This window comes from Pseudomonas sp. ERMR1:02, from assembly GCF_002277815.1.
Lineage (GTDB): Bacteria > Pseudomonadota > Gammaproteobacteria > Pseudomonadales > Pseudomonadaceae > Aquipseudomonas.
Genome location: NZ_NKJI01000005.1, coordinates 115,344 through 173,014 on the forward strand (window position 1 = coordinate 115,344; position 57,671 = coordinate 173,014).

Annotated in this window: 44 protein-coding genes and 10 pseudogenes (1 of these 54 only partly in view); 19 read left to right on the plus strand and 35 right to left on the minus strand. The window is 56.8% G+C overall.

Translation table 11 applies throughout. The features are described 5' to 3' along the window. The 3 genes from gshA to CES87_RS11355 all read right to left on the minus strand — a co-directional run. Window positions 1-629, minus strand: partial view of a glutamate--cysteine ligase gene (gene gshA, locus CES87_RS11345; RefSeq protein ID WP_128606182.1) — the start only. It extends 955 nt beyond the left edge of the window; 629 of the gene's 1,584 nt are visible here — the first part of the coding sequence; it begins with the start codon at window positions 627-629; its stop codon lies beyond the left edge, outside the window. A gap of 200 nt (window positions 630-829) precedes the next feature. Then, window positions 830-1,213, minus strand: a complete 384-nt coding sequence (locus tag CES87_RS11350; protein ID WP_128606183.1) for a PaaI family thioesterase — start codon at window positions 1,211-1,213, stop codon at window positions 830-832. Further along, complete coding sequence (locus CES87_RS11355; RefSeq protein ID WP_128606184.1) at window positions 1,213-3,537, minus strand: Tex family protein; 2,325 nt, start codon at window positions 3,535-3,537, stop codon at window positions 1,213-1,215. The genes CES87_RS11350 and CES87_RS11355 overlap by 1 nt, the downstream gene beginning before the upstream one ends. A gap of 360 nt (window positions 3,538-3,897) precedes the next feature. Here CES87_RS11355 and ompR point away from each other — a divergent pair, with 360 nt between their 5' ends. Continuing rightward, a complete protein-coding gene (gene ompR, locus CES87_RS11360; protein ID WP_020795794.1) occupies window positions 3,898-4,638 on the plus strand; it encodes a two-component system response regulator OmpR in 741 nt (246 codons plus the stop codon). A gap of 115 nt (window positions 4,639-4,753) precedes the next feature. Beyond that, complete coding sequence (locus tag CES87_RS11365) at window positions 4,754-6,067, plus strand: ATP-binding protein (RefSeq protein WP_128606185.1); 1,314 nt, start codon at window positions 4,754-4,756, stop codon at window positions 6,065-6,067. 147 nt (window positions 6,068-6,214) lie between these two features. On the opposite strand, the gene rimK is transcribed toward CES87_RS11365, so the two are convergent. Further along, window positions 6,215-7,120, minus strand: coding sequence for a 30S ribosomal protein S6--L-glutamate ligase (rimK, locus tag CES87_RS11370; RefSeq protein WP_007972871.1), 906 nt, complete (start codon window positions 7,118-7,120; stop codon window positions 6,215-6,217). Continuing rightward, window positions 7,117-7,578 (minus strand): ATP-dependent zinc protease, encoded by a 462-nt coding sequence (locus tag CES87_RS11375; RefSeq protein WP_178081419.1) that lies wholly within the window; start codon window positions 7,576-7,578, stop codon window positions 7,117-7,119. Before CES87_RS11375 ends, rimK begins: the two co-directional genes overlap by 4 nt. 234 nt (window positions 7,579-7,812) lie before the next feature. Between CES87_RS11375 and CES87_RS11385 the strand changes: the two genes are divergently transcribed. The 3 genes from CES87_RS11385 to CES87_RS11400 all read left to right on the plus strand — a co-directional run bounded on the left by CES87_RS11385 (window position 7,813) and on the right by CES87_RS11400 (window position 11,133). Next, complete coding sequence (locus CES87_RS11385) at window positions 7,813-8,217, plus strand: RNA-binding S4 domain-containing protein (RefSeq protein WP_128606187.1); 405 nt, start codon at window positions 7,813-7,815, stop codon at window positions 8,215-8,217. Between the two features lie 292 nt (window positions 8,218-8,509). Next, window positions 8,510-9,412, plus strand: a complete 903-nt coding sequence (gene hslO / locus CES87_RS11390) for an Hsp33 family molecular chaperone HslO (RefSeq protein ID WP_128606188.1) — start codon at window positions 8,510-8,512, stop codon at window positions 9,410-9,412. Between the two features lie 179 nt (window positions 9,413-9,591). After that, on the plus strand, window positions 9,592-11,133 hold the full coding sequence (locus CES87_RS11400) for a phosphoenolpyruvate carboxykinase (protein WP_128606190.1): 1,542 nt from the start codon (window positions 9,592-9,594) through the stop codon (window positions 11,131-11,133). Window positions 11,134-11,193: 60 nt separating this feature from the next. On the opposite strand, the gene CES87_RS11405 is transcribed toward CES87_RS11400, so the two are convergent. The 5 genes and pseudogenes from CES87_RS11405 to CES87_RS11425 all read right to left on the minus strand — a co-directional run bounded on the left by CES87_RS11405 (window position 11,194) and on the right by CES87_RS11425 (window position 14,858). Beyond that, window positions 11,194-12,048, minus strand: a complete 855-nt coding sequence (locus CES87_RS11405) for an EamA family transporter (RefSeq protein ID WP_128606396.1) — start codon at window positions 12,046-12,048, stop codon at window positions 11,194-11,196. A gap of 38 nt (window positions 12,049-12,086) precedes the next feature. Then, window positions 12,087-12,440 (minus strand): annotated as a pseudogene (locus CES87_RS11410) (DUF1493 family protein). 32 nt (window positions 12,441-12,472) lie between these two features. Next, the gene (locus CES87_RS11415) at window positions 12,473-12,679 is read right to left on the minus strand and encodes a hypothetical protein (RefSeq protein ID WP_128606191.1); all 207 of its coding nucleotides are present in this window, start codon (window positions 12,677-12,679) and stop codon (window positions 12,473-12,475) included. 262 nt (window positions 12,680-12,941) lie between these two features. Continuing rightward, window positions 12,942-13,232, minus strand: a complete 291-nt coding sequence (locus tag CES87_RS11420; RefSeq protein WP_128606192.1) for a hypothetical protein — start codon at window positions 13,230-13,232, stop codon at window positions 12,942-12,944. A gap of 366 nt (window positions 13,233-13,598) precedes the next feature. Then, entirely contained in the window at window positions 13,599-14,858 is a 1,260-nt protein-coding gene (locus tag CES87_RS11425; RefSeq protein ID WP_128606128.1) for an IS256 family transposase, read from the minus strand. A gap of 221 nt (window positions 14,859-15,079) precedes the next feature. Here CES87_RS11425 and CES87_RS11430 point away from each other — a divergent pair, with 221 nt between their 5' ends. Beyond that, window positions 15,080-17,014, plus strand: a complete 1,935-nt coding sequence (locus tag CES87_RS11430; RefSeq protein ID WP_128606193.1) for an ATP-dependent DNA helicase RecQ — start codon at window positions 15,080-15,082, stop codon at window positions 17,012-17,014. Between the two features lie 39 nt (window positions 17,015-17,053). On the opposite strand, the gene CES87_RS11435 is transcribed toward CES87_RS11430, so the two are convergent. From CES87_RS11435 to rffA, 8 genes are all read right to left on the minus strand, one after another. Beyond that, complete coding sequence (locus CES87_RS11435) at window positions 17,054-17,506, minus strand: GtrA family protein (RefSeq protein ID WP_256590864.1); 453 nt, start codon at window positions 17,504-17,506, stop codon at window positions 17,054-17,056. After that, complete coding sequence (locus tag CES87_RS11440; protein ID WP_128606194.1) at window positions 17,463-18,386, minus strand: hypothetical protein; 924 nt, start codon at window positions 18,384-18,386, stop codon at window positions 17,463-17,465. The genes CES87_RS11435 and CES87_RS11440 overlap by 44 nt, the downstream gene beginning before the upstream one ends. Further along, a complete protein-coding gene (locus CES87_RS11445; RefSeq protein WP_128606195.1) occupies window positions 18,383-19,048 on the minus strand; it encodes an acetyltransferase in 666 nt (221 codons plus the stop codon). Before CES87_RS11445 ends, CES87_RS11440 begins: the two co-directional genes overlap by 4 nt. Then, entirely contained in the window at window positions 19,045-19,680 is a 636-nt protein-coding gene (locus tag CES87_RS11450; protein WP_128606196.1) for a trans-aconitate 2-methyltransferase, read from the minus strand. The genes CES87_RS11445 and CES87_RS11450 overlap by 4 nt, the downstream gene beginning before the upstream one ends. After that, entirely contained in the window at window positions 19,667-20,590 is a 924-nt protein-coding gene (locus tag CES87_RS11455) for a glycosyltransferase family 2 protein (RefSeq protein ID WP_128606197.1), read from the minus strand. The genes CES87_RS11450 and CES87_RS11455 overlap by 14 nt, the downstream gene beginning before the upstream one ends. Then, on the minus strand, window positions 20,587-21,288 hold the full coding sequence (locus tag CES87_RS11460) for a WbqC family protein (protein WP_256590865.1): 702 nt from the start codon (window positions 21,286-21,288) through the stop codon (window positions 20,587-20,589). The genes CES87_RS11455 and CES87_RS11460 overlap by 4 nt, the downstream gene beginning before the upstream one ends. A 29-nt stretch (window positions 21,289-21,317) precedes the next feature. Next, window positions 21,318-22,955, minus strand: a complete 1,638-nt coding sequence (locus CES87_RS11465) for a hypothetical protein (RefSeq protein WP_128606198.1) — start codon at window positions 22,953-22,955, stop codon at window positions 21,318-21,320. Between the two features lie 107 nt (window positions 22,956-23,062). Beyond that, window positions 23,063-24,229: a dTDP-4-amino-4,6-dideoxygalactose transaminase gene (gene rffA, locus CES87_RS11470; protein WP_128606199.1), complete on the minus strand. Its 1,167-nt coding sequence runs from the start codon at window positions 24,227-24,229 to the stop codon at window positions 23,063-23,065. 356 nt (window positions 24,230-24,585) lie between these two features. On the opposite strand from rffA, the gene CES87_RS11475 reads away from it, so the two are divergent. Then, window positions 24,586-25,017, plus strand: coding sequence for a thioesterase family protein (locus CES87_RS11475; RefSeq protein WP_128606200.1), 432 nt, complete (start codon window positions 24,586-24,588; stop codon window positions 25,015-25,017). A gap of 66 nt (window positions 25,018-25,083) precedes the next feature. Here the strand turns inward: CES87_RS11475 and CES87_RS11480 are convergent, their stop codons facing one another. The 4 genes and pseudogenes from CES87_RS11480 to CES87_RS11495 all read right to left on the minus strand — a co-directional run bounded on the left by CES87_RS11480 (window position 25,084) and on the right by CES87_RS11495 (window position 30,089). Then, on the minus strand, window positions 25,084-25,575 hold the full coding sequence (locus tag CES87_RS11480) for a glycine zipper domain-containing protein (protein ID WP_128606201.1): 492 nt from the start codon (window positions 25,573-25,575) through the stop codon (window positions 25,084-25,086). Between the two features lie 352 nt (window positions 25,576-25,927). Continuing rightward, window positions 25,928-28,275 (minus strand): annotated as a pseudogene (locus CES87_RS11485) (FdhF/YdeP family oxidoreductase). Then, window positions 28,272-29,112, minus strand: a pseudogene (fdhD, locus tag CES87_RS11490) (formate dehydrogenase accessory sulfurtransferase FdhD). Before fdhD ends, CES87_RS11485 begins: the two co-directional pseudogenes overlap by 4 nt. A gap of 92 nt (window positions 29,113-29,204) precedes the next feature. Beyond that, a pseudogene (locus tag CES87_RS11495) lies at window positions 29,205-30,089 on the minus strand (LysR substrate-binding domain-containing protein). A 134-nt stretch (window positions 30,090-30,223) separates the two neighbouring features. Here CES87_RS11495 and lysM point away from each other — a divergent pair. Beyond that, a pseudogene (gene lysM, locus CES87_RS11500) lies at window positions 30,224-30,663 on the plus strand (peptidoglycan-binding protein LysM). Between the two features lie 110 nt (window positions 30,664-30,773). On the opposite strand, the pseudogene yrfG reads toward lysM, so the two are convergent. Beyond that, window positions 30,774-31,434, minus strand: a pseudogene (gene yrfG, locus CES87_RS11505) (GMP/IMP nucleotidase). Window positions 31,435-31,523: 89 nt separating this feature from the next. On the opposite strand from yrfG, the pseudogene nudE reads away from it, so the two are divergent. After that, window positions 31,524-32,089, plus strand: a pseudogene (nudE, locus tag CES87_RS11510) (ADP compounds hydrolase NudE). Further along, entirely contained in the window at window positions 32,086-32,913 is an 828-nt protein-coding gene (gene cysQ / locus CES87_RS11515) for a 3'(2'),5'-bisphosphate nucleotidase CysQ (RefSeq protein WP_128606202.1), read from the plus strand. Before nudE ends, cysQ begins: the two are co-directional and overlap by 4 nt. Before the next feature lie 132 nt (window positions 32,914-33,045). Here cysQ and CES87_RS11525 read toward each other — a convergent pair whose 3' ends face one another. From CES87_RS11525 to rfbB, 7 genes and pseudogenes are all read right to left on the minus strand, one after another. Next, window positions 33,046-33,501, minus strand: a complete 456-nt coding sequence (locus CES87_RS11525; RefSeq protein WP_128606203.1) for a YiiD C-terminal domain-containing protein — start codon at window positions 33,499-33,501, stop codon at window positions 33,046-33,048. 40 nt (window positions 33,502-33,541) lie between these two features. After that, a complete protein-coding gene (locus CES87_RS11530) occupies window positions 33,542-34,936 on the minus strand; it encodes a sigma-54 dependent transcriptional regulator (protein WP_128606204.1) in 1,395 nt (464 codons plus the stop codon). Further along, window positions 34,933-36,740 (minus strand): annotated as a pseudogene (locus CES87_RS11535) (ATP-binding protein). The gene CES87_RS11530 and the pseudogene CES87_RS11535 overlap by 4 nt, the downstream one beginning before the upstream one ends. Before the next feature lie 17 nt (window positions 36,741-36,757). Further along, window positions 36,758-36,988: pseudogene (locus CES87_RS11540) on the minus strand (sugar nucleotide-binding protein); the annotation flags it as partial. Continuing rightward, complete coding sequence (gene rfbC, locus CES87_RS11545) at window positions 36,985-37,530, minus strand: dTDP-4-dehydrorhamnose 3,5-epimerase (protein WP_128606206.1); 546 nt, start codon at window positions 37,528-37,530, stop codon at window positions 36,985-36,987. The pseudogene CES87_RS11540 and the gene rfbC, both read right to left, overlap by 4 nt. After that, complete coding sequence (rfbA, locus tag CES87_RS11550) at window positions 37,527-38,402, minus strand: glucose-1-phosphate thymidylyltransferase RfbA (RefSeq protein ID WP_128606207.1); 876 nt, start codon at window positions 38,400-38,402, stop codon at window positions 37,527-37,529. Before rfbA ends, rfbC begins: the two co-directional genes overlap by 4 nt. Beyond that, window positions 38,399-39,480: pseudogene (rfbB, locus tag CES87_RS11555) on the minus strand (dTDP-glucose 4,6-dehydratase). Before rfbB ends, rfbA begins: the two are co-directional and overlap by 4 nt. A gap of 165 nt (window positions 39,481-39,645) precedes the next feature. On the opposite strand from rfbB, the gene CES87_RS11560 reads away from it, so the two are divergent. The 9 genes from CES87_RS11560 to CES87_RS11600 all read left to right on the plus strand — a co-directional run bounded on the left by CES87_RS11560 (window position 39,646) and on the right by CES87_RS11600 (window position 50,091). Further along, window positions 39,646-42,558: an aminotransferase gene (locus CES87_RS11560; RefSeq protein ID WP_128606208.1), complete on the plus strand. Its 2,913-nt coding sequence runs from the start codon at window positions 39,646-39,648 to the stop codon at window positions 42,556-42,558. A 283-nt stretch (window positions 42,559-42,841) separates the two neighbouring features. Beyond that, a complete protein-coding gene (gene aguB, locus CES87_RS11565) occupies window positions 42,842-43,720 on the plus strand; it encodes an N-carbamoylputrescine amidase (RefSeq protein WP_128606209.1) in 879 nt (292 codons plus the stop codon). A 5-nt stretch (window positions 43,721-43,725) separates the two neighbouring features. Continuing rightward, on the plus strand, window positions 43,726-44,832 hold the full coding sequence (aguA, locus tag CES87_RS11570; protein WP_128606210.1) for an agmatine deiminase: 1,107 nt from the start codon (window positions 43,726-43,728) through the stop codon (window positions 44,830-44,832). Window positions 44,833-45,079: 247 nt separating this feature from the next. Continuing rightward, window positions 45,080-45,292 carry a hypothetical protein gene (locus CES87_RS11575; RefSeq protein ID WP_128606211.1) on the plus strand — a complete coding sequence of 71 codons (213 nt, stop codon included), beginning with the start codon at window positions 45,080-45,082 and terminating at the stop codon, window positions 45,290-45,292. Window positions 45,293-45,615: 323 nt separating this feature from the next. Next, window positions 45,616-46,287: a DsbA family protein gene (locus CES87_RS11580; RefSeq protein ID WP_128606212.1), complete on the plus strand. Its 672-nt coding sequence runs from the start codon at window positions 45,616-45,618 to the stop codon at window positions 46,285-46,287. A gap of 257 nt (window positions 46,288-46,544) precedes the next feature. Then, window positions 46,545-47,831, plus strand: coding sequence for an OprD family porin (locus CES87_RS11585; RefSeq protein ID WP_128606213.1), 1,287 nt, complete (start codon window positions 46,545-46,547; stop codon window positions 47,829-47,831). 635 nt (window positions 47,832-48,466) lie between these two features. After that, window positions 48,467-48,685 carry a 4-oxalocrotonate tautomerase family protein gene (locus tag CES87_RS11590; protein WP_056852134.1) on the plus strand — a complete coding sequence of 73 codons (219 nt, stop codon included), beginning with the start codon at window positions 48,467-48,469 and terminating at the stop codon, window positions 48,683-48,685. After that, window positions 48,682-49,338 carry a DsbA family oxidoreductase gene (locus CES87_RS11595; protein WP_128606214.1) on the plus strand — a complete coding sequence of 219 codons (657 nt, stop codon included), beginning with the start codon at window positions 48,682-48,684 and terminating at the stop codon, window positions 49,336-49,338. Before CES87_RS11590 ends, CES87_RS11595 begins: the two co-directional genes overlap by 4 nt. 42 nt (window positions 49,339-49,380) lie before the next feature. After that, the gene (locus CES87_RS11600) at window positions 49,381-50,091 is read left to right on the plus strand and encodes an SDR family NAD(P)-dependent oxidoreductase (protein WP_128606215.1); all 711 of its coding nucleotides are present in this window, start codon (window positions 49,381-49,383) and stop codon (window positions 50,089-50,091) included. Window positions 50,092-50,385: 294 nt separating this feature from the next. Here CES87_RS11600 and CES87_RS11605 read toward each other — a convergent pair whose 3' ends face one another. The 5 genes from CES87_RS11605 to CES87_RS11625 all read right to left on the minus strand — a co-directional run bounded on the left by CES87_RS11605 (window position 50,386) and on the right by CES87_RS11625 (window position 57,569). Continuing rightward, complete coding sequence (locus CES87_RS11605; RefSeq protein WP_128606216.1) at window positions 50,386-51,294, minus strand: DMT family transporter; 909 nt, start codon at window positions 51,292-51,294, stop codon at window positions 50,386-50,388. A 42-nt stretch (window positions 51,295-51,336) separates the two neighbouring features. Further along, entirely contained in the window at window positions 51,337-54,879 is a 3,543-nt protein-coding gene (locus tag CES87_RS11610; RefSeq protein WP_128606217.1) for an amino acid adenylation domain-containing protein, read from the minus strand. 36 nt (window positions 54,880-54,915) lie between these two features. Continuing rightward, complete coding sequence (locus CES87_RS11615) at window positions 54,916-56,226, minus strand: aspartate aminotransferase family protein (protein ID WP_128606218.1); 1,311 nt, start codon at window positions 56,224-56,226, stop codon at window positions 54,916-54,918. A 93-nt stretch (window positions 56,227-56,319) separates the two neighbouring features. Then, window positions 56,320-56,616 carry a hypothetical protein gene (locus CES87_RS11620; RefSeq protein ID WP_128606219.1) on the minus strand — a complete coding sequence of 99 codons (297 nt, stop codon included), beginning with the start codon at window positions 56,614-56,616 and terminating at the stop codon, window positions 56,320-56,322. A gap of 5 nt (window positions 56,617-56,621) precedes the next feature. Beyond that, window positions 56,622-57,569 (minus strand): iron-containing redox enzyme family protein, encoded by a 948-nt coding sequence (locus tag CES87_RS11625; RefSeq protein WP_128606220.1) that lies wholly within the window; start codon window positions 57,567-57,569, stop codon window positions 56,622-56,624. Window positions 57,570-57,671: the final 102 nt, after the last annotated feature.

The window sequence follows — 57,671 nt, forward strand, 5'->3', positions numbered from 1 at the left end:
CCGGCGTCCAGCGCCGGTGATGCACCGAACAGGTACATCAGCAGCCAGCTGTAGCGGCGGAAGTTACGGATCAGCGCGATGTAGGCCGACGATTGGTAATCGCGGTCGGTGCCGACAAAGCCTTCAGCCGCTTTGAGCAGCGGCCAGAGTTTCTCCGGCAGGGAAAAGTTGTAGTGAATCCCGGCGATGCACTGCATGGTCTTGCCGTAGCGCAGGGCCAGGCCTTTGCGGTACACGTACTTGAGCTGACCGATATTGGACGTGCCGTAATAGGCGATCGGGATATCTTCCTCGGCCGGCAACGGGCACGGCATCGACGGACTCCACAGGTACTCGTTGCCAAGCTTGCTGTAGGCAAAACGGTGAATGCTGTCCAGGCTCGCCAGTGTATCGGCAGGATCGGGCAGGGCCGGGGTGATGAACTCCAGCAGCGACTCGGAATAGTCGGTGGTGATTTGTTCGTTGGTCAGCGCGGAACCCAATTCTTCCGGGTGCGGCGTTTGCGCCAGGCGACCTTCGCTGGTCACGCGCAGGCATTCACGTTCGATGCCGTGAAGGCACTGTTCGAGCAGAGAGAGGTTAGCGCGCTCGCCGAGCAGGGCCAGGCGGCGGTTGAGAAGTTCGCTCAAGTTGGATTCCTTCACGCGTCAGTCGCCCCAATATGGGGGTGGGCAAGACGGTCTACAAGGGTGAAGTTAAAACTGGCGTTTTCGCCTGGTTTTTGTCGCCGATTGATCAAAAACTGCACAGATCCCCTGTAGGAGCGAGCATGCTCGCTCCTACAGGGAAGGGCATAGCGCCGAAATTAACTCAATTTGATGGCTTCTAGCTACAGGACAGCGAACGTGCCTTGTGCTTTTGCGACCAGTTTGTCGCCTTGCACCACATCGGCCTCGACCACCAGGGTGCGGCGGCCCGGGTGGATCACCCGGGCCGTGCACATCACCTCGCCGTCGGCGACGGCGCGGATGTAGTTGATCTTGCACTCGATGGTCGCGCTCTGCTGGTCAAAGCCGTGGGTGCTGGAGCAGGCCAACCCCATGGCAATGTCCACCAGACTGAACAAGGCCCCGCCGTGCAGCTTGCCGCCGCGATTGCGCAGTTGCGGCTCCAGCGCCAGGGCGACTTGCGCCACCCCGGTTTCCAGGCTGTGCAAGCGACAGCCCAGCAGCTTGAAGAAGGCGCTTTCGGTTAGCCCGGCCGGGATGTCCATCAGCGTTTCTTCAACTGCTTGGCGTTGGCAAACAGCGAAGCCATGGCGTTGTTGGTCGGAGCCGCTGCCGTGGTTTCCTTGCGTGGTGCTGTGTTCTGGGATTGGCGTGGCGCCGATCCAGGACGCGCGCCACGGGCACCGTCGATTTTCTCGCCCGGGGTGTCGCTCATGCGCATCGACAGGCCCACGCGTTTACGCGGAATGTCGATTTCCATGACCTTCACTTTCACCACGTCGCCGGCCTTGACCGCTTCCCGTGGATCTTTGATGAACTTCTCCGAAAGTGCAGAGATATGCACCAAACCGTCCTGATGCACGCCGATGTCGACGAAAGCACCGAAGTTGGTCACGTTAGTCACCACGCCTTCGAGGATCATCCCCAGTTCGAGGTCCTTGAGGTCTTCGACGCCTTCCTGGAACTCGGCGGTCTTGAACTCCGGACGTGGATCGCGGCCCGGCTTTTCCAGCTCTTGCAGAATGTCGGTGACGGTTGGCAGGCCGAAGGTTTCATCGGTGTACTTTTTCGGGTCCAGGCGCTTGAGGAACGCGGCGTCGCCAATCAGCGAGCGGATGTCACGGTCGGTCTCGGCAGCAATACGCTGCACCAGCGGATAGGCTTCCGGGTGCACGGCGGACGAGTCCAGCGGGTTTTCGCCGTTCATGACGCGCAGGAAACCGGCGGCCTGTTCGAAGGTTTTCTCGCCCAGACGCGCAACTTTTTTCAATGCCGCACGAGTCTTGAACGCGCCGTGCTCATCTCGATGGCTGACGATGTTCTGCGCCAGGGTTGCGTTGAGGCCGGAGATCCGCGCCAGCAGCGCCACGGAGGCGGTGTTGACGTCGACGCCGACGGCGTTCACGCAGTCCTCGACCACGGCATCCAGGCCACGGGCCAGTTTCAGCTGCGACACGTCGTGCTGGTACTGGCCGACACCGATGGATTTCGGATCGATCTTCACCAGTTCCGCCAACGGGTCTTGCAGGCGGCGGGCAATCGACACCGCACCACGGATCGACACGTCGAGGTCGGGGAACTCCTTCGAGGCCAGTTCCGACGCCGAGTAAACCGATGCGCCGGCCTCGGAGACCATGACTTTGGTCATCTTCATGGCTGGGTATTTTTTGATCAGCTCAGCGGCCAATTTATCGGTTTCGCGGCTGGCGGTGCCGTTGCCGATGGCGATCAGGTCCACCGAGTGCTTGGCGCACAGGGCGGCGAGAATGGCGAGGGTCTGATCCCACTTGTTGTGCGGCACGTGCGGATAAACCGTGGCGTGATCCAGCAGCTTACCGGTGGAGTCGACCACGGCGACCTTGCAGCCGGTACGCAGGCCCGGGTCGAGGCCTAGTGTGGCACGCGGGCCGGCCGGGGCCGACAGCAGCAAGTCGTGCAGGTTGTGGGCGAATACGTTGATTGCTTCGGTTTCCGCGCCGTCGCGCAGTTCGCCCAGCAAGTCGGTTTCCAGGTGGGTGTAAAGCTTGACCTTCCAGGTCCAGCGCACCACTTCGCCCAGCCATTTGTCGGCGGCACGGTTCTGGTTCTGGATGCCGAATTGCTGTCCGATCATGCCTTCGCACGGGTGCATGGTACCCGGCAGTTCATCACCGACTTTCAGCGCGGAGCTGAGAATGCCTTCATTGCGACCACGGAAAATCGCCAGGGCGCGGTGCGATGGCATGCTTTTCAGCGGTTCGTCGTGTTCGAAGTAGTCGCGGAACTTGGCGCCTTCCTCTTCCTTGCCGGCGATCACGCGGGCACTGAGGGTGGCTTCCTGTTTCAAGTAATTGCGCAACTTGTCCAGGAGGCCTGCGTCTTCGGCGAAGCGTTCCATCAGGATGTACTTGGCGCCCTCGAGGGCGGCTTTCACGTCGGCAACGCCTTTTTCGGCATCGACGAAGCGTGCGGCTTCTACATCCGGGGCCAGGGTCGGGTCGTTGAACAGGCCATCAGCCAGATCGCCGAGGCCGGCTTCCAGGGCGATCTGGCCCTTGGTGCGGCGCTTTTGCTTGTACGGCAGGTACAAGTCTTCGAGGCGGGTCTTGGTGTCGGCGAGCTTGATGTCGCGTTCGAGTTGCGGGGTCAGCTTGCCTTGCTCCTGAATGCTGGCAAGGATGCTGATGCGCCGTTCGTCGAGTTCTCGCAGGTAGCGCAGACGCTCTTCCAGATGACGCAGTTGGGTGTCATCGAGACTGCCGGTCACTTCTTTCCGGTAACGGGCGATGAAGGGAACAGTAGAGCCTTCATCGAGTAGCGCGACGGCCGCTTCGACCTGTTGTGGGCGTACGCCGAGTTCCTCGGCGATGCGGCTGTTGATGCTGTCCATAAAACCACCTGACAAATTGTGAAAGCAGGCTCGCAGGCGCAAGGTAAGGGCCTGGCGAGTCTGGTTGAGCGGCCTGGCCTGCGCCGCTACCTGGATCAAAAGGTATCCCGTTGACCCGTGAAATCGAACAATTACTGCCGGCGCCATGAAAATAAAAAGTGGCCACACGGTGTAACAATCAGACGTTGCCTGACACAAAAGGCCGCGCATTATACCCAGCGTTCTGTCATTCGGGGGCATCGCAGGTAACGGTAGCAAGGACCGGTTTTCTGGCGGTACAGGAAAAATCTGCTAACAATGCACACGGTGCGTATAACGGCAGCTACGCCATAATGCGCGCCGAGCTAAAAGGAGCATCCAATGAGCAGCACTGCAAACATTGCTGAAGGCGAAAAAATTCTTATTGTTGACGACGATCCGGGCCTCAGCAGCCTGCTTGAGCGTTTTTTCGTCAGCAAGGGTTACCGTGCCCGCGCCGTACCGAATACTGAACAAATGGATCGCCTGCTGGCGCGTGAAGTGTTCAACCTGGTCGTCCTCGACCTGATGCTGCCTGGCGAAGACGGCCTGACCGCCTGCCGCCGCCTGCGTGGCGCGAACAATCAGATTCCAATCATCATGCTGACTGCCAAGGGCGACGAGCTAAGCCGCATCAAGGGCCTTGAACTGGGTGCCGACGATTATCTGGCCAAACCGTTCAACCCGGACGAGCTGATGGCGCGTGTAAAAGCCGTCCTGCGTCGTCAGTCGGCTCCGGTGCCGGGCGCGCCGGGCAGCGAAGACGAAAGCGTGACCTTCGGTGACTACGAGCTATCCCTGGCCACCCGCGAACTCAAGCGCGGTGAAGAAGTACACATGCTTACCACCGGTGAGTTCGCGGTACTCAAGGCTTTGGTGATGAACGCCCGTCAGCCACTGACCCGCGACAAGCTGATGAACCTGGCCCGTGGCCGCGAATGGGATGCCCTGGAGCGTTCCATCGACGTGCAGATTTCCCGTCTGCGCCGGATGATCGAGCCTGATCCGTCCAAGCCGCGCTATATCCAGACCGTCTGGGGCGTGGGCTACGTGTTCGTTCCTGATGGCGCCGCCACCAAGTGATCGGCAATTTGTAGGAGTGGGTCGTGCGGGCGATGGGTCAGATGACCTTGCCCGCAGACTCGCGACCTGCAATATGCGAGCATCGCTCGTTCCTGCAAGTGTGTAGCGCTTATTCATGAAAACCCCGGTTTGGTTCCCCCAAAGTTTCTTCTCCCGCACCCTTTGGCTGGTGCTGATCGTCGTCCTGTTTTCCAAGGCGCTGACCCTGGTTTATCTGTTGATGAACGAAGACGTGCTGGTGGACCGCCAATACAGCCACGGCGTCGCCCTGACGCTACGCGCCTATTGGGCAGCCGACGAAAACAACCGCGACAAGATTGCAGAAGCCGCGACCCTGATCCGGGTGGTGGGCGCTGGCGTGCCGGAAGGCGAACAACATTGGCCCTACAGCGAAATCTATCAGCGGCAAATGCAGGCTGAACTGGGTGCCGACACTGAGGTGCGATTACGCATGCACTCCCCACCGGCATTGTGGGTTCGGGCACCAAGCCTGGGTGACGGCTGGCTGAAAGTGCCGCTGTATCCGCATCCGTTGCGCGGTCAGAAAATCTGGAATGTGCTTGGCTGGTTCCTGGCCATTGGCTTGCTGTCCACGGCTTCGGCGTGGATCTTTGTCAGCCAGCTCAACCAACCCTTGAAACGACTGGTCTACGCCGCGCGGCAGCTCGGCCAGGGTCGTAGCGTGCGTTTGCCGATCAGCGATACGCCGAGTGAAATGACCGAGGTTTATCGCGCCTTCAACCAGATGGCTGAAGACGTTGAGCAGGCCGGTCGCGAGCGTGAACTGATGCTGGCCGGAGTGTCCCATGACCTGCGTACGCCGCTGACCCGGTTGCGGCTGTCTCTGGAGCTGATGGGCGATCGCAACGACCTGACGGATGATATGGTCCGCGACATCGAAGACATGGATGCAATTCTCGATCAGTTCCTGGCGTTCATCCGCGACGGTCGCGATGAGTCAGTGGAGGAGGTGGACCTTAGCGATCTGGTCCGTGAAGTCGCCGCACCGTACAACCAGAGCGAAGAGAAGGTGCGCTTGCGTCTGGAGCCAATTCAGCCGTTTCCGTTACGTCGGGTATCGATGAAGCGCCTGCTGAACAATCTGATCGGTAACGCTCTGCATCACGCCGGCAGCGGGGTCGAAGTGGCGGCGTATGTGTCCGGCGATACCAGCGCGCCGTACGTGGTGCTGAGCGTCATGGACCGTGGCGCCGGGATCGATCCATCGGAGCTGGAAGCGATCTTCAACCCCTTCACCCGTGGCGACCGCGCCCGTGGCGGCAAGGGCACCGGGTTAGGGCTGGCGATCGTGAAACGGATTGCTTCGATGCATGGCGGCAATGTTGAGTTGCGCAACCGTTCCGGTGGTGGGCTGGAAGCGCGGGTGCGGTTGCCGCTGGGGTTGATGTTGCCACGGGATGCGGTTTAACTCCGAAGATCTTCGGGTGAGGCTAAAGGCCTCTTCGCGAGCAAGCCCGCTCCCACATTAGACGGAGTCGCTAGATAGGAACGCGGTCAAAATGTGGGAGCGGGCTTGCTCGCGAAGGCGGCCTCCCTGCCGCCGCCAAAATTCGGCTTAACCCTTCCCTTTGGTCCGCGTCATATTGGGCCCACCATTCTTCTCCAGATGCTCAATGATGATCCCCGCCACGTTCTTCCCTGTGGTGGTCTCAATACCTTCCAGGCCCGGCGACGAGTTCACTTCCATCACCAGCGGTCCGTGATTGGAGCGCAGGATATCCACGCCCGCCACCGCCAGCCCCATCACCTTCGCTGCGCGCAATGCGGTCATGCGTTCTTCCGGCGTGATCTTGATCAGGCTGGCGCTGCCACCGCGATGCAGGTTGGAGCGAAACTCGCCGGGTTTGGCCTGACGCTTCATTGCCGCAATCACCTTGTCGCCCACCACGAAGCAGCGAATGTCGGCACCGCCGGCCTCCTTGATGTACTCCTGAACCATGATGTTTTGCTTGAGGCCCATGAATGCCTCGATCACCGACTCCGCCGCCGTAGCGGTTTCGCAAAGCACTACGCCGATGCCCTGGGTGCCTTCCAGCACCTTGATCACCAACGGTGCGCCGTTGACCATTTCGATCAGGTCGGGAATGTCATCCGGCGAGTGGGCAAACCCGGTAACCGGCAAGCCGATCCCGCGGCGTGACAGCAGTTGCAGCGAACGTAGTTTGTCGCGTGAGCGGGCGATGGCCACCGATTCGTTGAGCGGAAAAACCCCCATCATTTCGAACTGGCGCAACACCGCGCAGCCATAAAACGTGACCGACGCACCTATCCGCGGGATCACTGCGTCAAAACCCTCCAGCGGCTTGCCGCGGTAGTGGATCTGCGGTTTGTGACTGGCGATGTTCATGTAGGCGCGCAGGGTATCGACTACCACCATTTCATGGCCGCGTTCAGTACCGGCTTCAACCAGGCGACGGGTGGAATACAGACGCGGGTTACGCGACAGCACAGCGATCTTCATGCAACACCTGTGGAGGAGGTAGATACCGGGAACACCGGCTTGTCTTGTACATACTTAATACCCGGATTGACCACCAACTGGCCGTCGATCAGGGCTTTGGAACCGAGTAGCAGGCGATAACGCATGGATTTGCGGCAGGCCAGCGTGAACTGGACCCGCCAGACCCGATCACCGAGGGCCAGGGTGGTGCTGATCACGTATCGCACCTGCGCGTGACCGTTAGAGCTTTTAATGGTTTTCATCGTCACCAGCGGTGCTTCGCAGCGGCGGTGACGCAGTTGAACCACCGTGCCAAGGTGCGCCGTGAAGCGCACCCATTGCTCGCCGTCCCGGTCGAACGTCTCGATGTCGGTGGCATGCAGGCTGGAGGTGCTGGCACCGGTGTCGATTTTTGCCCGAAGGCCCGCGACTCCCAGATCAGGGAGCGCCACCCACTCGCGCAGACCGACAACGGTCAAATGGTCAAATGTCTTCAAAATTGCTCAACCGGTAGAAACCGCGGTGGCCGCAGGCGGCCAAATTCGCGGTATTCACGCAGAATAATGGGTAAAAGGCGACAGATATCTACGGCCCGGATTTCCAGCCTCGTGGGGGAGGTTATGGAATGTCAGTATTGTAGTCCGGGACGAGGTAATTCTTGGTACGACAGAACGGTAGTACAGTTCATCAATATTTCAGAACGAGGAAATCCCATGGCACAAAAAAACGAAGAGGACGACAAAGTCCGTCTCGATAAATGGTTGTGGGCCGCGCGTTTTTATAAAACACGAGCCTTGGCCAAAGCGGCGATTGAAAGTGGCAAGGTGCATTGCCGGAGTGAACGCTGCAAACCGGGCAAGGAACCACGCATCGGTGATGAGTTCGTGATTCGAGCCGGTTTCGACGAGCGTACGGTGGTGGTTCAGGCATTGTCGATCGTGCGCCGAGGAGCGCCGGAAGCGCAAACGCTGTATGCCGAAACCGAAGCCAGCATCGCCAAGCGCGAAAATGCAGCGGCCCAACGCAAGGCAGGCGCCCTGGGCGTAAGCACCGATGGCAAACCGAGCAAAAAACAGCGGCGGGATCTGTTCAAGTTTCGTGGCAGCAGCAACGATTAACCGTCTGCGATCAGTCAGCGAATCGATATCTCTGATAGGGACAGACTTGTAATTCCCCGAATGAGCAACCATATCGGGGGGTCTCGCCACGGCGCATCGAGCGGTTAAACAGCCACTCGTCGAAAATCACCACAGCCTCTGAGTCATGAGCCATAACCAGAGGGCTGGCGCCGTCAGAGGCCTGTTCCTAAAATGCCGAACATTACCGGGCATTTTGCGCACCCAAGGGTGCTGACAAAGCGCGATTTTCACCGTTGAAACCCTATTGTTATCCATTCAGATACCCAGACTTATGACCGACCTACCGGATACCGACTTCACTCAACGCTTCATCTTCGATGACAGCGACACCCGTGGCGAGATGGTCTCGCTGGAGCTCAGCTACGCAGAAGTCCTTGCCAAACACGCCTATCCGGAGCCGGTTGCGCAACTGCTCGGAGAGCTGATGGCGGCCGCGGCGCTGCTGGTTGGCACCTTGAAGTTCGATGGGTTGCTGATCCTGCAGGCTCGATCCGAAGGCCCGATCCCGTTGCTGATGATCGAGTGCTCCAGCGAGCGCGACATCCGTGGCCTGGCCCGTTATGAGGGGGACCGGATCGCTCCCGACGCGACTCTGTCCGACCTGATGCCGGATGGTTCGCTGACATTGACCATCGACCCTAGACAGGGCCAGCGCTACCAGGGTGTCGTCGATCTCGACGGCGAAAACCTGTCCGAGTGCTTTACCAACTACTTCGTCATGTCCCAGCAGATTGGCACGCGCATCAAGCTCTGCGCCGATGGCCGTCGTGCCCGTGGCCTGTTGCTGCAGCAATTGCCCGCTGACCGTTTGAGAGACGAAGAAGAACGCGCCGCCAGTTGGCAGCACCTCACTGCACTGGGCGGTACCCTGACCGCCGATGAACTGTTGAGCCTGGACAACGAAACCGTGCTTCATCGTCTCTACCACGAAGAGCAGATACGACTGTTCGACGTGCAGAAACTGCGCTTCCGCTGCAGCTGCTCACGCGAACGTTCGGCCAATGCACTGGTCAGTCTGGGGATGGAAGACGCGCAAAATCTGGTGGTTGAGCACGGTGGCAACATCGAAATCGACTGCCAGTTCTGCAACCAGCAATACCTGTTCGACGCCGCCGATGTCACTCAGTTGTTCGCGGGTGCGGGTATCGATTCACCGTCAGATACCCGTCACTAAAACGGTTCAGCGCGGGTAAATTCACTGGTTAGTGCCGGAATAACGCCGTTACGACGGGAGGGCCCTACTCTTTTTGGGCTTTTCTGGCATAATCCGGGCCACTTTTTTCGCGGTAGTAGTGCAGGACTTTCTACTACAAAACGTTTGGAGCACTCGGCCACTGGCCGACGGGGAACCTCATGACGCAAGCCAATAACGCCGTGTACACCGATCTGAGTGTTGATGATCTGGTTAAAGAAGCCCTGAACCGCGGTGAAGGCGAGCTTGCCGATACCGGCGCACTGGTTGTTCGCACCGGTCACCGTACCGGCCGTTCGCCAGTCGATCGTTTCATCGTTGAAGAGCCGACCACCCAGGCCGCTATCGCCTGGGGTCCGATCAACCGCAAGTTCCCGGCCGACAAGTTCGATGCCCTGTGGGCTCGCGTCGAGGCCTTCAACAACGCGCAAGAACATTTCGTTTCCCACGTCCACGTAGGTGCGGCCTCCGAGCACTACCTGGCGGTGAAGATGACCACTCAGACTGCCTGGCAGAACCTGTTCGGCCGCTGCCTGTTCATCAACCCGGCCCAGTACAACCCGGCTGGCCGTGAAGAGTGGCAGGTCCTCAACGTTGCCAACTTCGAGTGCGTACCTGAGCGTGACGGCACCAACTCCGATGGCTGCGTGATCCTCAACTTCGCTCAGAAGAAAGTACTGATCGCCGGCATGCGTTACGCCGGTGAAATGAAGAAAGCCATGTTCTCGGTGCAGAACTTCTTGCTGCCGGCTGCTGATGTGCTGCCAATGCACTGCGCCGCCAACATCGGCGAAGAGGGCGACGTGACCCTGTTCTTCGGCTTGTCCGGTACTGGCAAGACCACCCTGTCCGCCGATGAAAGCCGTTACCTGATCGGTGACGACGAACACGGCTGGGGCGAAGGCGTTGTCTTCAACATCGAAGGCGGTTGCTACGCCAAGTGCATCGACTTGTCCGAGAAGAACGAGCCGGTCATCTGGAAAGCCATCAAGCACGGCGCGGTCCTGGAAAACGTCGTTATCGATGATGCCAAGCACGCCGACTACGCTGATGTCAGCCTGACCCAGAATAGCCGCGCCGCCTACCCGCTGGAGCACGTAGCCAAGCGTTCCGAGAAGAACCTCGGTGGCGAGCCGAACGCCGTGATCTTCCTGACCTGCGACCTGACCGGCGTTCTGCCGCCAGTGTCGATCCTCAACGAAGAGCAAGCGGCCTACCACTTCCTGTCCGGCTACACCGCTCTGGTGGGCTCGACTGAAATGGGTTCGGGCAGCGGCATCAAGTCGACCTTCTCCACCTGCTTCGGCGCACCGTTCTTCCCGCGTCCGGCTGGCGAATACGCAGAGCTGCTGATCAAGCGCATCCGCGGCTTTGGCTCCAAGGTTTACCTGGTCAACACCGGCTGGACCGGCGGTGGCTACGGCGTTGGCAAACGCTTCAACATTCCGACCACCCGTGGCGTGATCGCAGCGATCCAGAGCGGTGCTCTGATCGGTACCGAGACCGAGCACCTGGACACCATCAACCTCGACGTGCCACTGGCCGTACCGGGCGTTGAGACTGGCCTGCTGAACCCACGCAACACTTGGGAAGACAAAGCCGCCTACGACGAAGCCGCCAAAGCACTGGCCGGCCTGTTCATCGAGAACTTCAAGAAGTTCGAAGTGAGCGACGCGATCAAGGCTGCTGGTCCAAAGTTGTAAGTGTTGGTTTGAAGCAATGAAAAAACCGCCCTTCGAGGCGGTTTTTTTGTGCGCGACGTTTCAGGTTTTGAGGTGAAGCAAAAACGCCCCGACCAACACCAATACAACTCCCAGCACCTGCACCTTCCCCATCCGCTCCTTGAAAAACACATACCCCAGAATCGCCGCGATTCCGCCGGACAAGGTGCTGATCACCGTCACTACCGAAACCGACCCGGCCACCGCGCCCCAAGCGAATGACGAGAAACCGCCGAGGTTCATCAGGCTCGCGCCGGTCAATGTCAGGCAGTTTTTCAGCGGCGGGATTTTCAGGCCGTCGTCGATCCTGAGGACGATCGCCACCAACACGATCAGGCCCACCAGATAAGCCAGCCAAAGCATCGTCACCGGCCCGAGTATTGGCAGGACGAAGTGGCCTTGCAGCCAGAAACTGGTGCCGTAGAACACGGCCGCCAGCAACGCGTAGGCAATGGAGTTGCTCGCCTGACTGGTGTGTGGCACCTTCGGGTCGGAGTGAATGCTGGAGAGGACCACGCCGATCACGCACAGCCCGATACACAACAACTGGAGCAGGCTGATCTGTTCTCCGGCGGCCCAGGACAGCAGCGTAGTCACCACGCCGTAAGAGGTCACCAGCGGTGCCACGATCGAGGCTTTGCCCAGGGCAAAGGCCTTGGACAAGGCCAGGGCGCCAGACACAGTCAAGATCGCGGCGACAACCCCGAGCAGCCATGTTTCAAGTGACGCGGCCATGGAGCGGAGAATGAATACGGGGAAGGCGATCAGCAGCAAGCTCATGATGCTGAAACCCAGCGCCTGACCGAAGTAAACGGCGCGTTTTACACCGACTGCCCGGGCGTTCAAACCCACCAGAAAATCCGTGCCGCCCCAAAGCAAGGCAGCCAGCAAACCCATCAGAACGTCCACGCAATATCCTTATAGTTGTACGCCGGTTACAGACTTTCAAGCTCCCGGGTGTCCCAGCGTTGAGCCTTGATAGCCCGGTAGAGCATGCCGATGGTCAATGGTTCCTTGTCGCCGCGACCCTTGGTTTTGCGCTATAGATACACATCGTAGCCTTCTGGTTGGAAATAGCGGTAGCTGTCGTAATCCACGAAATCGATGGCGAACTGCTCTTCCAGGGTTTCGATCAAATGTTGGGCGTCGGCGCCGGTGCAGCCGAGGTCGAAATTTATCGATGTGGAGAGGCTGATGGTTTTGCGTTCGGGCAGGCCGAGTTCTTCGTGAAGCAGTTGCATGAGCAGGTGCATGGTGGGGTCGTCGGGGAAGTTGGCAGCGAGGTGCATTGTGGGTTGTCCGGAGGGGGCTTGGTTGGAGCTTATTGGTCGTTGGTCCTGATAGGAAGGATTGACTTGGTCGTTCCCGCGATCCGCTCTTTCAGGTTGCGGGAAGACCGACGTTCATTCCGTAGGATCTCGCTCATCTGTTGCACGCTGGCTTCTGTATCGTTGATCAGGGCGGCGGTGTCGGTGAGGTTGGTTTGGAGTGGGCGGTAGCGATTTGGAAATGGATTTAGCGTGGTCACCGAGGAACACCTCTATTTAGATGGGAATGTGAGATCTCATTGTTCTCGGGTGACCAAGCCCGGGCCGCTGATTTGGCAGCGACGGTTCAACTATAGGTATGAATCCCTTTAAGGCGATAGGCGACAAGGTGTCTTCTTTTGTAGGACCGTGCCGAAGATTTGATAGGGCGATACCTACAGACTTATCTTTTGCGCGATGAGCATCAGGAAGACCGCGTTATCGTTCTTTGCGGGCAAGCCTTGCTCCTACACGGGAAAGTGGTCATCGGGTGATTTTTGGCAAGCGCTGACGGGCGATGTCGAGCAGGTCGTTACCGTCCTGGGTAAGCAGGTACAGCGCGCTGACGATGTTGGGGATGTCGCTGGCGTCGGCTTGTTTGAAGCACTGGCAGTACAAGGTTTCGAGCAGGTCGCTGGCGGCGCGAATGCGTTGGCGGGCGGCGTCGAGGATCTCGAAGGGGTCGGCTTCGGTGTCAATCATCAGCACTGAGGTTTCGCTGTAACTGGATTTGAGCGGGCGGTAGCGATCGGTCAATGGGTCGGGGCTGTTCATCGTAATGAGTCCTGTGCGAAATCGGCGAGTGTTCTAGGCAGGCCGAGACACTGTTTTCAGCCGCGCCGCAAACTATAGAAGGGTGTGTCGCGGCGCCACAAGACGGCGGTGATGGACAGGTTTTGTAGGGCTTTTGTCGTTTTTTGAGGAAGGGGACTACGCGTCGCTGGAGGTTTTTTGCCGTGTAAGTGCCAATGGTAAAAATGCCTACGGGATTGTCAGTTAATGCGCGGTGGGGCCTGGTTGAGGGTGCCTCAGAAACCGTAGGTCATTTCGAGTTTTTCGGTGATCGTGCCGGCCTCTTCGGGAGTGTCAGATATTTTGTGTGCGGGCCGGTAACGGCCTGCCGTCAGGCAAGCCCTCATTTCACCAGTTTGACCTGGTAAATCGATCTCCATAAAGAATCGCAAATTGATTCATGGCTGTCTTCCAGTCGTGCGCCGCGCTGCCCCAATTGGCAGTGATGTTTTGCAGTGCCAGCCAAATCAGCTTTGTTGCCGCATCGTCAGTCGGGAAGTGGCCTCTTGTCTTGATGATCTTGCGCAGCTGAGCATTGATGCTCTCGATGGCATTGGTGGTGTAGATCACTTTTCTGATGCCAGGCGGGAAGACGAAAAACGGGATGACTCGATCCCAGGCGCGTCTCCAAGCGGCTACGACTGTGGGGTACTGCTTGCCCCAAGGCCCGGTTTCGAATGCGTCCAGCGCTTGCTCGGCAGCTTCTACATTAAGCGCTTGGTAAATCGGCTTGAGGGCTTTGGCCAATTCACGGCGCTTGTCCCAGGCGGCGTAATCAAGACTGTTGCGGATCAGATGCACAATGCAGGTCTGCAAGGTCGCTGTCGGATACACCGCGCTCAAGGCTTCTGGCATGCCTTTGAGGCCATCGGTCACCGCGATTAGCACATCTTCGACGCCTCGGGTTTTGAGGTCGTTGAAGACCTTCATCCAGAACTTGGCCCCCTCAGTGTTCTCAATCCAAATGCCCAAGATATCTCGGGTGCCGTCTGGCAGTACCCCTAACGCCAGGTAAATGGCCTTGTTGCGAACCAGCCCTTCCTCACGGATTTTGACCCGCAGAGCATCGAAGAAAATCACCGGATACATCGGCTCAAGTGGGCGTTGCTGCCAGGCAGCAACTTCCTCTAAGACCGCGTCGGTGACCGAGCTGATGAAATCATGGGAAACGTCAGTCCCGTACTGCTCCGAAAGGAATGCCCGGATCTCGCGAACGGTCATGCCACGGGCGTACATGGCAATGATCTTGTCATCGAAACCCGTAAAACGACGCTCGTGTTTGGGAATCAGGATCGGCGCAAAGCTGCCGTCGCGATCCCTCGGGATGTCCAGCCGCAGCGGGCCATCGTCGGTCAACACGGTCTTGCCGCTTGTGCCGTTGCGCTGGTTACTCGTCTCTTCAGGGCGCTGTGCGCCCTGAAGATAGCCAAGGTGGTGACCCAGTTCGGCGCCAAGGGCTCGTTCAATCAGCGCCTTTTTGAACGCCATCGCGGCGTCCTGAATCGCCTCGGCGCTCATTGGACCTTTGACGAACTGATCAATCAGCTCCTTCGGGATCGAAGGAAGCTCGGGTTTGGCCTCCGAGGCCGTTTTCTTCTTGGTCGGCATACATGCTCCTTTTCAACATGTTATGCCCGAACACAAAATTTCTGACAGTCTCGCCTCTTCGGGAGCAAGGCGATCCGGCATTCACCCTCTACTCAAGCCTTGCCATCCCTCCAAGCCATCCGCTGTATCATCCCGTATCGTTTTTTGCCCCGACCTTTCTCGACTCGCTGCAATCGCCGTCTAGGCTTTGCCCATTGCAGCAGTCAACGGAGTGACAGCTTATGCACAACACCCTGGAACAGGTTTTCGGTTATCCACAGTTTCGACCCGGGCAGGAAGCGGCAATCGGCGCGGTGCTGGCCGGGCGTTCGGCGGCGGCGATTTTCCCCACCGGCTCCGGCAAATCCCTTTGCTATCAGCTATCGGCGGTGATGCTGCCGCACCTGACACTGGTGGTCTCGCCGCTGTTGGCGCTGATGCAGGATCAGTTGATGTTCCTGCAACGCCACGGCATTGCAGCGGGCAGTATCGATTCGGCGCAGAGCCGCGATGACGCCAGCGATGTCATGGCACGTGCCAAGTCCGGTGAATTGAAGATTTTGATGATTTCCGTGGAGCGCCTGAAGAACGAGCGTTTCCGCAATTTTTTGCAGCAGGTACCAATTTCGCTGTTGGTGGTGGACGAGGCGCACTGCATTTCGGAATGGGGCCACAACTTCCGCCCGGATTATCTCAAGCTCCCGGACTACCAGCGCCAGTTCAATATCCCTCAAGTCTTGCTGCTGACGGCCACCGCGACGCCCAAGGTGATCGCTGACATGCAGGCCAGGTTTTCCATCGCCCCTGAGGATGTAGTGACGACCGGCTTCTATCGACCGAACCTCAATTTATGGGTAGAACCTGTGCGCGGGCAGGACAAGCGCCAACGCCTCGTGGAGTGGATGAGCGAGCGTCCCGGCCAGCCGAGCATCGTCTATGTCACCCTGCAAAAAACCGCCGAACACATTGCCGAGCACCTGAGCCGCAACGGCATTCAGGCCGAGGCCTATCACGCCGGTTTGCCCCACGACCAGCGCGACGGTATCCAGAAACGCTTCATGGGCGGGCAGTCCAATTGCATCGTCGCCACCATCGCGTTCGGCATGGGCATCGATAAGAGTGACATCCGCAACGTGGTGCATTTCGACCTGCCAAAATCCATCGAAAACTACAGCCAGGAAATCGGCCGTGCCGGGCGCGACGGGCAGCCGTCCGACTGCCTGGTACTGGCTAATCGCGACAGCCTCAACGTGTTGGAAAACTTCGTCTACGGCGATACGCCTGAGCGCGATGGCATACGCCGTGTGCTCGATGAGCTGCAAGCTTGCGCGCCTGAAGGGCAGTGGGAGTTTCTGTTGGGGCCGCTGGCGGACAACAGCAACATTCGTCAGCTCCCGCTCAAGACCTTGCTGGTGCAGCTGGAGCTGCGCGGGATCATTACCCCGCGTTACGCGTACTACGCCGAGTACCGTTTCAAGTATTTGCAGGAGCCTGAGGCGCTGCTGGCCCGTTTCGAAGGCGAGCGCAGGGATTTTGTCGCGGCGATCATCCAGACTTCCAGTCGAGCGCGGACCTGGGCCACGGTGAATTTCGAGGCGTTGTACGAGCAGCATCAGGCTGAGCGCAGCCGGGTGGTCAAGGCGCTGGATTATTTCCAGGAGAAGGGTTGGGTGGAGCTTGAAAGCAAGCTGATGACAGAGGTCTACAGCCTACTGCAAACGGAGTTTGACAGCGCCGCAATGAGCGAAGAACTGCATGCTTACTTCGTTCGTCATGAGCAAACCGAAATCGCACGAATCCACGCCATGCTCGATCTGTTCGCCACCGACCATTGTCTGGGCTATCGCTTGGCCGAGTATTTCGGCGACGAAAATGCGCCCCGGCAGTGTGGACATTGTTCTGTATGCCATGGGCAAGTGGCACGGCTGCCAGAGCCACCGGCATTACCGGCCCTTGTGGATAAAAATTTCGAAGCCTTGTGCGGTGACTTTATCCACAGGCATGAGCAGCTCACCGGCAGCTTGCCTTCAGCTGAGCGCGTGACGCGGTTCTTGTGTGGGATCGGTGTGCCGTTGTTTACCAAACTCAAGGCGCGGACGATTTCCGGATATGCGGCGTTAGAGGATTATCCCTATGCTGAGGTTCGGGGTTGGGCTGAGGAGGCGTTGTCGAGCTGACCGTAGGCATGCCGTGGTTACACGCTCATACCGGCATTCTTACTTGGTCGATGATTTCGGAAATACAAAAAACTTGAGCAACAAGAAAAGAAAACCGGCAACCGCAAATATCGCAAACATCTGAACCCATTGATGGGGATAGCCAAGGAAGTCCACCATCACGATAAGGATGGATAAATTGAAGGTGTAACCAAGAGTATATGCAAAAATATACCGCGCACCTGCGCTTAATGGGTTTCCATCATGGGTAAAGGTCCATTTACGGTTGCCGATAAAACTTATGACAGTACCCGCGATGTAAAGTGTGCTCATGGTGGTTTTAGGGGTTCCACCAAAATGCGTAATCAACAGATAAATAGCATATCCAATTGAATTGGCAAGCAGACCGATGATTCCATAACGCACCATTTCGATGATGGATTTTTTTGAAGGTGTCTTGGATAAAAGTTTACGCATCAACCAAAACCGCCAGGCCAAATCCGGATTTTCCATAACCGTTCCCGTTGTACAGCATGTAGCGCTGATTATTATGGATAAATACAAATGGATATTCGATCATTTCCGAGTCCCAATCATTTTCCGAAACTTCAATGCCGACAGTGCTGAGGCAAAGGCGCCAAACGCATCCATCGTTACTTCGTGCGTAACCGATTCTGTAGGATGTTCCCGTACCGCTGCGATATGAAAACCACATTTCAAAACCGCTTTCCATTGAGCCAACGACGGTTGGTCTTGAAAAGGCTTGCGCCTCTCCAATGATGTACGGAACCGCCAGCCCCAGCCGATTCCAGCGATGCCCGTCGTCCGATGTTGCATGGTTCAACGTATGCAGCATTTCCCCGTTGCCGGCATCCCAGCTCGCAGTTGACCCATACCACATACGGTAGTCGCCATCTGCGGTTTGCATTACCCATGGATAAGAAAGGCTTATCGGATCTGCGCGATCAGACCCCATGAAAGGCGCTTGGCTTTCCAGTTCCAGCGTCAAGTCAGGATTTACGATCAGCCGGCCAATATCACCACGCCAATGGCCTTCCGCCGGGTTTTGCCAGCCCATGAAGAGCATGTACTGCACACCATCGACGCAGTAGCAATTGCCGATGCTGACGCCATCTGCAAAAAAACTTCCTTCGTGGCCATGCTCAAATATAGGGGCATGGTGTTCCTGAACAACTTGTCGGGTAACGATATTAATATCCACCGCACCCACTGAGGAGCGGTTATCAATATCCCTACCGCTGTAATAGATGCGATAGATATCGCCTTCAAGCAACACTGGCAACGGATTGGCAGCGTGAGTCAAAAGCTTTGGATGTCGTCCCGTTCTGGAAGGACTGTATAGTAATCCGAGTTTTTTCCAACGAGGATTCATATTTTCCTCAGCTTGGTGCTTGGGACTTTAGAGCGTTCAGTCGCCGAGCCTACGTACAGACCTTCAGGGTCGGCATCTGCCAAAAGCAAAGCGCCTGCTCCGACGACACACCGCTCACCTACTTTGATGTGGTCGCGCAGCGTTGCGTTAACGCCTATGAAGCATTGCTCGCCAATTTCGACTCCGCCAGAAATCACCACATGTGAAGCGATGAATGTGTGATCCTTGATGGTGGAATGGTGACCGATATGATTTCCGCTCCACAATGTCACGTTGTTGCCGAGAGTGGCGAAGGGTTGAATGGTGTTGTCTTCCAGAACGAAACAATTTTCACCAATTCGTCCCTCATTAAGAACCGTCGCATGGGAACTGACAAAACTTGCGAACCGGTAGCCCATTGCTTTTCCGGCGAGATATTTTTCTTTTCGTACAGCATTGAGTTTTGAGTAACTGAGAGCAGCAAACAGTTCAAATTTTTCGGGAGGGTAATGAGTAGCGAGTTCCTCGAACGGGCACACCGGGAGCCCGCAGAAAACTGTATCGCCCATGTAGGCAGCGTCAACTGAAAATGCGACTACTTCGTAATTTGAGTCAGAAGAGAAATAGAAGTGTGCAAGTTGAGCAATATCGCCCGCGCCGAAAATGACAAGACGTTTCTTCATGGTTGCTTCCTAACCAGGATGGTGAATTCGTAAAGATCATAATCATGAAGCAATGCGACATTGCGCGAATAACGGCGTTTACAGAGATCGAAGAGCGCGCAAGGATCGGCGTAATACAAATAATCACGCATTTTGTCGGCGTCAGAGTAGGACGTCAGGCAATTGAACGCGAATCCGAGGCGACTGGTTTTGTCGAGAGTATCAAGTACCCCTTCGAGATAGGTTAACCATTCTGAGTCAGTTCTACCCAACCGAACGTTGAAGATCCCGCTCGCAATCCCGTAGTCTGCAATCCGCTCTGGTTCGCTTCCTACATGAAAACTTACATGCGCTTGACCTTCGTAGCGTATTTTTGCAGCGTTGATCATGTCTTCTGAAACGTCTATACCATTGTACGAAAATGCAGCATGCCGCTCGCGCAAGAAGTCATAGAAAGCGCCGTAGCCGCTTCCGATGTCATTGATGGAGAAAGGCTTCTCGATGTTGATGATCTTATCGACTTGGCGAAAGCGCAGGTATTGCCCTTCCTTACCGTTCCAGTCCACCCCTTGCGGCGTTTCGCCGTGTTGGGCCAGCTTCGATGAGTAGTAGTCGGCAACTTCAGACAAAATGCCAGATTTATCGCTTTCCATGAACGTGCCTCACAATGGTGTAGGGACGCTGTTTGGTTTCGGAAAATATTTTTGATAAATAAATTCCGACGATACCAATAAAGGAAATGATCATCCCACCCAGTAGCCAGATGGACGCCATGACGGATGTCCATCCGTCCACGGGCGTGGCCAGCGTCAATTTGATGATGAGTAAGTAAATAATATAAACGCAGGATAAAAGCGAAATGCCAAGGCCAATGTAGAAGATGCCAATCAGCGGCGCATTGCTGAACGAAGTTACAGAGTTGACAAGTAGCGACATTTTTCTGCGAAACGTATAGGTCGTTTCACTGGTGCTGTGTTTCTTTACAAGACTCGGGCTTTGAATGAAGCCGGTTATATGCCACAGGCCTGCCATGAAGACTTCACGCTCCTGGTGACTGAGCAGAGCGTCCACGTAACGGCGCGTCATCAATCGGGCAGTCACGATGTTTTCGGGCAGATTTAGGCCTGTGAGCAGCCTGAACAGGCCATAGAACCAGCGGCCGCTGATGCGCTCGACGAAGTTGCCTTTCCGTCGCTCCTGCACACCATAAATCACATCGCTGTTGTCCTCGGCCATTTGTTGCGCGAAAGCGAGCAACCACTCGGGTTCCTCTTCCAGGTCGCTGTCGATTAGGAAAATCCGCTCACCGTTGGCATGGGCCAGACCGGTCATCATGGCTTTGTGATGACCAAAATTGCGCGACAGGTCAACGACGATTACGTGCTGATCCTGCTCAGTCAGCTGCACGCCGGTCTCAAGACTGTTATCGGGTGAGCCGTCGTTTACAAGGATAATTTCATAATCGTCCCCCACCAGCGCTTGAGCGGCGGCAGTGGCTCGTCGGTAAAATTCGGCGAGGTAAGCGGCCGACTGATAAAGCGTCGCAACAATCGAGAGTTTCATCGGCGTATGAATTTCATATAGTTAGGTGCTTCTTTCCCACAATTGAATAGTAAGTCAAGAATCGTCACGTTGTGGGAGAAATCTCCCCAGAGCTGAGGATATTCTGGATAACCGGAATAGTCGAACCAGCTGAGGTGAATACCTCGGTCGGAGAACACATCGGCCACCACGTAATCACGGGCTGCCGGGCCTGAAATATACTCAGTTGCGCCTGCTTGCACGCAAAGGTCAGCCAGACGCTCGGTTTTGCCGTCACTCAATATGTAGTCAGATGAGTTACTAATACGTGTTGTAATGCCCAAGTAGCTACAGATGGCTTCTAAAAAAGCCCTGTTCAGGTCAGATAGTCGTACGTAAGTTCTTAAATAGAGAGGCTCGAGCCAAGCTCCAATTTCTTCAAAGTGTGGTGAGCGACGATAATTCTGCTGCAGTGATTTCCAGTGTGCGGACGCCCAATCAAACCCTTCAATTTCTGTTTCGAAAATGGTTTGATGGTATTTTCCTTTGACTTTAACTGGGACAGTCAGCCACTGCAGGCCTTGTGGTGTTTTGATCTGATTACGATTGCGCCAGTCACGCCGCGTGTACTGCATATCATCGTAGATGACGAACTCATCGACAGCGGAAATCATGTCAAAGTAACCCTTCCAGGGTATGTAGTTGGATTGCACTATAGCGATTTTTTTCATTTCACCCATTTGCCTCTTGAGCTAATAGGAACAACGATTTAAAAGTCATTTAAATTAACACAGCAATAGCCCATGTCGTCACTTTTCTGCTTCGAGCGGAACTGTTGTGGCATCCATTCGCAGCGAGAAATCAATCCGGGGCTATGTATTTTTTTCAAGAATGGCAATAGTCGACCATTGGTCAAGTCTCCGCCAAATCCATATTCCGATACGTATAGAGTATGTATAGGTTTTTTCGCTTGAACAAAAACGAAGTACGTCATGTGGTCGACAACCATGTTTTGAGTGTCTTTGAACGGCAATTCGCAAGAATGACCGAGCTTTTCTATGGATCTCAAATGTGATTGAACATCAAAAACCGGGATGGACAAAGGCTGTCCTGGTAACGTTGCTGTTGCGGAATAGGAGTTTTTAACTAAGGCGGGGAGTGTCTTGGTCAACAGGGTCAACATCGAAATTATGGATATTGTCAGGATTATGAAATAACCATAACTCAGGTATTTAGACGGTCTTGGTGAAGGTGAGGATTGCAATAGCAAGGCTGCCAGGATTACGGATACCGGTAGAAATTGAGTTCCGGAATAGAAGTTTTGAATGTTGAAAAACAGTGCGTTGACAACGTCTGCTGCTGACAGTGATGCAGCCAACGCGAGCGGTATGGTAAGTTTTCGCATTAAAGCTCGGGCAACAAAAAAAATGGCGCTAGCGATGTGTGTGCCGATGATGAACGAATAAAGCAGATATTTTATTACGAAGTTCAAACTTAACAGAAATATGCTGCTTTCTTCCATGGGGGGCAGCCAGCCGGATTGCGAAACAGGGTTAAAGGTCAAATGTGTAATAACCCTTTCCGGGAATTCCAAAAGATTTGTCATGGCCGCCTGAAAAAACTCAGAAGGCGCTGTAAATAACATCCTCGGAAGCAACGTGTTGGCTGCCAGCATTGCTTGCATCGCAGGTGCATCGATGCAGGCCGCAATGGCGTTCGACTCATGAAGCACTTGATAGAATAAAATTAATGCGTAGGTCAGTAGAGCGAAGCGGATCAGCCTATGGTAGGTCTCTGTTGTAATCCAAAGTGCGATAAGCAGAAACGGTAGAAAGAACAGGCTTTTTGGATGTGCATAAAAAAAACACGAAAGAATTAGGGCAAATAACAATGCTCCCGCGGATTGTGTTTTTAAAGTCTTTTTGTCCTTAAAATAAATGGCGGTCAGGCAAAAAGTCAAAATCGGCAGTGTCATGAATTGTTCGGAGCGAGAGAGGTCCAGCAGGTACGGCAATATGCCCAAGGCTGAAAATGCCACGAAGCCGGCAAGACGCCTGACCGAAGATGTGTTTTCGTTTGTTTGTTTGAAAGTCCAGTATGCCAGTAGTGCTAGCCAGACAATGGATAGTGTTATTCCACTTAATCTTATTCCAAGCGGACCCAAGTTTGAGTAAATTGCTGAAAATAAAATGGCAGCAGGATAGAAAACAATGGCAACAGTCCTGTCAGCCATCGTTGAGCATTGCGGGAAGAAAGAAACCAGGTTTTGATCTTCCAGAAAAAATCTGGAAACGTTCCACTTGGTCACTGCTTCGTCAGAATAAAGCGGTATGAAAATCCCGCTGAGTAACGCGAAAATAAATAATCCGATAACCGTAAGCGGAATTACATTTATTTTTCGGTACATTGTTACTGCCTTGTGTGTTGGTCGGTTCGGGCTTGAAAAATGTCTAGGCGTTATGCCGGGATGACCACTACCTTTCCGGTAAAGAATTAGTGGTCAGGTAATTATGATCAGGGATGTGTATAAGTTTTTGTTGGTTGAGTGACTGCATTTAATAACACATCAACTATCCGGGACTGTTGCTGCTCAGTCAAGCCTACCCAGAGGGGTAATCGGATCAGCCGTTCGGATTGATGATTAGTTACCGAAAGTTCCCCATGTGTCCGGCCATAACGTTTTCCCCCTGGAGAAGAATGTAAAGGGACATAATGAAAGACAGCGTCGACCGAGTTTTTCTTTAAATCACTCAAAACTCTATTGCGGTCTAATTCAGGGTTGAGCAACACGTAGTACATGTGCGCATTGTGTTCACATTCAGCCGGTATTAGTGGGCGTCTTAAAATGCCTTTCTGCTCAAGAGATTCGAGCAATATGTGATAGTGCTGCCAGCTTGTAAGGCGTCGGGAAGTTATTGATTTCGCTTCTTCCAACTGGGCCCAAAGGAACGCTGCCGTCAGTTCTCCCGGCAGGAAAGAAGAACCGACCTCTTGCCATGTGTACTTATCGATTTCTCCACGGAAAAAGCGGCTACGATCAGTACCCTTTTCTCGAATGATTTCAGCCCGCAACGCCAAGCTGCCGTCATTTACTAATAAAGCGCCACCCTCTCCTGAAATTACATTCTTCGTTTCGTGAAAGCTGAACGCTCCCAAGTCACCGATACTTCCTAATGCCCGCCCCTTATAGCTGGCCATTACCCCTTGGGCGGCATCTTCCACGACTTTCAGGCCGTGGCGGCGAGCGATTTCCATGAGGGTATCCATCTCGCAAGCAACGCCGGCGTAGTGGACTGGTAGGATGGCCTTCGTGCGGGGCGTAATCGCTTCTTCAACCAGTCGTTCGTCGAGGTTAAGAGTGTCGGTCCTTATGTCAACGAACACCGGAACCGCGCCGCGCAGGACAAAGGCATTGGCGGTGGAGACAAAGGTATAGGACGGCATGATGACTTCGTCACCGGGCTGTATGTCCAACAGCAGTGCAGCCATTTCCAAAGCAGCCGTGCAAGAGTGTGTGAGAAGCGCTTTTACGGAACCAGTCATTTCCTCAAGCAAGCGGTGGCACTTCTTGGTGAATGGGCCGTCACCGGCGAGCACGTTGGCAAGCTTTGCCTGTTCAATGTAATAAAATTCCTTACCTGTCATGTAAGGACGATTGAACGGGATCTTTTCGATGCTCACGCGCTATGCCTCCGGGTCTGTTTTTCTTGTAGTGAATCAGCCAGTAGATTTTGGCGCTCTGGTTTGTGATCCGTGCGGTCTGACATTTAATGAAAGGGCCACTATATGATGCGCTGCCAGGCATTTTCGGTTGCTGCGATCATAGCTTAACTATCCTTCAAACCCACAATCTCCCATAGCGACGGCCAATGGCTTGTGTCACGTAGAGTCTTCAATATCTCCATCACGAGTAGGCTCGCTCCCACTCTGGATCTCGACCGTATGCGAGCTCAGTGCGCACTGAAGTCGATTGCTTGCGATAAGCAAGACACAGTTTTCGCTTTATTCTGGCCATTCAACTTCAGGAACCAACACAGATGTCCAACCCGACACCCCAACGCACCGACTACCCCCACTTCCAACCCATCACCACCCGCTGGCATGACAACGACGCCTACGGTCACGTCAACAACGTCACCTACTACAGCTTTTTCGACACGGCAGTGAACACCTACCTGATCGAAGTCGGTGGCCTGGATATCCATGATGGCGAGGTGGTAGGTTTTGTTGTGAGTTCGGCGTGCGATTACTTTGCTTCCATCGCGTTCCCTGACCGGATCGAGATAGGTCTGCGGGTAGGCAAACTGGGCAACAGCTCGGTGCAGTATGAGTTGGCGGTGTTCAAGCAAGGGGAAGATGAGGGCTGCGCAGCGGGGCGCTTTGTGCATGTGTTTGTCGACCGTGCATCGAACCAGCCTGTAGCGATTCCGGCCGGATTGCGCAATGCCCTGGAGCGTTTGGTGGTTTAGTTCAGGCAAAAAAAATCGCAGCCCTTGGGCTGCGATTTCTTAGCTACCAGCAAAACCGCTTAGATATTAATCGCGATCACGGTAGTACTTGTGGTGCTTGTGATGTCCATAGGCATGGCCGCGACCCCGATGGTCGTCACGGTAGTAACGACGATCATCATGGCCACGATAGGAGCGACGATCGTTATCTTCCTCGTTGCTCTTGTTGCCCATGTAGTTGCCCAGCGCGCCGCCAGCGCCGCCGCCTGCTGCGGAGCCGATCAGGCTGCCGCTTGTGCCGCCCATGCTGCGGCCAACCACGTTACCGCCTGCAGCGCCCAACGCACCACCAATGGCGGCTTCGCCACGGCTGTGTTTGTTCGCGCCGACTGCGCTACCACCCGCGCCACCCAGGGCCGCGCCGATGGTTGAACCTGTATTGCCGCCAAGTGACTGGCCGACGACCGAGCCTAAAACCCCGCCCAATGCGCCGCCCACACCTGCTTCGGTGGTGCCGCCAGCAGAAGCAATGCCACTGACCAGGCCAAGGGACAACAAGAGAATCGAGGAGAACTTCATGGAGGAACCTCAAGGGGATGACGGCGCGATCCTGAGGCTGTGTCATGGACGTGACAATCGAAATCCGACGAGTAACACGACTTGAGCACATTTCTATAAGTTACTGTTTTTTGGGCGGAACTTAACGATTTTTCGCCGGTCTTTAGCTACTTCGGGATGGCCGTTTTTGTGAAAAAACGGCCTTTTTTGTGGGCGATTGGAAAGTCGTCGGATATGGCCGGGATGTGTGTTGATAGGTCTGGCCTCTTCGCGGGCAAGCCTCGCTCCTACAAGTTCGAGTTTTATCCAATTCTCGGCGAATGACGCGAACCTGTAGGAGCGAGGCTTGCCCGCGAAGAGGCCGGATATCGCGTTATGCCGACTTGGCTAAGATCAACCCCGTCTCACTCGCAGCCTCCAACCGAATCGCCACGAACTTCGACGTCGGCGTATGGCTGCCATCCCCGGTGCTCTCCAGCGGCACCAGCGGATTCACTTCCGGATAGTACGCCGCCGCTTGCCCGGCCGGGATATCAAACGCCAGCAGGGTGAACCCCTTCACGCGACGCTCAACGCCATCGTCCCAGATCGACACGACGTCGGCCTTTTGCCCAGGCTTGAAGCCCAGGCGAATGATGTCGGCCTCGTTGACGAAAATCACATCGCGCTGACCTTTGACCCGCGATAACGGTCATTCAGGCCATAGATCGTGGTGTTGTACTGATCGTGGGAGCGCATCGATTGCAGGATCAGGTCCGGCAATACGCCGGTGGCGCGGGTGCGTTCGTGTACCAGGTCCTTGGGCAAAACGTTGGGGCGGAAATTGGCTCGGCCTGATGCGGTGTTCCACTTGCGCGCACCGGCGCTGTTGCCGAGGTAGAACCCGCCCGGGTTCCTGACCTTCTCGTTGAAGTCCTTGAAGCCGGGAATGGTATCGGCAATCAGGTCGCGGATGCGGCTGTAGTCGGCCACCAACCAGTTCCAGTCCACCGGATGGCTGCCCAGCGTGGCAGCTGCGATGCCGGCAAGAATCGCCGGCTCCGAACGCATCTGGTTCGACAGCGGCTCCAACTGGCCATTGGAGGCGTGGACCATGCTGAACGAGTCTTCGACGGTTACCGCTTGCGGGCCTTCGGTTTGCCGGTCGATATCGGTCCGGCCCAGGCATGGCAGGATCAGCGCATCTTTACCGTGAGCCAGATGGCTGCGGTTGAGCTTGGTGCTGATCTGCACAGTCAGGTCGCAATTGGACAGGGCCTCGAAGGTCCGTGGGCTGTCGGGGGTGGCTTGGGCGAAGTTGCCGCCGAGGGCGACGAACACTTTTGCCCGACCTTCGGCCATGGCGTGGATCGCCTCGACCACGTTGTGACCGTTTTCACGGGGTACCTTAAACTGGAAGCGATGCTCCAGCGCATCGAGGAACGCCACCGGCGGACGCTCGTTGATGCCCATGGTCCGGTCGCCTTGCACGTTACTGTGACCACGCACCGGGCACAGGCCGGCTCCCGGTCGGCCGATGTTGCCACGCAGCAGCATCAGGTTGGCGATTTCCTGGATGGTCGCCACCGAGTGGCGATGCTGGGTGATACCCATGGCCCAGCACATGATGACGTTCTTGCCCTCGGCGTACATGCGCGCCACTTGCTCGATCTCGACAAGAGGCAGGCCGGACTGCTCGATGATCTGCTCCCACGAGGTGTCGTCGATGACGGCCAGGTAATCCAGCACGTTGACGCTGTGTTCGTTGAGGAAATCGTGATCGAACACCGCCGGGGCGCCAGCCTTCTGCGCGTCGCGCTCCCATAGCAACAGGAACTTCGCCATACCGCGCATGATCGCCATGTCGCCGCCCAGTGCCGGACGGAAGTACGCGGTGTTGGTCGGCTTGTCGCCGTTGGTGAGCATTTCGATTGGGTGTTGCGGGTGCTGGAAACGTTCCAGGCCGCGTTCTTTGAGCGGGTTGATGCACACCACCTGCGCGCCGCGCTTCACCGCTTCACGCAGCGGTTCGAGCATCCGTGGGTGGTTGGTGCCGGGGTTCTGTCCCCAGACGAAAATTGCATCGGCGTGTTCGAAATCGTCGAAGGTCACGGTGCCTTTGCCGACGCCTACGCTCTGCGACAACGCGACGCCGCTGGCTTCGTGGCACATGTTCGAGCAGTCGGGGAAATTGTTGGTGCCATAGGCGCGCACGAACAATTGATAGAGAAAAGCCGCTTCGTTGCTGGCACGTCCCGAGGTGTAGAACTCGGCCTGATCCGGGCTCGACAGGCCCTGCAAATGTTTGGCGATCAGCGCGAAGGCAGCGTCCCAACTGATCGGCTTGTAGCGATCGGTTTCGGCGTCATAGCTCATCGGCTCGGTCAGACGGCCCTGATATTCGAGCCAGTAGTCGCTCTGTTCCAGCAACGAGGTGACGCTGTGTTTGGCGAAGAATGCAGCGTCTACACGCCGTTTGGTCGCTTCCCAGTTCACCGCTTTGGCGCCGTTCTCGCAGAACGCCACCATGCCACCTTCCTTGGAATCGCCCCATGCGCAACCGGGGCAGTCGAAGCCACCGTTTTTGTTGGTTTTGAGCATCATGCGCAGGTTTTTCAGCGCGTTGTCGCTAGTCAACCAGGCCTGGGCCACGCTGATCAGCGCGCCCCAGCCACCGGCCGCGCCTTTGTAGGGCTTGTAGCGGGGAACGGGTTTCTGCTCGGCTTGACGGTGTTGACTCACGCTTGATTCTCCAACGCTGGGCTGTAGACCCGCGGCGCATTTTTCTGGGGCAGATGGATGAGGTTAAGGTTGTGGCTACGGGCCCATTGCACGGCAAGGCCGGTGGGCGACGACAGGCTGACCAGGGTCTGGATGCCGGCGCGTAAAACTTTTTGGATCAGTTCGAGGCTGCAACGGCTGGTGACAATCGCCAGACCGCCAGTGATCGGGATGTTGCGACGGATCAGGCCGCCAATCAGCTTGTCGAGGGCGTTGTGCCGGCCGATGTCTTCACGACCTAGCAACAACTCACCTTTGTCGTTCATGAACACTGCTGCATGCACCGCACCGCAATGCTGGCCGAGGGGCTGGAACTCGCCGATGCGCTGGCGCAGGCCGTCGAGCCATTCGGCGGGTGGCAGTGGTGCGCCGGGCAACACCTTGAGCTGCGGCAACGCCTGCTCGACTGCTTCTACGCCGCAGAGCCCGCACCCGCTGGTACCGGCCAATTGCCGACGCTGCTGCTTGAGGTTCCAGAACGCGCGATTGGCGATGGTCACCTGCGCGTACTGCGCCGACCCCGAACCGCTGAGTTGCAGGTCATAGATTTTCAGTGGCGTCCTCGATGATGCCGCTGCCCAGGCTGAAACCGACGATGAAGTCTTCGAGATCGGTCGGCGTCACCAGCATGACGGCTTGGCTGATGCCGTTATAGGCAATCGCCAACGCCACCTCCTCTGCCAACGCAGTGCTGGCCGATTCAGAGTATTCAATGTTGTTGTAGCTGTAGGTCTGGCTGGCAGCGGGCGCGGGCGTTTCGGGGGTAGGCGCCGCGCAGGCAGGGCGCTTGGCGTTCATGGCATCACCGATGGTTTTATCAGCTTTAAGACTAGGCGCGCCAACTTGTCGCGTCTAATCGCTAATACTGATCTGCCGATAGATGCCGTCGATCAAGCACCCTTCTGTGATTGTTGATAAATCGCAAAACATGCCTCTGCCAGCGCCGAACGTGGCGCGCTGCGACGCATGATCAGCCCCAGCCGGCCAAGCGTCTGGGCGTTTTCGATCGGCTGCAGGCGCAAATGCTCAGTCAGACCTTCGAGCCCGCCGTCCAATGGCATCACGGCGCAGCACAGGCCGCCGTGCACAGCTTGTATAGTTGATGCACGGCATCGGTCTGCAACAACGGCTGCGGGGTGAGGCCACGGCTGTGGAAGTTGTGGTCAATGGACTGGCGAAAGTGCATGCCGCTGGTGAGCATGCCCAGCGGCAATTCGATCAACGATTCCCAGCTCAGTGGCGCCTCGCCAAAGGTGAAGAAACGCTGATCGTAAGCAGGCCCATGCGGGTTTCGCTGAAGGTGAGCGAGTCGAAGTGTTCGGCATCCAGACGTTCCAGGTACGACACGCCGACATCCAGGCGATTGTTCGCCAATTGCTCAAGGATTTGCTCCGAGCTCAGCGCCGACAGTTCGAAGCGCAGGTTCGGGTGTTCGCAATGCAGACGCTGCAACAGCGGCAGTGGATCGAAACTCGACAGCGGCACCACGCCCAGTCGCAAAGTACCAACCAGATTGCCGCGACAGGCCGCCGCCTCGGCGTACAAGCCGTCATAGGCTGCCAGTACGGTGCGCGCCCAGGCCAACACCCGTTCACCCGGCGCGGTGAAGCCTTCGAACGCTGTCCGCGATTGACCAGCGAAAGTTCGAGTTCTTCTTCGAGGCTGCGCAGGCGCATGGACAGGGTCGGCTGGGTGATGTGGCAGCGCGCGGCGGCCTGGCCGAAGTGCCGGGTTTCGTCGAGAGCGATGAGGAATTTCAGCTGCTTGATGTCCATCTTCGCTCCGGGGTGCGCAAAGGTGCAGATTCTATCGCTTGGGGCGAAGCGGCGTCATTGGTCGGTTTGGATCCATGTTTGGCCGCCGTGGTCTAGGCTTCTGCGTCTGGACCTGAACCCAAGGAGAGTGCACCATGAGTCTTTTGAGCTTTGTGAAAGAAGCAGGCGAAAAACTGTTGGATTTGCTGACGCCGGGAAACGCTAATGCCAGCGAGCAGTTGAAAGAACACATCAGCAAGGTCGGCCTGGGTAATCCGAATGTGCAGGCAACAGTCGATGGCGACAAAGTCACCGTGACGGGTGAAGTGGCAAGCCAGGAAGAGAAAGAAAAATCCTGTTGGCCGTGGGCAACATTGCCGGGGTCGGTAGCGTGGATGATCAGATCATCGTGACCGGGCCCGTGGTTGTGGCTGCGAAGTTTGTCGTGGTAGAGAAGGGCGACACCCTCAGCGCCATTTCCCTGCGTGTGTATGGCAATGCCAATCTGTACAACAAAATCTTCGAGGCCAACAAACCGTTGCTCAAGGATGTGAACAAGATTTATCCGGGGCAATCGTTGCGGATTCCCGAGTAACCCTTCAGACCGTGTGATGGCCTTCGCGGGCAAGCCTCGCTCCTACAGGTTCCGGGCGTACGAGACAGACCCGTAGGAGCGAGGCTTGCCCGCGAAGCAGGCGACTCGGTCTACAGCCCGGCAATCAAATCCCGATAATCGCCCACCGCCGCGAATTCCGCCGTGTCCTTCGGCCCCTTGCGGCTGTCCGGCTCGCTCACGGCCAGCAAATGCGCCACACCAAATCACGCGCACTGCGCAGGATGGGCAAGGTATCGTCGATAAACAGGCTGCGCGCCGGGTCGAAGTCGATGTCGGCTTGCAACGCGTCCCAGAACTGCGGGTTTTCCTTGGGGAAACCGTAGTCGTGGGAGCTGATCAAACGCTCGAAGTACGGCGCCAGTTCGATTTTTCCAGTTTCAATGACAATGAATCACGGTGAGCGTTGGTGATCAGCACCACGCGTTTTCCGGCCCGTTTTATCGCCTCCAGAAAGGTATCCGCATCCGGACGCAGGGCGATCAGGTGCGCGGTTTCCAGTTTCAGTTCACGCACTGGAAGCTTCAGTTCGGCACTCCAGAAATCCAGGCAGTACCACTGCAACTGACCGGCGTTGCGCTCAAACAATGGCTGCAACTCCAACTCGGCCATGGCCCGGCTCACCCCGTGCAGTTCGGCGTAGCGCTGAGGCAAATGCTCCAGCCAGAAGTGGTTGTCGAAATGCAGGTCCAACAGCGTGCCGTCCATGTCCAGCAGAACGGTGTCGATGTCATGCCAGGGCAGCAGGGACATAAAAACTTCTCCAGCGATAAAAAAGGTATCCGGGAACAACAATCAGGATAGGCCGGGTATAGTAACCCGCTATCGCTCAGGAGCCGCTCATGCGCCAGAAACCCACCATCCTCGCCCGCGAGATCGTCGCCACCAGCCGTTTGTTCTGCGTCGAGGAGCTGAAGTTGCGCTTTCCAATGGCGTAGAACGCACCTATGAGCGATTGGTTGGCAAAGGCGCCGGTTATGGCGCGGTGATGGTTGTGGCGATGATTGATGCGGACCACGCGGTGCTGGTCGAGGAGTATTGCGGCGGCACTGATGAATACGAACTGTCGCTGCCCAAAGGCTTGATCGAACCGGGGGAAGACGTGCTGACCGCTGCCGAGCGCGAGCTCAAGGAAGAGGCCGGTTTTGGCGCGCGGCAGCTTGAGCATTTGACGGAGCTGTCGTTGTCGCCCGGTTACATGAGCCAGAAAATCCAGGTGGTGCTGGCCACCGATCTGTACGAAGAGCGTCTGGAGGGTGACGAGCCGGAGCCGATGGGCCTGGGCAAGGTCAACCTACGCGAGTTGTCGGCATTGGCGCAGAATCCGCAATTCACTGAGGGCCGTGCCTTGGCGGCGTTGTACCTGGCCCGTGATCTGCTGACCCAGCGCGGAGTGTTTGTGCCATGAATTTTCCCCATCCGTTGATGGCACCGGTGGTCGAGCTGGCCTTAAAGGCCGGTGAAGCGATCTTGCCGTTCTGGCGCACGGGTACGGCCGTAACCGCCAAAGCTGACGACTCGCCTGTCACAGCAGCAGACCTGGCCGCGCATCACCTGATTCTGGCCGGACTGACGGCGTTGGACTCGAGCATTCCGGTGCTGTCCGAAGAAGACGCCAACATTCCTCAAAGTGTACGCGCCGGGTGGCAGCGCTGGTGGCTGGTGGACCCGTTGGACGGCACTAAGGAATTCATCTCGGGCAGCGAAGAATTCACCGTCAACATCGCACTGATCGAGCAGGGGCGAGTGGTGTTTGGCGTCGTTTCGATGCCGACCAACGGGCGCTTTTATGCAGGAGGTGCCGGATTGGGCGCGTGGCGCGGCGACAAGGGCGCCGAGCCGCTGCCGATTCAGGTTCGCGAAGTGCCGCCGGCGGGCGAGGCGTTCACCGTGGTCGCCAGTCGCCGCCATTCCAGCCCAGAGCAGGAGCGCCTGCTGGCTGGGTTGAGCGCCAGCCTGGGTGAACTGGATCTGGCCAATATTGGCAGCTCGCTGAAGTTTTGCTTGCTGGCGGAAGGCGCGGCGGATTGTTATCCGCGGCTGGCGCCGACTTCGCAGTGGGATACAGCGGCGGCGCAGGGCGTGTTGGAAGGGGCGGGTGGTGAAGTGCTGGATTTGAGCGGTGCGCCATTCAGTTATCCGGCGCGGGAGTCGTTGTTGAACGAGTTTTTCCTGGCGTTGCCGGCGAAGGCCGCGTGGCGCGAGCAACTGCTGGAACTCGCCCGACGCTGATCGTTCCCACGCTCTGCGTGGGAATGCCTTAAGGGACGCTCCGCGTTCCAGCTTGCGAAAGGGACGCGGAGCGTCCCGGGCTGCATTCCCACGCGGAGCGTGGGAACGATCAATCACAGGATGTGTTGCGCTTCAACGGTGGAGGACGTACTGCCCGACGAACTTCACCGCATCCTCATCGCTACCCGCATTCACCACCCTCGTATGCAGGGTCAAACGCGCCCGTCCATAACGCTGGTACGTCGCCAGAAACTTCTTCCACACCTGCGCGCTCGGCGCCTGGCAAATGGCGTGTGCATCGCCCGTCACCGGTAGTGGATAGTTAATCTGCCCTTCCTGAATCACGATGTGCCCGTCCGCTACGCCTTCTTCTTTCAGGCGCAAATGCAGCCAGCCCCAACCGGCCAGCACCGCGCCGCAATACAGGCTGCCGCCGAACATGGTGCTCTTGTGATTTACGTTGGCATCCAGTGGCAAGTGCAGGCGCAGTTGCTGGTCGTGCCAGTCGAGCACTTTGAGGCCCATGTCCCGGGTGAGTGGGATGTCGTGGTGGAGGACGGATTCCAGTTGACGACTGTCGCGGCTCATTCAGGGGCCTCCAGTGTGTAGTGGATAATTGGACGGTGTCTCAATCGAGCTCGTCGGTGTGGCCGGCGGCACCACTGTCGGCGAAGCTCAAGCCGTGTTTGCGCAGTTTGTCATGCAAGGTCTTGCGCGGAATGCCGAGGGCTTCGGCGACGCTGCGCACCGAGCTGTGCGAGCGCGCCAGCTCGGCGGCGATCAGGGTTTTTTCGAAGTTTTCCACCTGCTCGCTCAACCCGCCACTGACCACTTCAACCACGGTGCCGGCGGCGCCCCGCGACTCGCTGTTGTCCAACGCCAGTTCCAGGCCGAGGGCGAAGCGTTCAGCGGCGTTTTGCAGTTCGCGTACGTTGCCGGGCCAGGTGTGGCGCAGCAGCAGGGCGCGTTGGCCCGGTTGCAATTCATGGGGCGGCAAGCCGTGGCGGGCGCTGGCCTCATCTGCAAAATGCTGGAACAGCACCAGCGCATCTTCACCTCGCTCGCGCAACGGTGGAATGCGCAGCGGCGCGACGTTCAGGCGGTAATACAAGTCGGCGCGGAAACGCCCCTGATCGGCCGACTGCCTCAGGTCTTCCTTGGTGGCGGCGATGATGCGGATGTCCAGCGGGATCAGTTGATTGCCACCCAGGCGTTCGACCACCCGCTCTTGCAGCAAGCGCAGCAATTTCACCTGCACATCCAGGCTCATGCTTTCGATTTCATCGAGGAACAACGTGCCGCCGTTGGCGAATTCGAACTTGCCGATACGCCGTTTCTGCGCACCCGTGAAAGCGCCCGGCTCATGACCGAACAGCTCGCTTTCGACCACCGACTCGGCCAGCGCCCCAGCGTTGATCGCCACGAACGGACCGTTTCTGCGGCTCGACAAATCATGCAGCGCCCGGGCCACCACTTCTTTACCGGCGCCGGTTTCACCGAGGATCAGCACGTCGGCCTTGGTCGCCGCCAAGGCGCCGATTTGCTCGCGCAGGCGCAGCATCGATGGCGATTGTCCAACCAGACGGGTACTCAACTCATTGCGATCGCTCAGGGCCAGACGCAGGCTGCGGTTATCCAGCACCAATCTGCGCAAGGCCAGGGCGCGGCGCACGCTGTCGAGCAGAGCGTCGCTGGCGAAGGGTTTTTCCAGAAAGTCATAGGCCCCGGCGCGCATGGCTTGCACCGCCAGCGGCACGTCGCCGTGACCGGTGATTAGCAGTACCGGCAGCTCCGGGTCCTGATCGTGGAGTTCCGTCAGTAATTCGAGACCGTCCATGCCGGGCATGCGGATGTCGCTGACCACCACGCCCGGCCAGTCTCGCTCCAGTTGCCCGGCCAGGCCCTTTGCCTCGGCCAGCGGCAGGATTTTCAGGCCGGCCAGATCGAGGGTCTGGCTCAGGGCTTGGCGAAGGTGGGGATCGTCGTCGATCAACACGACCTGGATGCGATTGTCGATGGTCATGCACTTCGGTCCTCGGACGGTTGCAGGCTTACACCTGGTGCGCCTGCGCGCAGTTTCAGCGTAATTAGGGCGCCGCCCTCCTTGTGGTTGGCGAACGACAGTTCACCCCGAAGGCGCGCATCAGGGTCTCGCAGATCGCCAGCCCCAATCCAAGCCCCTGAGTGCGGGTCTTGGTGGTGTAGAAAGGCTCGCTCGCGCGGCCAAGAGCCTCCATGCAGAAACCGGGGCCGTTGTCGCGAATGTACAGGTTGACGCCATCGGCGGTGGATTGGGCACTCAGCCAGAGCCTGCGCGGCGGCCCTTTTTCAGTCAGGGCGTCCAGGGCGTTGGCCAGCAGATTGCCGAGCACCTGACGCAGGCGGGTTTCCCCTGCCTCGACCCACAACGTTGCGGCGGGCAAATCGCGGATCAGCTCGACTTCCATACTGCGCCGACGCTTGGCCAGCAAGGCCAGGGCGTCGTCGAGCGCCGGTTGCAGAGCGACGCTTTCCGGGGCGTGGCGGTCGCGTCGGGCAAATGCGCGCAAGTGGGCGATGATCGAGGCCATGCGGCCGGTCAGTTCACTGATCAGCTTGAGGTTGCCACGGGCATCGTCGGTGCGCTGGTGGTCGAGCAACACTTCGGCGTTTTCCGCGTAGCTGCGGATGGCAGCCAGCGGTTGGTTGAGTTCGTGGCTGATGCTCGCCGACATTGTCCCCAGCGCCGACAGTTTACCGGCCTGCACCAGATCATCTTGAGCCCGCACCAACTCTTGCTGGGCCTGCTCACGCTCGAGCACTTCCTGTTTGAGTCGACGGTTGAGGCCTTCCAGATCGCTGGTACGCTCGGCGACCCGGGCTTCCAGTTCGCGCCGGGCCTTGGCTTCGAAGGCGATCCGCTCCAGGTAATGGCGGCGGCGTTGCATCATCAGGCCGAGCAACAGCATCAACACCAACAACGTCGCGCCACCGATGGCGACCACCGTGCGCACCGGGCGGTCGATCAGAGTGCGCGGGGCGAGGATGCTGACATTCCAGCCGGTTTCGGCGATGGCCTGGGTCTGGGTCAGCCAGGCATTGGGGTTGAGCTTCAATGGCTTCGGATCGCGGGTCGGATAGGGCTGAATCGCGCTGATAGCCTTGCGCTCTTCCTCACCCAACGGGCGGGTCGAGCGAAAGCGCCATTCAGGCCGCGAAGTGAGAATGACCACACCGTTTTGATCAGTCAGCAGCAGTTGTTCCGGGGTTTTGCCCCAAAGGCTTTCGGTGTGGTCGAGGTCGACCTTGACCACCAGCACGCCAGTGATTTTCTCGCCGTTACGCACGGCAGCGGCGAAGAAGTAACCTCGCTTGGCGGACGTGGTACCGAGTCCGAAAAAACGTCCGAGCCGACCGGCCATGGCTTCGCTGAAATACGGGCGAAACGAAAAATTGCGCCCGACAAAACTGTCGTGCTTGTCCCAGTTGGAAGTTGCCAAAGTCTTACCCGTGGTGTCCATCAGGTAAATGACTTCGGCGCCGGTCTGGGCGCTGATGTTTTTCAACAAGCGGTTGGCGTTGCCTTGGGTGACGCTATCGTCCGGCGCGCCAAGCACGGCGCGAAGGGCCGGAAGATCACCGAGGATCTGCGGCAGCACTTCATAACGGTGCAGGGTGCCGAGCAGGTTGGCGACATAGAGGTCCAGGGTCTGGCGGTTCTGCCCGGCCAGCTCGCTGCGGTAGTAGCGCTCGGCCAGATGCTCCAATGGCCACAGCAACGGCGCCAGGCACAGCGCGAGCAGGGCCAGGCTGCGCCAGCGGGGTCTGCGGGGGAGGGTCGGGGTCATGAGCATCGAGCGCCTGTGGCCTGTTCCCGCTCCTGCGCTGCCTGATTGACTGCTGTATAGGCAGCGGCATTGATGATCAGGTCGGGGCGTAGCCGTTGCACCTGTTGGCCAGTCTGCGCCGGTTGCGTCAGGTCGAGTTGATCGCGACCGCGGACGATCAGCCCGCCAAGTCGTTTCAGGCGGCGCTGTAACTCACGCGAGACCTGACCGTGTTGGCCGCAGATAAGTGATTTCGGCGAAAGGCTCATGGGAAAAAATCGGCTTCTTGCCAGTGCTTACCCTGCTGATCCTTTTCCGACAGCAGTGGCGCCTGTTGCAGCTGCCAGTCGATGGCAAGTGTCGAGTCGTCCCAGCAAATGCATCGTTCAGCGTCGGGAGCGTAGTAATCGGTGGTTTTGTACTGCACTTCGGCGAAATCACTTAGCACAACGAAACCGTGGGCGAAGCCTTCAGGAACCCAGAGCTGACGATGATCCTGTGCCGATAACCGTACACTTGCCCAACGCCCGAAGTTGGGTGAGCTGCGACGCAGGTCTACTGTTACATCGAGTACTTCACCCGACGTCACCCGAATGAGTTTCCCCTGAGGGTGTTCAAGTTGATAGTGCAGGCCGCGCAGTACACCTTTTTGCGAGCGTGAATGGTTGTCCTGAACAAACATCGTTTGCACACCGGTGGCTTTTTCGAATGCCCAGGCATTGAAACTTTCATAAAAAAAGCCACGAGCGTCACCGAATACCTTGGGTTCGAGGATCAGAACCCCAGGCAAAGCAGTGGTCGTGACTTTCATCGTCCCTCTCCGGCAACCTGGTACAGGTATTCGCCATAGCCGGTCTTGCCAAAATACTGGGCACGCTCAAGCAGATACTCCCGGCTGATCCAGCCATTCATATAGGCGATTTCTTCGAGGCAGGCCACCTTCAACCCCTGACGATGCTCAATGGTCTGCACGTATTGCGAGGCTTCGATCAAGCTGTCGTGAGTACCGGTGTCAAGCCAGGCGAAACCTCGAGTGAAGCACTCGACTTGAAGCTCCCCACGTTGCAGATAGACATTGTTGATATCAGTGATTTCCAACTCGCCACGGGGCGAAGGCTTGACTGTTTTGGCGATCCTTACGACGTCATTGTCGTAGAAATACAGTCCAGTAACTGCGTAATTGGATTTTGGGTGATTCGGTTTTTCCTCTATCGAAATCGCGCGCCTGTCGGCGTCAAATTCGATGACACCAAAGCGCTCCGGGTCCTTGACCCGGTAGCCGAAGACCGTCGCACCGCTGGTTTGCTTTGCTACCCTTTGCAGCTGGGTACCGAAATGCTGGCCGTGGAAAACGTTATCGCCCAGGATCAGACACACAGAGTCACTGCCAATGAACTCTTCGCCAATTAGGAACGCCTGGGCCAAGCCATCGGGAGACGGTTGTTCGGCGTAACTGATGCTCATCCCGAACTGGCTACCATCACGCAGCAGATTGCGGTACTGCGGAAGATCTTGAGGCGTCGAAATCAGCAGGATGTCCTTGATACCCGCCAGCATTAGTACCGAGATCGGGTAGTAGATCATCGGTTTGTCGTAGACCGGCAGCAACTGTTTGGATACGCCGAGTGTGATCGGGTGAAGGCGTGTGCCGGAGCCGCCTGCCAAAACGATTCCTTTCATCATGCGATGAGGTCCTTGCTGTCTGTGAGGCCCAGTCGTTCCCCTGATAGCTGCCATCCTGAACATGACGGCACCACTCCAGGTTATCGAGATACCACTGAACGGTTTTGCGCAGTCCGGTCTCGAAAGTCTCTTCAGGTACCCAACTCAGTTCGCGCTCTATTTTGCTTGCATCGATCGCGTAGCGCAGGTCATGACCGGGACGATCGGGAACGAAGGTGACCAGGTCGACGAAGTGGGCAACACCATCAGGCTTGTGTGGCGCCAGTTCTTCAAGGAGGGTGCAGATGCCACGAACTACATCGATATTCTTTTGTTCATTGTGTCCGCCAATGTTGTAGGACTCACCAACCACGCCTTCGGTGACTACCTTGAGCAAGGCACGAGCATGATCCTCGACAAACAGCCAATCACGCACTTGCAGGCCGTTGCCATAAATGGGCAGAGGCTTGCCAGCCAAAGCGTTGAGGATGGTCAATGGGATCAGCTTTTCCGGAAAATGAAAGGGACCGTAATTATTCGAACAGTTGGTCTGTATCACCGGCAGACCATAAGTGCGGTACCAGGCACTGACCAGGTGGTCAGACGCAGCCTTGCTGGCCGAATACGGAGAGCTGGGTGCATAAGGCGTGGTTTCTGTGAACAGATCATCTGCGCCGTGGAGGTCTCCGTAGACCTCGTCGGTGGAAATGTGATGAAACCGGAAGGCGCTTTTTTCAGGTACAGACAGGGTTAGCCAATACGCGCGCGTTGCTTCCAACAGGCTGTAGGTGCCGACGATGTTGGTCCGAATGAAATCCGCCGGACCGTCGATGGAGCGGTCGACATGGGACTCTGCCGCCAGGTGCATGATTGCCTGAGGTGCGAATCGTGCCAGTACTTTGCTGACCAAGGTCTGATCAACAACATCCGCCTGTACGAATTCATAACGGATATTCGTGGCAATGCTGCTCAGCGATTCAAGATTGCCAGCGTAGGTCAGTTTGTCCAGGTTGAGCACCTCATGATCGGTGTGCTGGATCAAATGACGAATCAAGGCCGAACCTATGAAGCCGGCACCACCGGTGATGAGAATGCGCATGGAAGGGGCCTGTCGCGGTTGTGAATGCAAAGAGCATAACGGTTTGCACGGTTTGATGCCGCCCCGTCCTGCCCCCGGTTGGTCAGGGACAACCCTGCTGGGGGTTGCGTATCGTCCCGAGCGATGGCGATATAGGCGCCTAATAAAATTTCAGGGGTTTGTTTCATGCCGCTCGCCACGTTGATTCATCGCGCCAGTTTGCCCAGCCCGCAAGTCTCTGCGGAGCAAGCACTTGAGCTGTTGCAGGGACATTACGGGCTTGGCGGCAGGTTGCAGGCCCTGGGCAGTCAGCAGGATTTGAACTATCGCGTCGACAGCGACCAAGGCCGTTTCGTCCTGAAAATCTGCCGGGGCGATTATTCGGCGCTGGAGTTGCAAGCCCAGCATGCCGGGCTCAAGCATTTGGGCGAACATCCCGATGTGCACGTACCGCGAGTGATCCCCGCGAAAAACGGTGCGGATCTGCTGTCCCTGGAAGTCGGCGGCCAAGCGGTGCATGTGCGCCTACTGGATTACATCGAGGGGCAGTCCCTGACGCACCTCGATCATTTCAACCGTACGGTAGTGGCCGGTTTCGGTCGCCTGTGTGGCGAGATGGACCTGGCGCTGGCGGAATTCGATCATCCGGGGCTGGAGCGCACGTTGCAGTGGGACGCGCGTCATGCCCAGGCACTGATAGCGCATCTGCTGCCGGTCATTGAGGATGACGCCCAGCGCAAACTGATCGCCGAAGCGGCGGAGCAAGCCGAGCGCCATTTGCAACCCTTGGTGGACAAGTTGCCGATCCAGGCCATCCACATGGACATCACCGACGATAACGTGGTGTGGCAGCGCGATCCGCAGCGCCAATGGCAATTGCAAGGCGTGATCGATTTCGGCGACCTGATCCGTACCTGGCGCATCACCGATCTGTCGGTGACGTGCGCCGCATTACTGCACCACGCCGATGGCGATCCATTCTGCATTTTGCCGGCGGTGCAGGCCTATCACGCGGTCAATCCATTGCAGCATGAGGAACTGCTGGCGCTGTGGCCGCTGATTGTTGCCCGTGCGGCTGTATTGGTGCTTTGCGGTGAGCAACAGGTCAGCATCGATCCGGGCAACGCGTACAGCCGCGACAACCTGACCCATGAGTGGGAGATTTTCCGCGTTGCGACCTCCGTGCCGTTGGCGCTGATGGAAGCCGCGATCCTGACGGCGGTTGGGCAGAATCTGCCGGACATTGTCAGCGAAGGTTTTGCGCCGCTGTTGCCGAGCCTGGTGGGGCGTGAATTTGCCTTGATCGATCTGGGTGTGCTCAGCCCGCACTTCGACGCCGGTAACTGGGAACAGGAGGGCATTGATCAGCGCCTGCTTAATGAAGCCGCAGGCGCCCACGGTCTGGCGGCAAGTCGTTACGGGCAATACCGTTTGTCCCGTACCCGACCGGACAGCGCCAACGAACCGGACACTTGCCCGTTGCACGTCGAGTTGCGTGTGCCCGATGGCACGGCAGTCGAGGCGCCGTTTGCCGGGGTGATGCATCAGCCGTTACCGGGTGTGTTGCAACTGGATGGCCCGCAACTGAGCGTGCGTCTGTGGGGCGTAACGTCATCGCTGCATGCCGGTGCCGCGCTGGTCAAAGGCCAGGTGTTGGGGGCCGTCAGCGGACCGCTGATCGTGCAACTGTGCAGGGGGGCATCGTTCACCGCGCCACTGTTCTGCACGCCGACCCGCGCGGCCGCGTGGCAAGCGTTGTGCCCGTCACCGGCGGCGTTGCTGGGGCTGGCCTGTGATGCTGAAGAAGAACTCGACTCGACAACCCTGCTGGCCCGTCGCGACGCCAGTTTCGCCCGCACGCAAAAACACTATTACATCGACCCGCCGCGCATCGAGCGTGGCTGGCGCAACCACCTGATCGATATGCAGGGCCGCTCCTACCTCGACATGCTCAACAACGTCGCGGTGCTCGGTCACGGTCATCCGCGCATGGCTGCGGTCGCCAGCCGACAGTGGTCGCTGCTCAACACCAACTCGCGATTCAACTACGCCGCAGTCGCCGAGTTCTCCGAGCGATTGCTGAAGCTGGCGCCGGACTCCATGGATCGCGTATTTCTGGTCAACAGCGGCAGTGAGGCCAATGACCTGGCGATCCGTCTGGCATGGGCCTACAGCGGCGGGCGCGACATGATCAGCGTGTTGGAGGCGTATCACGGCTGGACGGTGGGCGCGGATGCGGTGTCGACCTCGATTGCCGACAACCCGAAGGCCTTGAGCAGCCGCCCGGACTGGGTGCATCCGGTCATTGCGCCGAACACCTATCGTGGTGAATTCCGTGGCCCGGACAGCGCGCCGGACTATGTGCGTAGCGTCGAACACAACCTGGCGAAAGTCGCCGAACAAAAACGTCAACTGGCCGGTTTCATCTGCGAGCCGGTGTACGGCAATGCCGGCGGTATCTCGCTGCCGCCAGGCTATCTAAAGCAGGTTTATGCCTTGGTGCGGGCCCAGGGCGGCGTGTGCATTGCCGACGAAGTGCAGGTCGGTTACGGGCGCATGGGCCATTTCTTCTGGGGCTTTGAAGAGCAGGGCGTGGTACCGGACATCATCACCATGGCCAAGGGCATGGGCAACGGCCAGCCACTGGGCGCGGTGATCACCCGCCGGGAAATCGCCGAAGCGCTGGAGGCCGAGGGTTATTTCTTCTCGTCGGCCGGCGGCAGTCCTGTCAGTTGCCAGGTTGGCATGGCGGTACTGGATGTGATGGAAGAAGAGAAGCTTTGGGAAAATGCCCAGGTCGTTGGCGGCTATTTCAAGGAACGACTGGAAGCGCTGATCGATATTCATCCATTAGTGGGCGCGGTGCATGGTTCCGGCTTCTATCTGGGCGTGGAATTGATCCGCAACCGCGAAACCCTGGAGCCGGCGACCGAAGAAACCACGGCGCTGTGCGATCGCTTGCGCGACCTGGGCATCTTCATGCAGCCGACCGGCGATTACCTGAACGTCCTCAAGATCAAACCGCCGATGGTGACATCGCGCCAGAGCGTGGATTTCTTTGTGGACATGCTTTCGAAGGTGTTGGGCGAGGATCTTTGACCCTCGTTTGATCGTTCCCATGCTCTGCGTGGGAATGCCTCGTCGGACGCTCTGCGTCCGCTCTTTGGGACGCGGAGCGTCCCTGGCTGCATTCCCACGCGGAGCGTGGGAACGATCAGAGTAAAGTGGACTAAAGTGGATTATTATCGGGTTTAAGTGCGAAATTTAAGACGAAAGGCAAAGTAATCGCTTTAAAAGCCGATTTTTATCGGATATAAAGTCGCCAATGCCAGGGTGTGGATAAGCCATGCCCGACCGTCAAGCACTTGCCCGGAGATGATCCATGAGCCGTATCGTTACCGTCGCCGCCACCCAGATGGCCTGTTCCTGGGACCTTGAAGGCAACATCGAGGTCGCTGAAAGACTGGTCCGTGAAGCCGCCGCCAAAGGCGCGCAGATCATCCTGATCCAGGAATTGTTCGAAGCGCCGTACTTCTGCCAGAAACCGAACCCGGATTACCTGCAACTGGCCACGACGGTCGAAGACAACGTCGCCATCAAGCATTTCCAGAAAGTCGCCAAGGAACTGCAAGTGGTGCTGCCGATCAGCTTCTACGAGCTGGCCGGACGCGCGCGTTTCAACAGCATCGCGATCATCGATGCCGACGGCAGCAACCTCGGGATTTATCGGAAAAGCCACATCCCGGACGGCCCTGGCTACCACGAGAAGTATTACTTCAACCCGGGCGATACCGGCTTCAAGGTGTGGAATACCCGTTACGCGAAAATCGGCGTGGGCATCTGCTGGGACCAGTGGTTCCCTGAGGCCGCGCGCAGCATGGCGCTGCAAGGTGCGGAAATCCTGTTCTACCCGACCGCCATCGGCAGCGAGCCACACGACAAGACCATTTCGTCCCGTGATCACTGGCAACGCGTGCAACAAGGCCACGCTGGCGCTAACCTGATGCCGCTGATCGCCAGTAACCGCATCGGCAACGAAGAACAAGACGGCTACGACATTACCTTTTATGGTTCGTCGTTCATCGCCAACCAGTTCGGCGAGAAGGTGCAGGAACTCAACGAAACCGAAGAAGGCATTCTGGTTCACACCTTCGACCTCGACCAACTGGAACACATCCGTAGCGCGTGGGGCTCGTTCCGTGACCGTCGTCCGAACCTGTACGGCGCGCTGAAAACCCTCGACGGAACCCTGGAGTCCTGATCGACATGACCACATTGAATAGCACCCCTCGCGCAGACGGCTTTTACATGCCGGCCGAGTGGGCAACCCAGACCCAGACCTGGATGATCTGGCCCGAGCGCCCGGACAACTGGCGCCTGGGCGGCAAACCGGCGCAAGCCGCGCACGTGGCGGTGGCCAAGGCCATTGCGCGTTTCGAACCGGTCACTGTGGCGGTATCCGCCGGCCAGTACGAAAACGCCTGTGCCCGCCTGGACGTACCGAATATCCGCGTAGTGGAGATGTCCAGCGACGACGCCTGGGTCCGGGACACCGGCCCGACTTTCGTCATCAACAACAGCGGCGAAGTCCGTGGCGTGAACTGGGATTTCAACTCCTGGGGCGGTTTCGACGGTGGCCTGTACTCGCCGTGGAACCGTGATTCGCAAGTCGGCGGCAAGATCCTCGAGATCGAGCGCAGCCCGCGCTATCGCACCGAGGGCTTCGTGCTCGAAGGCGGTTCGATTCACGTGGATGGTGAAGGCACGCTGATCACTACCGAAGAATGCCTGCTGAACCGCAATCGCAATCCGCACATGAGCCGTGCAGAAATCGAAGCGATGCTCAGCGCCAACCTAGCTGTGGATAAGATCATCTGGCTTCCTGACGGCCTGTTCAATGACGAGACCGATGGTCACGTGGATAACTTCTGCTGCTACGTGCGTCCGGGCGAAGTGCTGCTGGCGTGGACCGACGACCCGCAGGACCCGAACTACCCGCGCTGCCAGGCGGCGATGACAGTGCTGCACAGCAGCACCGACGCCAAGGGACGCCCTTTTACGGTGCACAAGATGCCGATTCCGGGGCCGCTGTACGCGACCGAGGAAGAATGCGCCGGTGTCGATCCGGTGGATGGCACCCAGGAGCGCAATCCATCGGTGCGCCTTGCCGGCTCCTATGTGAACTTCTTGATCGTCAATGGCGGCATCATCGCCCCGAGTTTCGACGACCCGCTGGATGGCCCTGCCAAAGAGATTCTGCAGGCGCTCTTCCCGCAGCACGAAGTGGTAATGGTGCCTGGCCGCGAACTGTTACTGGGCGGCGGTAACATTCACTGCCTTACCCAACAGCAGCCAGCGCCGCACAAGGATTGAGTGAGCTCGTAACAGCTTGAGTTGATTGCGAAAAAAATTCAGGCAAACGTTTTCGCTCGTTGCCTTGCACAGAGCCCGCAGTCCTTGAGGATTGCGGGCTTTTTTGCATCCGCTGGTCGACTATTCAGACACGTTGGCATAGCTCTTGTATCGGTCAGTGTGCAAATCAGGGAGGGGGAGAACTTAGTTGTTCTGTCATAAACCTTGGATAAGTTAGGCCGCTCACAAACCAGGAGAGAGCGCTGAAATGAACGCCGAAGTGAATGTGGTGAGCGAGCGGGCGTTGCATCCCCTGGCGGTAAATGGCGAATCGCTCCAGCTCTTGGCGCACTGGTTCAAGTCCAATGGAACGCGTCCGATCAGCGAGACTGATCCGCGCCGGACGATGATCGAGCGCTACCCCGCTGGTTTATTGAGCGAAGCGGAGCTGGATGCGTTGTGGGATGTGATGGAAGGATAAGAAGAAAAACAACGGATTGATCAACAAAAGCGCTGCCGGGATGGCAGCGCTTTTTTTATGGACGATGGTTTTTATGGAGGCGAAACCCCTGTAGGAGCTGGCTTGCCAGCGAAGAGGCCATCACATTCAACATAGATGCAGGATGAAAAATCGCCTTGGCTTGGGCGAGTCCATCCAATTACAGGAGTAGGTCCCGGTCAGGCCGGTTACCAGCTCATTCGACCGATTCACGAAACAGACTGAATGCAATTACGGCGTTTTTCTGGATTGAGCACGGTTCTAATCTGTCGGCATCCAGTTATCTGATCCTGCCGGAGCTTTTCATGATTCTTCATTATATCTACGACCCGTTGTGCGGCTGGTGTTACGGCGCAGAACCGCTGGTGCGGGCCGCTCAGGCGGTGTTGCCAGTGATCGCCCATGGCGGTGGCATGATGAGCGGCGCCAATCGACAAAGCGTCACGCCACAACTGCGTGATTACGTTATGCCCCACGACCGACGTATTGCCGAGTACACCGCCCAGCCGTTCGGCATGGCGTATTTCGAAGGATTGTTGCGTGACCACACGGCAGTGTTCGACTCGGTACCACCCATTACTGCTGTGCTGGCCGCCGAGCAAATGGCCGGGCGCGGGCTGGAGTTGCTGGGACGTTTGCAGTCTGCTCATTACGTGGAAGGGCGACGCATCGCCGACGAAGCGGTCCTGTTTGAACTCGCCCACGGCATCGGTCTGCAACCTCAGGCCTTCGAAACCGCGTTCAACGCCGTCGACACTGAGGCTCATATAAAGGACAGCCGAGCACTCCTGAGCAAAATCGGGGGCCAGGGTTTCCCCACATTTGCCCTGGAGCATAGTGGCCGATTCACCCTGATCGACATCGGCCCGTGGCTTGGCAAGCCGCGAGATTTTGCGGTGTGGTTAAGTCAGTCGACATCTACTCAAACCTCACCTGCTACCGTTCCAACCTGTGGGCTTGATGGCTGCATCAATTGAATATTCCTGCCACGTAAAGCGTTTTTTTAGATGGTTTTCGCCTAATCGCAGACGATTCATGAAATTGACACATCGTCAGGGGCGTGGCTACGATTCGGCCAACGCCTGTGGCAGACCGCCATGACCCAAAATAATAAAAAGGCCCGCCGCGAGTGATCGTGGGCGGGCCTTTTTGTTTTCGGAATGAAAAAAGAGCGCGACAGTGCCGTTTCAGCCGTTCGACACAGCGCGTTTCAACCCGTAATAAGGAAAACAAAATGTTGAACAAGCGAATCAGCCTGATCGCTCTGGGGATTTTGAGCGCTTCACAGGCCATGGCTAACGACCAGGCCGAATCCAAGGGTTTTGTCGAAGACAGCAGCCTCAAGGTGCTGCTGCGTAACGCCTACATGAACCGTGATTTCAAAGACGGCAACGCCGATAAATCCGAATGGGGCCAAGCCGCCATCGGCACGTTCTCGTCCGGCTTCACCCAAGGCACCATCGGTGTCGGCGTGGATGCCTTCGGTCTGTATGCACTCAATCTTGAGCGCAGCGAAGACCGCAGCGGCGCGCAAGGTATCGACTTCTTCAAAAAAGGTGACAGCGGCCAACCGGCTGACGACCTGGCCAAGGCCGGTGCAGCCGTCAAATTCCGCCTGTCCAGCACAACCCTGACCTATGGCGACCAGATGCCGGCCTTGCCGGTACTGAGCTATGACAACGGGCGTCTGCTGCCGGAAAGCTATACCGGTACTCTGATCACCTCCAAGGAGATTAAGGGTCTGGAGCTGAATGCCGGTCGCTTCACCGCCGAATCGCGTAAAAGCGCTGAAGGCCGTGACAGCGGTGGCCTGAAGTCGATCAACGTGTTGGGCGGTAGCTACCAGTTCACCGAACAATTCAAGGCTGCCTTGTACGCGTCCGACGTCGAAGACGTGCTGAAGAAGCAATACGTGAACGCCAACTACTTGTTCCCGCTCGCCAAGGATCAGTCCCTAACCCTGGACTTCAACGGCTACCGCACCAAGCTGGATGACTCTTATGTCCGCGACGTCGGTGCTACCGGCGACGACAACAAAATCTGGAGCCTGGCAGCTATCTACGCCACCGGCCCGCACTCGTTCACCCTCGGCTATCAGCGCAGCACCGGCGATAGCAACCTGGGCTACCCGTACGGCGGCTACCAGAAAGATCAGAACCGCGTCGGCGACGGTGGCAACACCATCTACCTGGCCAACTCCTACTGGTCCGACTTCAACGCCGAAGACGAACGCAGCTGGCAATTGGGCTACGGCCTGGACTTCAGCACCTTCGGTGTTCCGGGCCTGAGCTACAACTTCGCGTACGTTCGTGGTGACAACATCACCACCTCCACCAGCGAAGGCGGTACCGAGCGCGAAATCTTCAACCAGTTCAAATACGTCGTGCAAAGCGGCCCGGCCAAAGACCTGAGCGTGAAACTGCGCAGCTCGATCTTGCGCGTGTCGCAGAAGTCGAGCGAGTACAACGTCAGCGGTAACGAAGTGCGCGTGTTCGTGGATTACCCGATCAACATTTTCTGATGATGGGTTGAGGTATCGAGGCCTGATGGGAGGCTCAGCACGAAGAAAGCCGCGACAGGTTCGTAATGCTGTTCACATTAGATTGGGGATTGAGTGCGCATAGTTGGATTGGATTGGGTGTAAGCCGATCAAAAGCAACCGCGAGGAGGCTGACAGCCGACCTGATTCTTGCAGACGCCCCCGATCCCTGTGGGAGCTGGCTTGCCAGCGAAGACGGCCTGACAGTCGACTCGATTCTAGTGGATGCCCAGACCTCTGTAGGAGCGAGCCTGCTCGCGAAAAACGTCCAGACAACCCGGTCATTCAGAGCACGCGTTATCGTTGGCGTTCATCGCGAGCGAGCTTGCTCCCACAGAGTTAGGAACGCGTCGCCGCCAGCGACACATCACAGGAACGTGTCGCTGAAACTGGAAAATAGCGACACGTAATAAGGTGGACTACAGGGATTGAGATTGCGTCCTACAGACTAGTTATCGCCCAAGAGGCATACAGGGACTAAATCTTCGTTTGTACCCATTACACCGCGTAACTAATGATGTTCCCGCCCCCACCTTTATCCCCTCCAGCTAACTCCATACATTGAGCTCCAACGCCTCTCCCATCATCCCGACGGGAAGGTCACTGGAGATTCCTCAATGCCTTTCGTAAGCGTACGCATCACCCGCGACGGGGTTACCACTGAGCAGAAAGCTCAGGTGATCGCCGAAATCACTGAAACACTGGAACGCGTCCTCAACAAGCGCCCTGACCTGACCCACATCGTGATCGAGGAAGTCGACACCGATAACTGGGGCTACGCCGGGATCACCACCACTCAATACCGCAAGCAACTGGCGGAAGAGGGGCAGTCATGACGGCGTCGGTGACCATCGATTTCGTCTCCGATGTGGTGTGCCCATGGTGCGCCTTGGGGGCGACCGCCCTGGAGCAGGCGATCGAGAACGTGTCGGGGGAGGTGTCGGTGGCGCTGACTTACAAGCCTTTCGAACTGAACCCGAACATGCCGCCCGAAGGCGAGAAAGCCGTCGAGCACCTGATGCGCAAATACGGGCGCACTGCCGAAGACGTCGCTTCCGGCAAAAAGATGCAGATCGAACGCGGTGCGGCTATCGGCTTCAAGTTCGATCTGGAGAAGCGCAGCCACTTCTACAACACCTTTGACGCTCACCGGTTGTTGCTCTGGGCATTGGAGGAAGGGCGCCAAGTGGCGCTGAAGAAAATCCTGCTTCGCGCTTACTTCAGCGAAGGCCAGAACCCGAGTGATCAGCAGACGCTGGTGCGGTTGGCAGGAGAGGCCGGGCTGGACGAGACCCGTGCACGCCAAGTGTTGGAATCGGGTGCGTTTGCTGAAGAGGTGCGTGAGCTTGAGGAGTTTTACCGCCAGCGCGGCATCAATTCGGTCCCGGCCATGGTGTTGAACGGCCGTCACCTGGTGTCCGGTTCGCAGTCGGTCGAGTACTACGAACAAATGCTGAGACAAATGGCGACGGCCTCCGCCGAAGCCTGATTCATCGAATTTCAAATCCCATTATTGTTAGAGGTATACATCATGAGCAATTCGAAAAAAGTCATCGTAATCACTGGCGCATCCCAAGGTCTGGGCGACGGTATGGTCAAGGCCTTCCGTGAACTCGGCTACCAGATCGTCGCGACCTCGCGTTCGATCAAACCGTCCACCGATCCGGACATCCTCACCGTGGCCGGCGATATCGGCGAACCTGAGACTGCTCAACGCGTGATTCGTGAAGCGATCGCACGTTTCGGCCGTATCGACACCCTGGTCAACAACGCCGGGATTTTCATCGCCAAACCGTTCACCCAGTACACCGCTGAAGACTACGCCAATGTGCTGTCTGTAAACGTCAATGGTTTCTTCTACATCACCCAACTGGCCATCGCCGAGATGGAAAAAAACGGCAGCGGTCACGTCGTCAGCATCACCACCAGCCTGGTCGATCACGCTATCGACGGCGTGCCATCGGTACTGGCTTCGCTGACCAAAGGTGGCCTGAACGCGGCGACCAAATCTCTGGCCATCGAATACGCCAAGCGTGGCATTCGGGTAAACGCAGTGAGCCCAGGCATCATCAAAACCCCAATGCACGGCGAAGAAACCCACGCCGCGCTGGGCGCCCTGCACCCGGTCGGCCACATGGGCGAGATTGAGGACATTGCCAACGCGGTCGTCTACCTGGATGGCGCCAAGTTTGTCACTGGCGAAATCCTGCACGTCGATGGAGGTCAGAGCGCGGGTCACTAAGACCTGGGTTTTCAAACGGCAGAAACAACAAAGCCCTCGTATTGCTACGAGGGCTTTGTTTTGTGCGGTGGGGCACCAAACGAACGATATGTTTAGCGCAAAAAGAGAACGGATTTATTTTCGGATTTTTTTGGTTGGTGAATCGGCTTCGAGGTAGAAGTTCGTCTACGTGATTAGCCTGTGAGGCGATTGGAGGGTTCGGCTGCGCGGTCGTGCGGTAATCCTCTTCCAACCCTGTCGGCGGTTGCATCGGCAAACGTCGACAGGGCTGCTTCGATCATGTCTGCCCTGGCTTCAAACTTTGCTCAGAGATGTCCTTTGGACTTGGCTTCGATCCCCGATCAGACATAACAACAGTGAAAGCACAATCGCGCCGATGCTCACATTCATCCATGGAGTGATCTGCTCATCCAGTAACAATGCTGACCATGCAATCCCCGCTGCCAGTGCTGCGAAACTGGCGAACGAGACATAAATCCCACCTGCCCGGCGCACCAGTTCGAAGAAGGACCAAACTTCAATTGCAGTGACGATCACCAGCAGCGTCACCTCCGGTCCATGTTGCACAAGCTCCTGATAGCCCGTCTCTGACGTTGATGTAGCAAATAACGGCAGTGCCAGCAACGCAGCAAGCACAGACTCATATGCTGCCATGGTGAACACACCCAGGCCTTTCGGCCACGCAGCGGCGACGTACAGGTTGTAAAGCGCATAGCTCACCGGAACCCCAATGGCCGCCACCAACCAAAAACGTGACGATCCCTGCGGAAGCGCCGCGCTGGGTAGCAGGAGCATCATTGCGGCACTAATTCCCAGTGCTGCACACAACAGATGCCAAACCGAAACCGTTGCCAGACGCAACAGAAATCCCAGCATGATGCAAAAAACTGGTGTGCTGGTGACGATCAGTGTAATCAGCGTTGAGTCGATATAAGGAGCCACTACCAGCTCAAGCCAGATCGGAAAGGCGTAGCCGAGTACGCTGCAAATGATCAGGAAGACCCACCACGACGAGCTGATACGCCACGAACTACGACTGACGGCCATCATCGCCAAGAACACAATAGCCACACCGATCAGCGTCGGAAACAGGATCAGATCTGCATGAACCCCGGCGCTGGTGATTTTCTTTACCAGTACAAAATGGAGCCCCCAGGTGCTGCCCATCAGGGCGAGCAGTAGAAAATTGATGTAGCGCGTCAATTTGGTAACTCCTTGTTAAGTGAATCTCTCGGTTCGGCGCCATCAACGCGCGACGGCTTGAGCCTGTGAATATCTGGGGGGTGATCCTGCAATTACGGCGTAGACCATCTGCTCTGGTGTAAGGCCGGGAGGTTCGCCATGCTCCCAGCATTCATGCGAGGCGGTCGTTTCATTAATCGCCAGGTCATCGATACAATCGGAAAGCGACAGCGACTTCACGACTGCGAACACTCTCATCGCCGGGACATCCTGTGGATTCGTCAGAATGTGAGCATTCAATGTTGCAAGCCATGTTGCTGCATTCACCAGCGCCAGATCTCTTACCTGCCGACGCATTGCCGTGTAGATTTCGTCCATGGTGTGGCTCTTGCTGGAGCACAGATGATAGATATTTGCGGCAGTCGTGGGTTGCCTGGCCGGGTTCACTACGGATGAGGCGATCTGACCAGCGATGCGATCCGCCGGACAGACTTCCAACTGCATAGGCGTAATCGGAAATTGACCTATTCGCTGGCAGACACTCAAGAACTGGAAGACATAGTCGTTGCTGGCTTCATCAATGTTCGTGGTGCCACCCCAAAGACGACCGCAGCGATAAATCGTTGCCTTGAGGCCCGACACGCCGATTTGTTCCAGCAACATCTCGATCATCCATTTGCTTTGCAGATAACCGGACGTCACGCTATCCACTTCCGTTATTTTGGTGCCTGGTGAGATTGTCGGGAGTGGTGGGTTGGTATCAAACAAAGCCAGAGAAGAAACGAAATGGAAGCCAGCGTCACTTGCGAGCGCCAGATTGATGAGGTTAAGGCTCCCGAGGACATTGGTCGTCACCAACTTCGAGTAAGGCGACAACATGTTGGTATCGGCGGCGCAATGCACGATATCGCCGATGCTGTGTTGCAGCTTGTGCAGGCACTCCTCATTCAGCCCGAAGTTATCGAGGGTCAGATCGCCAGCGAGGATGTGCAGTCTGTGCAGATCCTCTTTCCTCATGTTGAGCGTTTGCATCAGTTTTCGACGAAGGAATTCAGGTACTCCCGGGAGGGAGTTGCGAACCAGACAGTAAATTGGACGTTGCGTCCTTTTCAGTAGGTCTTTGACGATATGGCGTCCGAGCAGCCCCGTTGCTCCTGTCACAAGAATGCCGTCTTCGATACGACTAGATCGTGTCACGCCGAAACGGAGCAAACCTTTGAGCCGATCAAGCTCTGTGTAGCGCCAGTCGCGGAAGTGTCGAGCACGGTGTTGTGCGACCACGGAGTTACCGATGTCGATTAGTATGGCCCGCACACTCGAGTAGTGGTACAGCGTCGACAGTGGCCATTCTCGACCGCTCTGCCGCTCCAGAAATACGGCTAACCGAACGATTTCCAATGAGTCGGCACCATTCTCTGGAAGACTGGCATCCCAATTCAGTTCACGACCACCCAATATCGAGCGTATACCCACCATGAGCTCGCTTTCTGGCTGCTGGCCGGCCTTGCCGCTATTCTCGATCTCGGCGGTGTCGGTCGCAAGAGTTCGCACCATGTTGTAATCGATCTTTCCGGCAAGGGTGCGTGGTATTTCGTCGAGCAGTACGAAGCTGTTCGGAACCATATAGGACGGAAGATCCAGGCTCAGTTGGTGGCGCAAATCCGCTTGAGTCATCTCGACATCGCGCATCAATTGCACTGCGCACAGTAGCTTGCCGTTGCTACCCGATTCGGTCATGAACACGCAGCAGTCTGACACCTCGGGCAGAGTCCGGACTATCGACTCGATTTCACCCAGACTTATTCTGAAACCTTGGCGCTTCACCACATTGTCCATGCGACCGTGGTATTCCAGTGCTCCGTCGGCGCCGATGCGTCCCAAGTCTCCACTCTTGTAGTAGCGGCGCTGAATTCGATCGCTTTCCACGCGGATGAAAAATTTCTCTTCGGTCATTTCAGGACTGTTTAAATACCCCACGGCTACACCTGGGCTGGATATGCATATCTGTCCTATTCCACCGAGTGGCGCCGGATTGTCAAAGCGATCGAGCAAGACAATTCTGCTCCCGGCAATTGGGCGGCCGATTGAGATATCGTTCTTTGAGTCGTCGGTTGCACTGGGTGGTCGCACGCGTTGGAAGGCTGTGACAACGGTTGTCTCGGTCGGACCGTAAGAATTGATGAGGGTTGGGCGAGGTGAGGGGAGACGGAACCAGGCGTGGATATCTGATTTGTAGAGCGCTTCTCCACCAATGACAATCAGATTAACGCTGGGTGGAAAGTGGAGGTTTTCCGATGTGCAGGCCAGGCTCAGCTCTCGCCAGTACCCGGTCGGCAAGTCAAGGAAGGTGATCCGTTGTTCATGCACGAATTCTAGAAATCTGGCAGGTCGCAAATCAACAGACGAATCGCGGATGATCAAAGTTCCACCGGCCATCAGGCAGGGGTAAATCTCCTCGACAGAGGCGTCAAACGATACAGTAGCAAATTGCAGAACCCTGTCACGGCCAGTGAGATTGAACGAATGTCTGGCGACGCTGGCGTAGTATGAGAGTGATGAGCGAGAAACCATCACCCCCTTGGGCCGACCCGTAGTTCCCGAAGTGAACAGCACGTACCCACAACCCAAGTCGCTTTCGGATTGGGTTTCGGCTATCGAGCGAACCCTTGTTACTACCGCATCGCTACCAATGATCCATCCTACCCTCGCATCCTCAAGCATCATTTTGCTTCGCTCAGCAGGAAGTTCGAGGTCTATTGGAATGTAGATGGCATCCAGCGAAAGCAACGCCAGCGCAGCAACAATAAAACCACTGGAGCGTGGCATGCTCAGCGCAACACGGCTGCCGGCGGTTACCCCATCACGCTTAAGCTCTGCTGCGAGTTTTCGGGCATACATCGATAACTGCCCGTAACTTATAGTCGTGCCAGCATCACAAATGGCTGCTTTTTCTGGATTCCGGCATGCATGGCTCTCGAACGCTTCCAGCACATCTTGATCCACGACGCCGTGCAGTTTGCCCAGCAATTCGGAGTTCGACTGCACAGGTCTTGCAAGCTCCACGAGTTGTTGCGCAGTAACGCATTCGTCACTCTGCAATGCAGTGGCGATAGCGTGCAGCGTGTCGAAGATCTCATGAGCCAGGTTTTTGTCGAGAATCTGTCTGTTGAACAGTAATTCGACCGAAGCTTCTCTGACACACATCTGCAGTCGGGCGGTACCGAACAAGCCCTGGCATTGTTCGGTGTCTGACCAGGCCCGTACCTGCCACGGGGCGGTCTGTGCGCCGGACATGTCGTTCAGGGCTTTTTTGCAGTCAGCGCGAAGCGCACTTGCTGGCGCATGCGGATCCACATTCGGGCAATTAAAATGTCCTGCGTGAGAGACGACGACACTGTTCACCTCTTGCGCCCAGTTGGCGTACCAGCAAGCCGTTATAAGCCAGGCTGTTAGCAGGCAGGCTTCAAAGTCGGCGTCCTTCGTACCCACTGCCCCCGCCCATTCGAGACTGACCGATGCCTCGTTCACTGTCGATCTTTCGTATTCCTCACCTTGCACTTGTTTATTGCGCACCAGATCTGTGTGTTCGATTTCATCGAATGTCATCTCTTATAGTCCTTTATGTTTGAGGCTCAACGACAGTCAGTTCAATGCTTCGAGGATAACCAGGCAGAGATGATCGATCTGCTCTCGGTTGATACACAGTGGAGGGGCGATTTCGATCGTTGGATCGTTACGGGTGTAATACAAGGAGGTGATGACCCCAAGGCTCAATAAGCGCTCCCGAATTACCGCGACTTCTTCCACAGTGGCGGGAGCCGAGGAGTCTGGTGTTTTCAAATGGATGGCCTGGAGCAGACCTATACCGGCGAGACCAGAAACCTTTGGATGGTCTTCAAGCAAACTGTGCAGTTTGCCTTTCAAATAGCCACCCATGGATGAGGCGTTTCCAAGCAACTGCTCGCGTTCTAGAATCCCAATGTTTTCCGATGCCGCCGCGGCCGCGGCTGGACGACCACCGAACGTGGCACCATGGGCAAACATGCTCTCGTCGCCCTGGGCAAAGACCGAAGCGACGCGTTCGCTGACAATCGTTGCCCCAAGGGAGTCGTATCCGCTTGTGAGCCCTTTCGCGCAGACAATGATGTCTGCTTCCAGGCCATAGTGTTCAGCGCCGAACCAACTGCCCAGACGTCCGAATCCGGTAATGACTTCATCCACGATCAGTAAAGCGCCAGTCTCCTCACGCAATCGTTTCAATCCATCAAGATACTGTGTGGTGGGCGTCACCATGCCGTTACTGGTTTCGACCGTTTCAACCAGTACGCCCGCGACATCCTTGCCACGGCCTGGGGTGGCGTTCAGCAAGTCGTAAAAGGGATCGCCGCTGTCTCGCATCGAAGGAATAGTCGCGGTCATGGGTAGGAGTGGACCGAACTCTTCTTTCAAAGCCGCAAACCCGCAAACCGACAGAGCTCCCAAGGTGACACCGTGGTAAGCATGATCGCGAGAAACCAGCCATTTGCGCTGGCTTTCGCCATTCTTGACGGCAAAAGCCCGAGCAATTTTCAACGCGGTCTCTACCGCTTCCGAACCGCTATTGGTGAAGAACACCCGTGCATTGGCTCCGACAACGGGTTCCGCCAGATTCGCCAGTGTCTGAGCCAGCCGGGTGGAGTACGGGTTTGAAAAACTGAACGGAGAGCAAAACGCAAGCGTCTTGGCCGCCTGGCTGGCCGCATCGACAATCGAGTCGCGACCATAACCGACATTCACGCAGTACGCTCCGCTGATGGCATCCATATATCGACGGCCGTGCGCATCCGTTACATAGATCCCATGCGCTGCAATTAAAGATGAAGGGAAAGAAGCGTCCGTATTACCAAGTTGATCGGAAGGAAAAAAGTGAAGCCAAGTATTGTTATGATCAGGCAGAGCCTTTTCTTTAGACATGCAAATTCCTTACGCTTGATAACCAAGCATTAATGTCATCAGGTGTCGGTTGTTGCGCGATTGATCGAAGACCCACCGCGCCGTTATAGACGTTTATTTATAATTTGCGCCGTCGTTTCCGGCGATGACATAGGCTGCAGTAAATGGAGGAAGACGAATCAATTCGCGCTCTGACGAAGTTGTAGCAGTCAAGGGGTCTGTAAGAAAGAGTTTTCCACTCCCCTGAAGATTGATGAGCAGTTCCTGAGCAGAGAAAAGATGTTCGGTCTGGCCGGGAGATATGTGAATTGAAAGTGGAAGGTTTGAGTTTGGCAACTCTGTTGATTCTGCGACCGTGCCGGTCAGTATTTGATGATCAAGTTCCAGGCCAAAAATATCCTGGTAGATCATCAGCTCTACAAAACCGCGTAATATATGGGGGCGGCATCATCACCGAAGCGTTCCAATGCATGGTCTATTAGATTGTCAAGTACCCAGCGACCATGTGCTTGATCGACAGAAGTGTGAACATCAAAATAATGACAGTCGACTTTTCCGCTATAGATTTCGCGAACAGAATCTCCCAGTTGTTTTTGCCACACAATGAAGCAAGCTTCATTGCGGAAAAAAGCACCGAGGTAGCGCAAGAACTTACTTTTGTCGTGGCAGATCTGATAGGTATAAGCCGAAACCAGCATGTTGCTGGTAAGGAAGTGGTCCTGATACGCATCCGGCGTATCGCTCAGTCCAAGATCCAGCATCGTTTTTTCATACAAATGGCTGTGTTTGTCCTCCGGGACGCCATTGCCCATTTCGTCCTGGTAAACCCGCAGCAGATGGGACTGCAAGGTACCAAATGCGCCCGTCGCGTACAGACCCATTGGCGCGCCCTCGATGAGGAATTCAATCGAGAACTGAGTCAGCAAGCTTCTCATCAATGCTTGGCCGTCTGGATTGTTGAGAATGTAAGAAAGCGTAGGATCAAAGTCGCCATTTTTGAGACGAGCGAACTCCTCATCCAACTGGGTGCCGAAAAACGCCTTCAATTGATCTGCCGAAACCGAGAAGTCGACTTTATCCAGTTGTGCATTGACCGGCGCAAATACAACGGCCTCAAGTGTTCTCAACTCATCTAAAGCCTTCTTGCTTTTATCTCGACCATATCGTTCATCGAGATGCTGCTGAATGTTTCCTTCGATTTCCTTGTTCAAGAAGAGCATATCCTGCTCATAGCAACCAATCAGGCGCTTCACATTTTTATTCATGCGAACACCCAGCAGTTCCTCCGTCGCAAGTTTGAGCTTGACAGTTTTCCCATTAGGCAGCGGGTAGGAAAGGCGGATAGCGTTATCCAGCAACTTCATAAAAATCCTTTTATTTTATAGGCGATATTTTCCCTGCGCCCTATATCCGGCGCAAGACTCAAACTTGTTGGCTTTTAAGGTTTACATTCTCAGGTTTCGATC

Coding starts and splice junctions, on each gene's coding strand:
- CES87_RS11530 (WP_128606204.1), bottom strand. CDS start 34,936: ATGACCATCGACAATCGCATCCAGGTCGTGTTGATCGACGACGATCCC.
- CES87_RS11430 (WP_128606193.1), top strand. CDS start 15,080: ATGCACAACACCCTGGAACAGGTTTTCGGTTATCCACAGTTTCGACCC.
- CES87_RS11625 (WP_128606220.1), bottom strand. CDS start 57,569: ATGAAGTTGCTGGATAACGCTATCCGCCTTTCCTACCCGCTGCCTAAT.
- CES87_RS11465 (WP_128606198.1), bottom strand. CDS start 22,955: ATGTACCGAAAAATAAATGTAATTCCGCTTACGGTTATCGGATTATTT.
- CES87_RS11525 (WP_128606203.1), bottom strand. CDS start 33,501: ATGAGCCGCGACAGTCGTCAACTGGAATCCGTCCTCCACCACGACATC.
- CES87_RS11365 (WP_128606185.1), top strand. CDS start 4,754: ATGAAAACCCCGGTTTGGTTCCCCCAAAGTTTCTTCTCCCGCACCCTT.
- CES87_RS11455 (WP_128606197.1), bottom strand. CDS start 20,590: ATGAAACTCTCGATTGTTGCGACGCTTTATCAGTCGGCCGCTTACCTC.
- cysQ (WP_128606202.1), top strand. CDS start 32,086: ATGAATTTTCCCCATCCGTTGATGGCACCGGTGGTCGAGCTGGCCTTA.
- CES87_RS11590 (WP_056852134.1), top strand. CDS start 48,467: ATGCCTTTCGTAAGCGTACGCATCACCCGCGACGGGGTTACCACTGAG.
- CES87_RS11435 (WP_256590864.1), bottom strand. CDS start 17,506: ATGGAAAATCCGGATTTGGCCTGGCGGTTTTGGTTGATGCGTAAACTT.
- rfbA (WP_128606207.1), bottom strand. CDS start 38,402: ATGATGAAAGGAATCGTTTTGGCAGGCGGCTCCGGCACACGCCTTCAC.
- CES87_RS11480 (WP_128606201.1), bottom strand. CDS start 25,575: ATGAAGTTCTCCTCGATTCTCTTGTTGTCCCTTGGCCTGGTCAGTGGC.
- aguA (WP_128606210.1), top strand. CDS start 43,726: ATGACCACATTGAATAGCACCCCTCGCGCAGACGGCTTTTACATGCCG.
- ompR (WP_020795794.1), top strand. CDS start 3,898: ATGAGCAGCACTGCAAACATTGCTGAAGGCGAAAAAATTCTTATTGTT.
- CES87_RS11575 (WP_128606211.1), top strand. CDS start 45,080: ATGAACGCCGAAGTGAATGTGGTGAGCGAGCGGGCGTTGCATCCCCTG.
- CES87_RS11405 (WP_128606396.1), bottom strand. CDS start 12,048: ATGGGTTTGCTGGCTGCCTTGCTTTGGGGCGGCACGGATTTTCTGGTG.
- CES87_RS11615 (WP_128606218.1), bottom strand. CDS start 56,226: ATGTCTAAAGAAAAGGCTCTGCCTGATCATAACAATACTTGGCTTCAC.
- CES87_RS11595 (WP_128606214.1), top strand. CDS start 48,682: ATGACGGCGTCGGTGACCATCGATTTCGTCTCCGATGTGGTGTGCCCA.
- hslO (WP_128606188.1), top strand. CDS start 8,510: ATGACCGACCTACCGGATACCGACTTCACTCAACGCTTCATCTTCGAT.
- CES87_RS11585 (WP_128606213.1), top strand. CDS start 46,545: ATGTTGAACAAGCGAATCAGCCTGATCGCTCTGGGGATTTTGAGCGCT.
- CES87_RS11400 (WP_128606190.1), top strand. CDS start 9,592: ATGACGCAAGCCAATAACGCCGTGTACACCGATCTGAGTGTTGATGAT.
- CES87_RS11560 (WP_128606208.1), top strand. CDS start 39,646: ATGCCGCTCGCCACGTTGATTCATCGCGCCAGTTTGCCCAGCCCGCAA.
- CES87_RS11440 (WP_128606194.1), bottom strand. CDS start 18,386: ATGAATCCTCGTTGGAAAAAACTCGGATTACTATACAGTCCTTCCAGA.
- CES87_RS11425 (WP_128606128.1), bottom strand. CDS start 14,858: ATGCCGACCAAGAAGAAAACGGCCTCGGAGGCCAAACCCGAGCTTCCT.
- aguB (WP_128606209.1), top strand. CDS start 42,842: ATGAGCCGTATCGTTACCGTCGCCGCCACCCAGATGGCCTGTTCCTGG.
- CES87_RS11385 (WP_128606187.1), top strand. CDS start 7,813: ATGGCACAAAAAAACGAAGAGGACGACAAAGTCCGTCTCGATAAATGG.
- CES87_RS11620 (WP_128606219.1), bottom strand. CDS start 56,616: ATGATCTACCAGGATATTTTTGGCCTGGAACTTGATCATCAAATACTG.
- CES87_RS11450 (WP_128606196.1), bottom strand. CDS start 19,680: ATGGAAAGCGATAAATCTGGCATTTTGTCTGAAGTTGCCGACTACTAC.
- rimK (WP_007972871.1), bottom strand. CDS start 7,120: ATGAAGATCGCTGTGCTGTCGCGTAACCCGCGTCTGTATTCCACCCGT.
- CES87_RS11350 (WP_128606183.1), bottom strand. CDS start 1,213: ATGGACATCCCGGCCGGGCTAACCGAAAGCGCCTTCTTCAAGCTGCTG.
- CES87_RS11420 (WP_128606192.1), bottom strand. CDS start 13,232: ATGAACAGCCCCGACCCATTGACCGATCGCTACCGCCCGCTCAAATCC.
- CES87_RS11475 (WP_128606200.1), top strand. CDS start 24,586: ATGTCCAACCCGACACCCCAACGCACCGACTACCCCCACTTCCAACCC.
- CES87_RS11580 (WP_128606212.1), top strand. CDS start 45,616: ATGATTCTTCATTATATCTACGACCCGTTGTGCGGCTGGTGTTACGGC.
- CES87_RS11445 (WP_128606195.1), bottom strand. CDS start 19,048: ATGAAGAAACGTCTTGTCATTTTCGGCGCGGGCGATATTGCTCAACTT.
- CES87_RS11600 (WP_128606215.1), top strand. CDS start 49,381: ATGAGCAATTCGAAAAAAGTCATCGTAATCACTGGCGCATCCCAAGGT.
- CES87_RS11610 (WP_128606217.1), bottom strand. CDS start 54,879: ATGACATTCGATGAAATCGAACACACAGATCTGGTGCGCAATAAACAA.
- CES87_RS11355 (WP_128606184.1), bottom strand. CDS start 3,537: ATGGACAGCATCAACAGCCGCATCGCCGAGGAACTCGGCGTACGCCCA.
- CES87_RS11460 (WP_256590865.1), bottom strand. CDS start 21,288: ATGGGTGAAATGAAAAAAATCGCTATAGTGCAATCCAACTACATACCC.
- rfbC (WP_128606206.1), bottom strand. CDS start 37,530: ATGAAAGTCACGACCACTGCTTTGCCTGGGGTTCTGATCCTCGAACCC.